This is a genomic window from Kastovskya adunca (assembly GCF_059505785.1).
In genome coordinates this window covers 1-57,671 of sequence record NZ_JCACLG010000022.1, presented here as the reverse complement: position 1 = coordinate 57,671, position 57,671 = coordinate 1, and the positions used below count along the sequence as shown (strand labels likewise).

51 protein-coding genes (1 of these 51 running past the window's edge) are annotated in these 57,671 nt (G+C 47.9%); 23 read left to right on the top strand and 28 right to left on the bottom strand.

The window, feature by feature from the left end; genetic code table 11:
- Positions 1-152, bottom strand: partial view of a DUF4870 domain-containing protein gene (locus AC5JR3_RS08375; RefSeq protein ID WP_495844869.1) — the 5' portion only. The gene continues 193 nt to the left of window position 1, outside the view; 152 of the gene's 345 nt are visible here — the first part of the coding sequence; it begins with the start codon at positions 150-152; the stop codon falls past the left edge of the window.
- Between the two features lie 335 nt (positions 153-487).
- Here AC5JR3_RS08375 and prfC point away from each other — a divergent pair, with 335 nt between their 5' ends.
- The 4 genes from prfC to AC5JR3_RS08355 all read left to right on the top strand — a co-directional run bounded on the left by prfC (position 488) and on the right by AC5JR3_RS08355 (position 9,080).
- On the top strand, positions 488-2,116 hold the full coding sequence (gene prfC, locus AC5JR3_RS08370) for a peptide chain release factor 3 (RefSeq protein ID WP_495844867.1): 1,629 nt from the start codon (positions 488-490) through the stop codon (positions 2,114-2,116).
- 148 nt (positions 2,117-2,264) lie between these two features.
- Positions 2,265-4,703, top strand: a complete 2,439-nt coding sequence (locus tag AC5JR3_RS08365; RefSeq protein WP_495844865.1) for a M48 family metalloprotease — start codon at positions 2,265-2,267, stop codon at positions 4,701-4,703.
- A gap of 59 nt (positions 4,704-4,762) precedes the next feature.
- Complete coding sequence (locus AC5JR3_RS08360; RefSeq protein ID WP_495844863.1) at positions 4,763-5,665, top strand: Uma2 family endonuclease; 903 nt, start codon at positions 4,763-4,765, stop codon at positions 5,663-5,665.
- A gap of 142 nt (positions 5,666-5,807) precedes the next feature.
- Positions 5,808-9,080, top strand: a complete 3,273-nt coding sequence (locus AC5JR3_RS08355; RefSeq protein ID WP_495844861.1) for a hypothetical protein — start codon at positions 5,808-5,810, stop codon at positions 9,078-9,080.
- Positions 9,081-9,160: 80 nt separating this feature from the next.
- Here AC5JR3_RS08355 and AC5JR3_RS08350 read toward each other — a convergent pair whose 3' ends face one another.
- The 6 genes from AC5JR3_RS08350 to glyS form a co-directional block, all read right to left on the bottom strand.
- Positions 9,161-9,388, bottom strand: coding sequence for a hypothetical protein (locus AC5JR3_RS08350; RefSeq protein WP_495844859.1), 228 nt, complete (start codon positions 9,386-9,388; stop codon positions 9,161-9,163).
- A 146-nt stretch (positions 9,389-9,534) separates the two neighbouring features.
- Positions 9,535-9,933, bottom strand: coding sequence for an ExbD/TolR family protein (locus AC5JR3_RS08345; RefSeq protein ID WP_495844857.1), 399 nt, complete (start codon positions 9,931-9,933; stop codon positions 9,535-9,537).
- Positions 9,917-10,567 carry a MotA/TolQ/ExbB proton channel family protein gene (locus AC5JR3_RS08340; protein WP_495844855.1) on the bottom strand — a complete coding sequence of 217 codons (651 nt, stop codon included), beginning with the start codon at positions 10,565-10,567 and terminating at the stop codon, positions 9,917-9,919. Before AC5JR3_RS08340 ends, AC5JR3_RS08345 begins: the two co-directional genes overlap by 17 nt.
- Positions 10,568-10,976: 409 nt before the next feature.
- Positions 10,977-12,347, bottom strand: a complete 1,371-nt coding sequence (murD, locus tag AC5JR3_RS08335; protein WP_495844853.1) for a UDP-N-acetylmuramoyl-L-alanine--D-glutamate ligase — start codon at positions 12,345-12,347, stop codon at positions 10,977-10,979.
- Positions 12,348-12,421: 74 nt separating this feature from the next.
- The gene (locus AC5JR3_RS08330) at positions 12,422-12,766 is read right to left on the bottom strand and encodes a hypothetical protein (protein WP_495844851.1); all 345 of its coding nucleotides are present in this window, start codon (positions 12,764-12,766) and stop codon (positions 12,422-12,424) included.
- A 187-nt stretch (positions 12,767-12,953) separates the two neighbouring features.
- On the bottom strand, positions 12,954-15,098 hold the full coding sequence (gene glyS / locus AC5JR3_RS08325; protein WP_495844849.1) for a glycine--tRNA ligase subunit beta: 2,145 nt from the start codon (positions 15,096-15,098) through the stop codon (positions 12,954-12,956).
- Between the two features lie 151 nt (positions 15,099-15,249).
- Here glyS and AC5JR3_RS08320 point away from each other — a divergent pair, with 151 nt between their 5' ends.
- The 4 genes from AC5JR3_RS08320 to AC5JR3_RS08305 all read left to right on the top strand — a co-directional run bounded on the left by AC5JR3_RS08320 (position 15,250) and on the right by AC5JR3_RS08305 (position 21,597).
- Positions 15,250-15,462 (top strand): hypothetical protein, encoded by a 213-nt coding sequence (locus AC5JR3_RS08320; protein ID WP_495844847.1) that lies wholly within the window; start codon positions 15,250-15,252, stop codon positions 15,460-15,462.
- 489 nt (positions 15,463-15,951) lie between these two features.
- On the top strand, positions 15,952-17,901 hold the full coding sequence (locus AC5JR3_RS08315) for a lipoxygenase family protein (RefSeq protein ID WP_495844845.1): 1,950 nt from the start codon (positions 15,952-15,954) through the stop codon (positions 17,899-17,901).
- Positions 17,902-18,151: 250 nt separating this feature from the next.
- Complete coding sequence (locus AC5JR3_RS08310; protein WP_495844843.1) at positions 18,152-19,918, top strand: sensor domain-containing diguanylate cyclase; 1,767 nt, start codon at positions 18,152-18,154, stop codon at positions 19,916-19,918.
- Between the two features lie 185 nt (positions 19,919-20,103).
- Positions 20,104-21,597 carry a serine/threonine protein kinase gene (locus tag AC5JR3_RS08305; RefSeq protein WP_495844841.1) on the top strand — a complete coding sequence of 498 codons (1,494 nt, stop codon included), beginning with the start codon at positions 20,104-20,106 and terminating at the stop codon, positions 21,595-21,597.
- A gap of 42 nt (positions 21,598-21,639) precedes the next feature.
- Here AC5JR3_RS08305 and AC5JR3_RS08300 read toward each other — a convergent pair whose 3' ends face one another.
- Positions 21,640-24,363, bottom strand: coding sequence for a bifunctional diguanylate cyclase/phosphodiesterase (locus AC5JR3_RS08300; protein ID WP_495844839.1), 2,724 nt, complete (start codon positions 24,361-24,363; stop codon positions 21,640-21,642).
- A 158-nt stretch (positions 24,364-24,521) separates the two neighbouring features.
- On the opposite strand from AC5JR3_RS08300, the gene AC5JR3_RS08295 reads away from it, so the two are divergent.
- Positions 24,522-25,874 (top strand): FAD-binding oxidoreductase, encoded by a 1,353-nt coding sequence (locus AC5JR3_RS08295; protein WP_495844837.1) that lies wholly within the window; start codon positions 24,522-24,524, stop codon positions 25,872-25,874.
- 37 nt (positions 25,875-25,911) lie between these two features.
- Entirely contained in the window at positions 25,912-27,288 is a 1,377-nt protein-coding gene (locus AC5JR3_RS08290; RefSeq protein ID WP_495844835.1) for a (Fe-S)-binding protein, read from the top strand.
- A gap of 118 nt (positions 27,289-27,406) precedes the next feature.
- Here the strand turns inward: AC5JR3_RS08290 and AC5JR3_RS08285 are convergent, their stop codons facing one another.
- The gene (locus tag AC5JR3_RS08285) at positions 27,407-28,618 is read right to left on the bottom strand and encodes an AAA family ATPase (RefSeq protein ID WP_495844833.1); all 1,212 of its coding nucleotides are present in this window, start codon (positions 28,616-28,618) and stop codon (positions 27,407-27,409) included.
- 151 nt (positions 28,619-28,769) lie between these two features.
- The gene (locus AC5JR3_RS08280; protein ID WP_495844879.1) at positions 28,770-29,315 is read right to left on the bottom strand and encodes an RNA 2'-phosphotransferase; all 546 of its coding nucleotides are present in this window, start codon (positions 29,313-29,315) and stop codon (positions 28,770-28,772) included.
- 486 nt (positions 29,316-29,801) lie between these two features.
- Here AC5JR3_RS08280 and AC5JR3_RS08275 point away from each other — a divergent pair, with 486 nt between their 5' ends.
- Positions 29,802-31,145, top strand: coding sequence for a DNA cytosine methyltransferase (locus tag AC5JR3_RS08275; RefSeq protein ID WP_495844831.1), 1,344 nt, complete (start codon positions 29,802-29,804; stop codon positions 31,143-31,145).
- Between the two features lie 233 nt (positions 31,146-31,378).
- Positions 31,379-31,978, top strand: coding sequence for a DUF4126 domain-containing protein (locus AC5JR3_RS08270; protein ID WP_495844829.1), 600 nt, complete (start codon positions 31,379-31,381; stop codon positions 31,976-31,978).
- A gap of 206 nt (positions 31,979-32,184) precedes the next feature.
- Here AC5JR3_RS08270 and tatA read toward each other — a convergent pair whose 3' ends face one another.
- The 9 genes from tatA to AC5JR3_RS08225 all read right to left on the bottom strand — a co-directional run bounded on the left by tatA (position 32,185) and on the right by AC5JR3_RS08225 (position 38,786).
- Positions 32,185-32,373, bottom strand: a complete 189-nt coding sequence (gene tatA / locus AC5JR3_RS08265; RefSeq protein ID WP_495844827.1) for a twin-arginine translocase TatA/TatE family subunit — start codon at positions 32,371-32,373, stop codon at positions 32,185-32,187.
- Between the two features lie 451 nt (positions 32,374-32,824).
- Positions 32,825-33,613: a phytanoyl-CoA dioxygenase family protein gene (locus AC5JR3_RS08260; RefSeq protein ID WP_495844825.1), complete on the bottom strand. Its 789-nt coding sequence runs from the start codon at positions 33,611-33,613 to the stop codon at positions 32,825-32,827.
- A gap of 36 nt (positions 33,614-33,649) precedes the next feature.
- Positions 33,650-34,009 (bottom strand): PqqD family protein, encoded by a 360-nt coding sequence (locus AC5JR3_RS08255; protein WP_495844823.1) that lies wholly within the window; start codon positions 34,007-34,009, stop codon positions 33,650-33,652.
- Positions 33,993-34,964 carry a radical SAM protein gene (locus tag AC5JR3_RS08250; RefSeq protein WP_495844821.1) on the bottom strand — a complete coding sequence of 324 codons (972 nt, stop codon included), beginning with the start codon at positions 34,962-34,964 and terminating at the stop codon, positions 33,993-33,995. The genes AC5JR3_RS08255 and AC5JR3_RS08250 overlap by 17 nt, the downstream gene beginning before the upstream one ends.
- Positions 34,965-35,001: 37 nt before the next feature.
- On the bottom strand, positions 35,002-35,292 hold the full coding sequence (locus tag AC5JR3_RS08245; RefSeq protein ID WP_495844820.1) for a hypothetical protein: 291 nt from the start codon (positions 35,290-35,292) through the stop codon (positions 35,002-35,004).
- A 1,352-nt stretch (positions 35,293-36,644) separates the two neighbouring features.
- Positions 36,645-37,025 (bottom strand): DUF760 domain-containing protein, encoded by a 381-nt coding sequence (locus AC5JR3_RS08240; protein WP_495844818.1) that lies wholly within the window; start codon positions 37,023-37,025, stop codon positions 36,645-36,647.
- A gap of 145 nt (positions 37,026-37,170) precedes the next feature.
- A complete protein-coding gene (scpB, locus tag AC5JR3_RS08235; protein ID WP_495844816.1) occupies positions 37,171-37,653 on the bottom strand; it encodes an SMC-Scp complex subunit ScpB in 483 nt (160 codons plus the stop codon).
- Between the two features lie 186 nt (positions 37,654-37,839).
- Positions 37,840-38,109 carry a TIGR02450 family Trp-rich protein gene (locus tag AC5JR3_RS08230; protein ID WP_495844814.1) on the bottom strand — a complete coding sequence of 90 codons (270 nt, stop codon included), beginning with the start codon at positions 38,107-38,109 and terminating at the stop codon, positions 37,840-37,842.
- Positions 38,110-38,177: 68 nt separating this feature from the next.
- Positions 38,178-38,786: a rhomboid family intramembrane serine protease gene (locus AC5JR3_RS08225; protein WP_495844811.1), complete on the bottom strand. Its 609-nt coding sequence runs from the start codon at positions 38,784-38,786 to the stop codon at positions 38,178-38,180.
- Between the two features lie 295 nt (positions 38,787-39,081).
- Here AC5JR3_RS08225 and AC5JR3_RS08220 point away from each other — a divergent pair, with 295 nt between their 5' ends.
- Together AC5JR3_RS08220 and AC5JR3_RS08215 are read left to right on the top strand one after the other, a co-directional pair.
- On the top strand, positions 39,082-39,405 hold the full coding sequence (locus AC5JR3_RS08220; RefSeq protein WP_495844810.1) for a hypothetical protein: 324 nt from the start codon (positions 39,082-39,084) through the stop codon (positions 39,403-39,405).
- A gap of 297 nt (positions 39,406-39,702) precedes the next feature.
- On the top strand, positions 39,703-40,071 hold the full coding sequence (locus AC5JR3_RS08215; RefSeq protein WP_495844808.1) for a DUF6464 family protein: 369 nt from the start codon (positions 39,703-39,705) through the stop codon (positions 40,069-40,071).
- Positions 40,072-40,122: 51 nt separating this feature from the next.
- On the opposite strand, the gene fmt is transcribed toward AC5JR3_RS08215, so the two are convergent.
- Complete coding sequence (fmt, locus tag AC5JR3_RS08210; RefSeq protein ID WP_495844807.1) at positions 40,123-41,133, bottom strand: methionyl-tRNA formyltransferase; 1,011 nt, start codon at positions 41,131-41,133, stop codon at positions 40,123-40,125.
- A gap of 95 nt (positions 41,134-41,228) precedes the next feature.
- On the bottom strand, positions 41,229-42,080 hold the full coding sequence (locus AC5JR3_RS08205; RefSeq protein WP_495844804.1) for an OmpA family protein: 852 nt from the start codon (positions 42,078-42,080) through the stop codon (positions 41,229-41,231).
- Between the two features lie 392 nt (positions 42,081-42,472).
- On the opposite strand from AC5JR3_RS08205, the gene AC5JR3_RS08200 reads away from it, so the two are divergent.
- Positions 42,473-43,231, top strand: a complete 759-nt coding sequence (locus AC5JR3_RS08200) for a hypothetical protein (RefSeq protein ID WP_495844802.1) — start codon at positions 42,473-42,475, stop codon at positions 43,229-43,231.
- Positions 43,232-43,295: 64 nt separating this feature from the next.
- Here the strand turns inward: AC5JR3_RS08200 and AC5JR3_RS08195 are convergent, their stop codons facing one another.
- A complete protein-coding gene (locus AC5JR3_RS08195) occupies positions 43,296-43,817 on the bottom strand; it encodes a DUF937 domain-containing protein (protein WP_495844800.1) in 522 nt (173 codons plus the stop codon).
- Positions 43,818-43,998: 181 nt separating this feature from the next.
- Here AC5JR3_RS08195 and AC5JR3_RS08190 point away from each other — a divergent pair, with 181 nt between their 5' ends.
- The 3 genes from AC5JR3_RS08190 to AC5JR3_RS08180 all read left to right on the top strand — a co-directional run bounded on the left by AC5JR3_RS08190 (position 43,999) and on the right by AC5JR3_RS08180 (position 47,338).
- Entirely contained in the window at positions 43,999-45,552 is a 1,554-nt protein-coding gene (locus AC5JR3_RS08190; protein ID WP_495844798.1) for a YcjF family protein, read from the top strand.
- Between the two features lie 34 nt (positions 45,553-45,586).
- Entirely contained in the window at positions 45,587-46,810 is a 1,224-nt protein-coding gene (locus tag AC5JR3_RS08185) for a sensor histidine kinase (RefSeq protein ID WP_495844797.1), read from the top strand.
- Between the two features lie 108 nt (positions 46,811-46,918).
- Complete coding sequence (locus tag AC5JR3_RS08180) at positions 46,919-47,338, top strand: RidA family protein (protein ID WP_495844795.1); 420 nt, start codon at positions 46,919-46,921, stop codon at positions 47,336-47,338.
- Between the two features lies 1 nt (position 47,339).
- On the opposite strand, the gene AC5JR3_RS08175 is transcribed toward AC5JR3_RS08180, so the two are convergent.
- The 4 genes from AC5JR3_RS08175 to AC5JR3_RS08160 are packed head-to-tail and all read right to left on the bottom strand — an operon-like array spanning position 47,340 to position 49,655.
- Positions 47,340-47,978: a MotA/TolQ/ExbB proton channel family protein gene (locus AC5JR3_RS08175; protein WP_495844793.1), complete on the bottom strand. Its 639-nt coding sequence runs from the start codon at positions 47,976-47,978 to the stop codon at positions 47,340-47,342.
- Between the two features lie 13 nt (positions 47,979-47,991).
- A complete protein-coding gene (locus AC5JR3_RS08170) occupies positions 47,992-48,252 on the bottom strand; it encodes a hypothetical protein (protein ID WP_495844791.1) in 261 nt (86 codons plus the stop codon).
- Positions 48,221-49,354, bottom strand: a complete 1,134-nt coding sequence (locus AC5JR3_RS08165) for an ABC transporter ATP-binding protein (RefSeq protein WP_495844790.1) — start codon at positions 49,352-49,354, stop codon at positions 48,221-48,223. Before AC5JR3_RS08165 ends, AC5JR3_RS08170 begins: the two co-directional genes overlap by 32 nt.
- Positions 49,355-49,412: 58 nt before the next feature.
- Positions 49,413-49,655 carry an Asr1405/Asl0597 family protein gene (locus AC5JR3_RS08160; protein WP_495844788.1) on the bottom strand — a complete coding sequence of 81 codons (243 nt, stop codon included), beginning with the start codon at positions 49,653-49,655 and terminating at the stop codon, positions 49,413-49,415.
- Between the two features lie 313 nt (positions 49,656-49,968).
- Here AC5JR3_RS08160 and dpsA point away from each other — a divergent pair, with 313 nt between their 5' ends.
- Positions 49,969-50,523 carry a DNA starvation/stress protection protein DpsA gene (gene dpsA / locus AC5JR3_RS08155; RefSeq protein WP_495844787.1) on the top strand — a complete coding sequence of 185 codons (555 nt, stop codon included), beginning with the start codon at positions 49,969-49,971 and terminating at the stop codon, positions 50,521-50,523.
- Positions 50,524-50,797: 274 nt separating this feature from the next.
- On the opposite strand, the gene gor is transcribed toward dpsA, so the two are convergent.
- Together gor and AC5JR3_RS08145 are read right to left on the bottom strand one after the other, a co-directional pair.
- Entirely contained in the window at positions 50,798-52,213 is a 1,416-nt protein-coding gene (gene gor, locus AC5JR3_RS08150) for a glutathione-disulfide reductase (protein WP_495844785.1), read from the bottom strand.
- A 252-nt stretch (positions 52,214-52,465) separates the two neighbouring features.
- Positions 52,466-53,548, bottom strand: a complete 1,083-nt coding sequence (locus AC5JR3_RS08145) for a hypothetical protein (protein ID WP_495844783.1) — start codon at positions 53,546-53,548, stop codon at positions 52,466-52,468.
- A gap of 288 nt (positions 53,549-53,836) precedes the next feature.
- Between AC5JR3_RS08145 and AC5JR3_RS08140 the strand changes: the two genes are divergently transcribed.
- From AC5JR3_RS08140 to AC5JR3_RS08125, 4 genes are read left to right on the top strand one after another with little or no spacing between them, the layout of a single operon-like run.
- Complete coding sequence (locus AC5JR3_RS08140; RefSeq protein WP_495844781.1) at positions 53,837-54,460, top strand: helix-turn-helix transcriptional regulator; 624 nt, start codon at positions 53,837-53,839, stop codon at positions 54,458-54,460.
- Complete coding sequence (locus tag AC5JR3_RS08135; RefSeq protein ID WP_495844779.1) at positions 54,453-54,635, top strand: hypothetical protein; 183 nt, start codon at positions 54,453-54,455, stop codon at positions 54,633-54,635. Before AC5JR3_RS08140 ends, AC5JR3_RS08135 begins: the two co-directional genes overlap by 8 nt.
- A 26-nt stretch (positions 54,636-54,661) precedes the next feature.
- Positions 54,662-55,666 carry a zinc-dependent alcohol dehydrogenase family protein gene (locus AC5JR3_RS08130; protein ID WP_495844777.1) on the top strand — a complete coding sequence of 335 codons (1,005 nt, stop codon included), beginning with the start codon at positions 54,662-54,664 and terminating at the stop codon, positions 55,664-55,666.
- Positions 55,667-57,604: a pentapeptide repeat-containing protein gene (locus AC5JR3_RS08125; RefSeq protein ID WP_495844776.1), complete on the top strand. Its 1,938-nt coding sequence runs from the start codon at positions 55,667-55,669 to the stop codon at positions 57,602-57,604. It begins immediately after the preceding gene.
- The last annotated feature ends 67 nt before the right edge of the window (positions 57,605-57,671 follow it).

Below are 57,671 nucleotides of genomic sequence, written 5' to 3'. Positions count from 1 at the left end.
TCTCTAGCATTTTCTTTAACGACGGGGTCATCGGATACGAACAAAACTGCAATCGGAATCCCGACAGATACGAACAACCCGCTAAGAAAAATTGACCCATGAGATACGGCTGACAAAAGCTTTCGTTTGTCCGGATCGTACTCAGTTACCATGAAATTGCCCCTATGACTAATAATCTTTTTCTAGTCACGACTCTAACACTGATAGGCTAGGGAGACTGACCTGAAAGCCTATCCCTAGTTGGCTAGATATCCGTACCGTTGAGCTAAAGCGATACAAAACAAAGCTACCTACCTATGTAGGTTTAGGTTTTAGCCGTTGAGCGTGAAGCGATCGCTGTAAGCACAAACTGCAGTACCTCTATCTCCTCAACAATAGGGGGATTACTTTGCCAAACACTAATTCAGTCAGGAGTTAGGAGAAACAGTCATTGCGAAGACTTGACTTCTATAATGTTTTTTGAAAGCCCCTTCACTATTGCTTCAGGATGTCCACTGAAATTCAAACCGAACTGCAACAAGCTGTTGAACATCGCCGTAATTTTGCGATTATTTCTCACCCCGACGCGGGGAAAACGACCCTCACCGAAAAACTGCTGCTGTACGGAGGTGCGATTCATGAGGCGGGTGCAGTAAAGTCCCGTAGGGCACAGCGGAAGGCAACCTCCGACTGGATGGCAATGGAACAACAAAGGGGAATTTCGATTACCTCGACGGTGTTGCAGTTTAGCTATAAAGACTGTCAGATCAACTTACTGGATACACCAGGACACCAGGATTTTAGTGAAGATACCTATCGAACCTTAGCCGCCGCCGATAACGCAGTGATGTTAATTGATGTGGCAAAGGGTTTGGAACCGCAGACGCGAAAGTTGTTTGAAGTCTGTCGGATGCGGGGGCTTCCCATCTTTACTTTTGTTAATAAATTAGACCGTCCCGGACGAGAAGCCATAGACCTGCTAGATGAAATTGAGCAGGAATTGGGATTACAGACCTATGCCGTGAATTGGCCAATTGGAATAGGCGATCGCTTCAAAGGCGTCTTCAATCGCCGCACCAAGCAAATTCACCTGTTTGAACGTAGCGCCCACGGTGCGCGGGAAGCGCACGAAACCATTATCGATTTAGGCGATCCTCGGATTGAGGAATTGTTAGAACAAGACCTCTACTACCAGTTAAAAGAAGACTTAGAAATCATTGAAGGCGTTGGCCCGGAACTAGACTTAGACCTAGTTCAGCAAGGCAAAATGACACCTGTCTTCTTTGGCAGTGCGATGACCAACTTCGGGGTGCAACTCTTCCTCAACGCCTTTCTCGACTACGCCCAGAAGCCCGAAGCCCGTAATTCGACAGAAGGAGAAATCCCCCCAACTTACCCAGAGTTCACCGGATTTGTCTTCAAGCTGCAAGCGAATATGGACCCGAAGCACCGGGATAGAGTAGCATTTGTTCGCGTCTGCACGGGCAAGTTTGAAAAAGATATGACCGTAAGTCACGCCCGCACAGGTAAAACAGTGCGATTGGCAAGACCTCAGAAACTTTTTGCCCAAGACCGAGAATCAATCGATGTGGCTTATCCGGGTGACGTGATTGGTTTGAATAATCCCGGTGTTTTTGCCATTGGCGACACCATCTATAACGGCAAGAAATTGGAGTACGAAGGGATTCCCTGTTTTTCGCCGGAACTATTTGCTTACCTGAAAAACCCTAATCCTTCCAAGTTCAAGCAATTTCATAAAGGCGTCACCGAGTTGCGGGAAGAAGGGGCAGTGCAGATTATGTACTCCGCCGATGAATCCAGACGCGACCCGCTTCTGGCAGCCGTCGGACAACTGCAATTTGAAGTTGTGCAGTTTCGGATGCAAAACGAGTACGGCGTGGAAACCCTCTTAGAACTCTTGCCCTACAGCGTTGCCCGTTGGGTAGCTGGCGGTTGGGAAGCATTGGAAAAGGTAGGGCGTTTGTTCAACACTGTAACTGTGAAGGATAACTGGGGACGTCCGGTGTTGCTATTTAAGAATGAATGGAATTTGCAGCAGATAGAATCTGACCATCCAGAGTTGAAGCTAAAGGCAACAGCGCCCGTAGTTGCGGGTCAAGAACCAGTGTCGTTGTAGCATCCCATTAATGCTCTTTTTCAGCCGTTGAATAGTTAAGAATTACGATCGCCAATTAACTATCAACTCAAAGCGGCTGGTAAATTGCCGATGGCAAACTACCGCAGCAAGGGTATCCTAGAGCAGTTCTAGTGGGAGAACATACATTATGACTTCTGTTCCCAATCCGACCCTTGAGGTAGGTTTAGCTGCCCTGGAACGAGGCGATTATGAAAGAGCGATCGCACATTTGCAGGGTGTTTGTGAGACGGAATTGGATGAAGCCTTAGTTACCCGTGCGTCTGTTGCATTGGTGAGGGCTTACGAAGGCAGTGGGAAGGTAGAAAATGCGATCGCGCTCTTGCAAAGCCTCCAAAACAGTTTTGATCCTCAGCTAAGGGAATGGGCAGCAAGTACTCTAGCCAATTTGTCGAGCGCTCCTACAAGGGACGTCACCGGGTTTGTTCCCTTAGATAGCCCGCCTCCCGCTCAAACAGGATTTGTTGCCTTTGATGGGACGCCGCCTCAAGCAACGACACCAACGAAAGGCTACAAGCGCCTCTCAAATCCACCGACGTCTAAGACTAAACCGACGCGCCGTGGGGCATCTGAGGTTCAAAAATCCAGTTCTCCCAAGCAACCCGCCTCCCCAAAAGCGACGGGAAAACCTGCCCCGAAAAATTCCAGCGATGCCGTAGGCGCTTCCCAAAAGGAGCCTCGCCCTTTACTCCCGGTTCCCTACTCTCCCCCACCGACGCCGCACCCTAGTGTCTTCTCCCCTCGTCCTCGCTGGCGCAATAGCGGACGTGCCGAACGGTGGAAGGCGCTAAAACCTGTTAAGCGCACGCGCCTCTGGCTGATCGAACTGGGTACTGCCATAGCGTTGTTTTGGGTGCTGCGTTTTGTCCTGCGCTTTTTGATGGGGACAATCAACAATATATTGGTCAGATTGCCCTACTTACAGCCGTTTCAACCCTTTTACCGCGACCCTACTCAGGGAATTTTGATTTTCTTTGTCATACTGCTTGTTGCTTCTCCGTGGTTGATGGATGGGCTGTTGCGGCGGTTTTATGGGTTTGAGGCTTTACCGCTGACGCAGCTTGCCTCTCGCAGCCCAGAATCAGCAAAGGGAATTCAGCGGTTATGCCGTCAGCGACGTTTACCGTTACCCAAGCTGGGTATTTTACCAACGGATGCACCCGTAGCTATGACTTATGGCAATCTCCGTCGCACGGCGCGAATTGTTGTTAGTCAGGGGTTGTTGGAACAACTGGACGATAACGAAATTGCGGCGATTTATGCTGGGCAGTTGGGGCATATCCTCCACTGGGATTTTGTGTTGATGTCTGTGGCAACGTTGGTGCTTCAGGTGCCTTACACGATTTATTGGCAGGTGGCGCATTGGACAGATCAATTGCCCGATTTGATTGCTAGACGCTTGCCGTCTTATCAGCGCTGGTTACCGCCGATTTTGTTGGCAATTGGGGGAGCGATCGCCTCTTTGAGTTACGGTATTTTTTGGGTGCTGCGCTTACCCCTGTTATGGTTTTCCAGGGCGAGGCATTATTTTAGCGATCGCCTCGCGGTAGAAACAACGGGTAACCCCAACGGTTTGACTCGCGCCTTCCTCAAAATTGCCCTCGGCATTGCTGATGATGTTCAACAACAAGGACAAACCAACGCAATTTTAGAAGGGTTCGACTTGATGATGCCCGTTGGCTACAAGCAAGCACTGATGCTGGGGAGTCTGCCGCCGCAAACTTATTTTGAGTCACTGTTGCAATGGGATTGTGCCAACCCCTATCGCAATTGGTTGATTGTAACGGCGACGCATCCTTTAATGGGCGATCGCCTGCATCTTCTCGCCCGTTATGCCCAATACTGGCAACTTGCACCAGAGCTAGATTTGCCGCCACTTGTCCCGCCGGAACGTAGTAGAGCTGCCTTATTTGCCAAACTGCAAAACAGTTACAAAGCCTTACCGCTACCCCAAATGGCACTGCTCTATGGTCTGATTCTGGGGATAGTTCTACGGCTGATTCTTTGGATAATTGGCGGCATTAGCAGTGTCTTCGGATTCTGGCGATTGATTTGGTTGTACAACGCCGATCTTTTTCTCAATCCTTGTATGCTGATTGCCTTTAGCCTCAGTATCTTTTTCTATATCAACGGCTATTTCCCCGACATCAAACCGCCTAAACTCCAAACGGAACCCCATCTCAAAGACTTACTCACTAATTCAACTGCTCTTCCTCCTGATAGTTTGCCGATTCAGATTACGGGCAAACTCTTAGGGCGTCCCGGTTTACTGAATTGGCTGGGGCAGGATTTAATTTTGCAAACCTCGACAGGCTTAGTCAAACTTCACTACTTCTCCATTTTGGGGCCAGTGGGAAACCTTTTGCCCAAAGCGATTCGTCCTAGCGATTTAGTCAATCAGCAAGTGACAGCCTCTGGTTGGTTCCGTCGTGGCGTTACCCCTTGGATGGACTTGGATGCTCTACGCACTCCCAACAATCAAGAATGTCGTGGTAACTATCCCCTCTGGCTAACGATTCTTGCTGTCTTGGCTGCGATTTGGGGTGCCTATTTGATTTGGCAGGTTTAGCTACTCGCCTTCAATCATCACAATAGATACAGAAGGGTTATCAAATAGGGATTGGTGTCATGACAACGGAAAAAAAGACAGAAGCGCTTGCCCAGACGACAGCCGTTGTGGACTGGAACCCCCCCATGCCACCCACTGACCTAATTTTTGATGATGGAGAACCGTTGGAAAGCAATCGCCACCGCCTTGCGATGAACGTCCTAATCCGGTCGATGCTAATCGCCTTTGCCGATCGCGAGGACTACTTTGCAGGAGGCAATATGTTCATCTACTACAGCAGCACTCAGGCACGGAACCGGGACTTCCGGGGGCCAGATTTTTTTGCCGTTTTGAATGTAGATGGCAGAACCGATCGCCAAGGTTGGGTTGTGTGGGAGGAGAATGGTCGTTACCCTGATGCGATCGTGGAACTAATGTCACCGTCTACAGCCGCCGTGGATACGGGTGCTAAAAAAGACATCTACGGGCAGATTTTCCGCACCCCAGATTACTTTGTGTTCGATCCGTTTGACCCAAATTCTTTACAAGGGTGGCATCTGGAGGCGGGTAGGGGTTATCAGCCGCTAATCCCCAATGAGCAGGGGTGGTTATGGTGTCAGAGTCTGGGTTTATGGCTGGGAACTTGGCAAGGAACGATTGAGCGAGAGACGGCTATTTGGTTGCGATTTTATGATGAGGCAGGCAATCTGGTATTACTGCCAGAAGAAGCGGAACGTCAACGAGCGGACTCGGAACGTCAACGAGCGGACTCGGAACGTCAACGCGCTGATGCGGCGCAACAGCAAGGATTGCAGCAAGGTGCGCTGCGGCAGTTGTTGCGTTTGCTCGCTACTCGCTTTGGGACGATACCCGTGGATGTGGAGTTAAGCTTGCAGGCACGCGATGTCAATCAATTGGAAGATTTGGTGGAGGTAGCTCTTGCAGTGGATTCTTTGGAGCAATTCGTCAACCATTTGTCTTGAACGTTCCTTGGCGGTTGAGGGCGACTCCCCTCAACGTGGCGATCGCAAAATTTGGTACAAATCCTTAAGCAAAATTGAGATTTTCAACGGTCACAGTAGGCGGCTGTTGCTCTGTAGCACCAACTGGCATCTACAATAGTTAATGATGAAAAACACTGCTCACCGTCGCTGGCTAGAAATTGCAGAATACGTCTCTGTGGCGGGTTCTGTCGTTGGGAGTGCGATCGCGATCGCGACTCAACAACTCGCCTATGCTGCGACTCCCCTAACTCTTGGTTTGGCGTTAAATTTGGCAAATCGTCGCCTGCAATCCCAAGCTCTGACTGAGCGAGCTAGGGCAATGTATGGTGAGGTTAGCTCTCGGTTGTCGGAAGATCAACAGAAATTGGGCAGTGAAATTCAATCTCTACGCCAGGAATTCGCTGCCTTACCACCGCCTCCAGAACCTGTTAACCTGATTCCCATTCATCAAGAGCTAGAGCAGCTTAAAAGCGATTACGTCGCGATACATCAGACATTAGGAAGTTTTTCCCCCAATGCCAGAGTCGATAGCTTAGATCGCTCTTTGACAGCGCTAACACAGCAGGTTACTCAACTTCCTCCACCGTTTGACCCGAGCTGGCTATTGCAGAACCTGGAAGACTTACGGGTAACAATCACTCAGACTGAACAGTTAGCCCAAGAGAAAGCGAGTAAACAGGAGCTACAGCAGCAAATAGAAGACGTACGGGTAACAATCAGTCAGGCTGAAGAGTTAGCCCAAGAGAAAGCGAGTAAACAGGAGCTACAGCAGCGAGATGAGGAAATTCAACGACTCAACGCTGCACAACAGTCGTTATCTGAGCAATTTAATCATCGCTCAGAACCGACGGAGATTGAGCGGTTAACCGATCTAACTCAGGCTCTATCAGAACGGCTGGATCATCTCCCCGTTCCGCCGCCAGAATTTAACCCCGCACCGTTACTGCAACAGCTTGAAGATTTGAGATCGGCGATCGCCCAAATCGAACAAGCCACAACAGCAGGTGCAACGAAACAAGAGCTAGAACAGCTAACCCAAGAGCTTCAAGAACTGTACGAGCGAGAACAGTCTTTAGACGAGCAGTTCCAGAATCGCCCAGAGCCACAGGAAATTCAAAGTTTGAGGGAGGAGGCTCGCTCTCTATCAAAGCGACTAGATACCTTCCCGGCTCCTCCACCTGCGTTTGATCCTGCACCGTTACTACAAGAATTCGAGCAACTGAGAGCCGCGATCGCCCAAGTTGAACAAGCGACAACGGAACGTGCAACCCAACGAGAGTTGGCTCAACTACATGGGGCGATCGCCCAAATCGAGCAAGCCCTGATGGAAGGGGCGTCCAAACAAGAACTGGAAGGAATTAAAGCAGAAGTCAGACAGTTACAGGCTCAAGAGCAGTCTTTCGTTGAGCAGTTTAGCGATTACTTTGAACCCCAAGAACTTGAGCGATTAACCCACCTGACTAACTCCCTGTCTGAGCGATTAGACGCCGTAACAACGACTTCGGGATTTAACCCCACACCGTTACGGAATGAACTGCAGGCGGGATTAGGAGATTTACAGCAGGAGTTCTCCGAGGAAATTCAGCGGCTACGGGAGCAACTGGAAACAGTACCTGCGGCTTCGGGAGACTTTAACCCCACCCCGTTACGAAATGAACTGCAGGCGGGATTAGGAGATTTACAACAGCAGTTCTCCGAGGAAATTCAACGACTACGGGAGCAACTGGAAACAGTACCTGCGGCTTCGGGAGACTTTAACCCTACCCCGTTACGGAATGAACTACGGGCGGGATTAAGAGATTTACAACAGGAGTTCTCCGAAGAAATTCAGCGACTACGGGAGCGGCTGGAAACCTTACCTTTACCCAGCGAACTAGCAGACTTGAGAGAAATCAGGGAAGCGATCGCTCAACAGCAAGACGACTTCACCTTACCAAGGGAGAGTGGCTCCCTAGAACTGGTACAGCAGCAGCTTGCAGAACTTTCGGGGTTGGCGGCGAAGTTAGATCAAAGAACATTACAACTTCGAGACCGCTTCAAACATATTGGGGGAATGCAGCAGGAGTTTGAGAGCTGGCGATCGCGAATCAAAAACATCTTAACTCCTGAAGATTTAGAAGCCGCACTGCAAGAGCAACGGCGTGAACTACTAGCTCAAATCAGCGAACTTCAAGACCGCTTCATCGCACCTGGAGAAACGACAGATAACTCAGATCAGCTACAGGAGCTAGAAGCCAGAATTGAGGAGCTTGATGCTACCTTACGGCATCGCACGTCCCAACTCCAAGCCCGGATTAGGGAGCTAACGGCGATGCAGGAGGAGTTTGAGCAAGTGCGTGCAGCCGCCAGTGATTCCGCTCCCGAAACCTTAGAAGCCGCACTACAAGAGCAGCGCCGTGAGGTGATGGCTCAGCTAGAGCAAGAATTTGCGGCGATGCAGGAGCAACTTGATGAGTTACACGCCTCCGCCAATAACTCTTCCATGTCCGAAACCTTAGAAGCCGCACTGCAAGAGCAGCGCCGCGAGGTGATGGCTCAGCTAGAGCAAGAATTTGCAGCGATGCAGGAGCAACTTGATGAGTTACACGCCTCCGCCAGCAACTCTTCCACGTCCGAAACTTTAGACGCCGCACTGCAAGAGCAGCGCCGTGAGGTGATGAGTCAGTTAGAGCAAGAACTTGCGGCTACGCAAGCGCAGCTTGATGAACTCAATAAATTGGCAACTATCTCCTCAAATCGCGAAGTGTTAGAAATGGCTTTGCAACAGCAGCGTCTTGAGCTGATGGGTGAGGTAGAAAGCTCTGTTGAGCAGCGGGTAAACGAACTCAACCAACTCCTGACTGAAACTCGACCGGATTATAAGTATGATTTACTATTTGACCGCGCCTCTGGTCGTCGCTGGTTGCTCACGGCGGCGTCGAATGCTAAAACGCGGCTGATTCTGATTTCCCCCTGGTTGACGTGGGGAATTGACTGGAATGATTATGAGCTGCTGGACTATTTAGAAGCGCTGTTAGAAGACCCCAACGTTTTAATTGATATTGGCTGGGGTTCTCGTCAAGACGTTGAGATTGCGCTGAGGCGTTTCAAAACAGGTTCTCTTCGCGATCGCTTGCGAGCCAATAAGCGCTATAGAAATTTAGAGTATTTAGAAGAGTTGGAAGAAGACTACCCCGACCAATTCCGGCTGAAGATTTTGGGGACGCAGGAAAATTACATAGTGTGCGATCGCACGTTTGCTGTCATTGGGACTCACCACTTCCTTTCCACAGGCGACCAAGCTTCCGTGCGAGAGTTAGGACTGCGAACCACAGACCCCCGTCTGATTGATGAATTAATTCAACGCTTTGATAATTCCCAAGACTTGGAAGACCTAATCGAGCAAGAGTACTAAGTCGGCTAAAATTCCCTCTTTCGGAAAGTCCTACTCTGCAACAGTAAGCCTGATATAGAAACCTACATCAGGCGTCTTGTCTAAACAGATTCAAAGCTACCCGTGAAGCCATCTAGAGTCATGCACTCTTCTATAAAATCTTCGGTGTCGCTAACGCTTTCGAGCTGGAATTCCATAAGCCGCTGATTGTCACCCATGGTTTTTTTAGAAGCCATTGGGATAGCTGAGTATTTATCAGCGATCGCTTTAAACTCTGTGGCATAGTTGCGCCAACCTTCAGCAGAACATTGGATAGTCACTCGCCACATAAAATTGAAGCTCCCGTTACGTTCAGTTGATCAGCAGTCCGGAAACCATTGTGTCACGATTGGGGGAATGCATCTCTTATGGATAGGGCTTACGCAAAGGTAAGTGAGTGCTGAATCTTCAACTCACCGACTCAGCACTTTGTATACTACCTTCTAGCCGCGATCGCCAATTTTGCCCCCTCAACCTGACGCAAGCGATCCATCACACTCACGACTCGACCGTGATCGACTTTTTCATCAGCATTGACAATCACAAGGGCTTCTGAGTTCGGAACCACAAGAGAACGTACCGCATCTTCAAGAGCTTCTAGCTCAATAGGATTACGGTTGAGCGCCAGGTCTCCATCTGGTTCAATCGTCACTGTAATTTGCGTACTGGGCTGAGCTTTTGCTGTCGCAGCACTGGGCAAATTTACAGGTAGCCCTTCTGAGCGAGTTAAATACAGCGTCGAAATGATGAAAAACGCCAAAATTGAGAAAATCACATCGATCATCGGCACGATGTTGATTTCCATTGGTTTGTCTGACTCATCGGGAAGCCGCATAAACATCTCTCCCTTGTTCATATTGACGACGATAAAGTAGTTCCAACTGACCGCCGTACTCCTGAATTAATGCTATCTGTCGCAGATAAAGTCCACGGAACATATTGGCAAAAAAGAGAGTGAAGATTGCTACAACTAATCCCATCACTGTCGAAACTAGCGCTTCACTAATCCCTCCAGTCACTCCTACTGTGCCACTACCCCCCACATCGCCAATTTTTAAGGAAGAAAAAGCCGTCATCAAGCCCAAAATTGTCCCTAAAAGACCCAAGAGTGGGGAAATGCTGACAATCGTATCAAACACAGTACTAAATCGCTTTAGCGTCGGCAGTTCTGCCTGTGCCGCACTCTCTAAAGCCAAGCGAAATTCTTCCGGGTTGGGGCGATCTAGTTCTAAAGCTTCTAGAAAAATTTTGGCTATGGGCAGATCACCGTTTTGCCGTAGATGATTGACAGCCAGGAGCGGGTTTTGTTGGTACAGCCTCATCACCTCCCTGACAACTCGACGCTGCCGACGATTGATCCGAAACCAAAACAGCAATCGCTCGGCAATCAGGGCGACAGCCGCGAGGGAAAAGATGAGTAAAGGCCAAGCGACAATTCCACCCGCCTGAAAAAAGTTAAAAATTGGCATGTACTTTCAGAAATGGTAATTCAATTAGCTAGCGTCAGCTAGGGGGCATATTGTAGAAAACAATATTGACAAACCTTTTCAATAGAAATATGACTAATGCTGATCCTTGTCAAGGGGTTAAGTGAAAAAAAGTCTAGGTTGTATAGCCGTCAACCTATAGGTTAGGGCACTCCTGATTCCCAAAAAGCGCGTGCTGGTTGAATCTTAAACTCATCAACTCAGTCCTCACAGACTCAGCACTTTGCGATAGCTAGATACATCCACCGCGATCGCCTCAAATTTTTTTCTTGACAATTGCACCCCATTCATTTTATTTTTTAACACTTAAATGCAACTTATATGCAATAAACTGGGACGCTCTAGGGGATGCGTGGTAGATCTTCACGAACTGCAACTTTAAAAATGCCTTCTACCCTGGCAAAGACGTTTGGCAAAGTTGGCGAAAGTCGTCGCCTCGTTGTTCAAAGTTGTCGTATTGGTCGAAACTCGCACAAGCAGGGGAGAGTAAAACAACATTTGCCTTGTGCTGTTTGGCAAGTTCTGCCCCTCTAGGGACAGCGTTTGCCATTGTTTCGACAATTTCGTAGTTGGTATAACCGACTTGCTCTAAGCGTTGAGCAAAAGCAGGAGCAGCACTACCGATCAGTAAGACAGCGGCGGCTTTTGTCTGGATGGTTTCAATCCAGCTTGTGTCGTCGCCATCTTTGGCTTCTCCACCTGCAATTAAGATAGCGGGACTTGCAACCGCAGCCAGTCCAACTTGTGCGGCGTCGTAGTTGGTAGCTTTGCTGTCGTTGATGAAGTCAATTCCCTGCCAAGTGATGATCTGTTCTAGGCGATGGGGAACGCCGGGAAAGTTGGCAATGGCTTGAGCGATCGCTTCTTTCTTAATTCCCGCTAACCGCGCCGCCGCCACAGCCATGAGTAAGTTTTGTTGATTGTGCGTCCCCACCATGGGTAAAGAGGCTACCTCGACAATTGGCTCATCCTGAGCAACAACCCAGCCATCTTCGATATAAAACCCCTTTTCTGGATCGCCGATCAGATGAGCTTTGCCTTTAACACTTGTCCAGTGAGCATTTTGCCACTGCTGGAGTCCGATACTGTGCAAGTACGGATCGTCGCCGTTGATCACTTGCAACTGAGACTGACTCAGGAGTTTGGCTTTAATGTTGTAGTAGTTCTCTAAGGTTTTGTGGCGGCTGAGGTGATCCGGGGTAAAGGTTGTCCATACCCCAATCCGTGGAGACAAAGAAGAGGACGATTCGCTTTGGTAGCTGCTAACCTCGGCAATTACCCAATCTAGGGAATCTGAAGTCTTCGCTGATGATAAGGCAAGTTCGCAGGCAGCATTGCCGATATTACCGCAGGCGGGGGCTTGGAACCCGGCACTTTGGAAGATCGCGGCAACTAAGGCAGTCGTAGTGGTTTTGCCGTTGGTTCCGGTAATTGCCACCCACGGCAAAGATTGGAGATGTCGCCACGCCAGTTCCATCTCGCCAATTGTCTCAATGCCTTTTACTCTGGCTTCTACTAGTACCGGGATATCCCAAGGAACGCCGGGACTGGCGACAATCAGTTGGGGTAACTCAGTGGCGTTGAGTTCTAGAGAATGCCCAATGTGAACCGTAATGCCTTCACCCTGAAGAGTCTGTTGTTGTTGTTGGAGGGTTGCAGAGGAGTTGCGATCGCTTACAATCACATCCCAACCCTCCTGTTTCAGCAAACGTGCCGCTGCATTGCCTGATTTTCCCAGTCCGATAACGTAAGCCTTCGGCATAAGTTGAATGGCAGAATTCCCTGAATAGAGCAAACCTCATCCTACCGCTGATATTGCTGAGGCTCAAGCCGATTTTAAGGTTGTGGATTAGTAGCTGTGGTGTTTGGTGTAGCCGTCGTATTCGCCGCCGCACAGTTAAACGTTTCCACAGGGACTTTTGAGCGCGATTGTACTAAAGCTTGTAGTCGTCCTCGATACAAGAGCAATTGGGAAGAATATTGTGGTGCTGCTACCCGCCGCATCTGATCGACCACTTGGATAGCTCGACCCCAGTTTTGGCTGCACAATGATTGCTGAAGCTGGGCATTGAGATCGGGTCTAGCTGGAGCAGGAGCTGGCGTTTGCGATAAGCCGGGGCGAGCTACTGCCAGTTGAATTACGCCGAGCAATACTGCGGTGGTTAAGGTTTTTAGCTTCATCGTCTTCGCTTTCCCTGTTAACGTTAGTGTTTCTTTAAAGATTCCCTTTTAGGGGATAGGAAACGACAACTATTGTGTAAATTTTTACTACCAAGGGCTAGCGCAACACTAGTATTTGTGTTTTTTTTGCCAAGGGTAAACCCTAACAATCGGTAAGGACGAACAGCGATCGCCCCTACCTGGGTGGCTAACTCTTGACGATCGCCCCAAAATCTGCCAGTACTCGCGCATGATTTCGCAGTAAACTGAGCAAATTTAAGCGATTTTGCCGAATTTCTAGGTCGGCGTCCATCACTAAAACGCTTTCTTCTCCATCAAAGAAGCTGCTGACGGTGGGGGCAATCTTTGCTAAGGCATCAACTAGTTGCTGGTAGTTGCGCTGTTCCTGGGCGGCTTGGGTTTGGGGGACTAACTCTACCAGGGCATTGTAGAAGGCTTGTTCTGAGGATTTCTGGAAGAGGTTAGGACGTACAACGGTGCTAGGGTCTAGTTTTTGCTGCTCTAAATCGCCTTGAGCCGCCAGACGAGTAGAACGGTTGACGGTTTCGTAGATGGCATCTAGCTGCCCATTGTTGCGGATTTCTTGGAGGAATAAGGCGCGATCGCGTAAATCCAACAAATCCTGTAACGCCCGTTCGGCATACTCCGGATCGTTTTCTCCCAAAACCGCATTTACCAAGTCGTAGTCAATACCTCGTTCTTCTTGCAGCAAGGTGCGGAAGCGTTGGAGGAAGAAATCTTGTAGTGACTCAACCGGAGAAGTTTTAGCGGGATGAGCGCCGACAAAATCAGTGGCGATCGCCTCAATTAATTCCTGTAGATTAATCGATAAATCAGCATCCCAGCTAATACTAACAACCGCATTTGCCGCCCGCCGTAAGGCAAAGGGGTCAGAGGAACCCGTCGGAATCATCCCTAAACCGAAGATACTCACCAACGTATCCAAACGGTCAGCCAAGCCTACCACTTGTCCGGGAAGCGTTTGCGGCAAAACATCATTCGCGCCTCTGGGCAAGTAATGCTCAAAAATTGCCGTGGCTACGGCTGCCGTTTCCCCACTCTTGGCGGCATACTTTTGCCCCATCACTCCCTGCAACTCTGGGAACTCATAGACCATCTGCGTAACTAAGTCTGCTTTACACAGCAAAGCCGCCCGTTGAATATCAGTCTGTTCTTGCTGGCTGGGTTGCAACTGGGCGGTAATTTGCCCCGCTATCTTCTCAATGCGCCTCACCTTATCGCGCACTGAACCCAAATCCTCCTGAAAGGTGACTTTCTCCAGTTGGGGTAAGTAGCTTTCTAAAGGCTGGGATAAATCCGCTTTGTAGAAAAACTGTCCATCGGCTAATCGGGCGCGGATGACTCGCTCATTTCCTGCCGCAATCACATCAGATTTTGCCGGATCGCCATTGGAAATCGTGATGAAGTAGGGATTCAGTTCTTGAGCCGTGGTATCTGTGAAAACAGGGAAATACCGCTGGTGAGTCACCATGACCGTTGTACTGACTTCCGGGGGTAAATCGAGGAATTCTGGCTCAAACTTCCCAACAACAGCAGTTGGCCATTCTACCAAATCTGTAACTTCTGCTAGCAAATCTGGGTACATGGGGACATAACCCCCCAGGGTTTGAGCCGCCGCCTCAACTTGCTGCTGAATCTTGCTTTGACGTTCCTGGGGGTCTACCTGAATAAAAGCATTGTGGAGAGATTCCACATAATCAGTCGCTTGGGAAAGCTCGACAGGATCTGGGTGTAAAACCCGGTGTCCTGCGGAGAGGCGATCGCTCTTCACCGTTTCTGAACCACTCACCAGTTCCAACGGCAATACTTGGTCATCCAACAACGCCACCAGCCAGCGAATCGGTCGGGAAAACCGCACATCTCCATCTCCCCAAGACATAAACCGCTTACCTTCCAAACTGAAAATCCACTGCGGGATGAGTTCTGTTAAAATCTCCGTCGCTGGGCGTCCAGCCGTTTTTTTGAGGACAAAAACAAACTCGCCTTTCTCCGTCTGGCGCACTTCCAAGTCTTCAATTTCCACCTCTTGCTTGCGGGCAAAACCAACAGCCGCTTTAGTGGGTTTGCCATCCTTAAAGGCAGCAGCAGCAGGCGGCCCTTTGATTTCTTCTTCCCGGTCAGGTTGTTGGGCAGGTAGCCCTTTAAGGAGTACAGCGAGGCGTCGGGGCGTACCGTAAACCTCAATGGCTGCACCCGTTAAAAATTGCTCATCCAGGGTTTTGGGAATACGCGATCGCCACTGCGCGATCGCACCACTAACAAAGCTTGCAGGTAATTCTTCTGTACCGACTTCTAATAAAAAATTAGGCATAACCTACCGATGAGAGGCTGGATGAACTACTAATTTCAACAGTTTACCTTGCTGTTCCGCTCGCCTTTCTCAACTGTTGACCATAGGTAGATGAGCCTCCCATAGACTTGGAGCGATGCTGAAAGCAATAAGCACTGGGAGAAGTTGATTAATGACAAACAAAACACCTCGACCTGAAGAGCAAGAAGCCGCCGATGTTGCAGCTAACGATCCGACGTTGAACAAAGGAGCCGTTGATGAAGTTGTCGAAGACTACGAAGAAGCTGACAACGCTGGCAAAATAGACCCCACCACTGAAAAGGAGATGGGTAAGGTAGAGCGGGCAACTGAAGATATAACGATGGGAATAGAAGACGCTTCTTAGCTGCTTGCTTGAGGTTTGGGAACAACAGATAAAAGCTAGAGTTTTCCGTCGACGCTAATCAAAAAAGGGAAGGTTGCAACACCTTCCCCACCACTGACAAGCTTATTGATCAATAAGCTGTTAGGCATTTTGATGGTTCCACCGTAATTTTGATCAGTATGTCGTTGCAGTACCCAGGCGGGTAATTAGCGGCTACGCATTTATAGCAACTTTTCAATTAATCAATAGACCACGCGACCTCTCTTGTTGTAGGAGAGGCTTTAATTTTCTCCCCTTCCCTACAAAGAGGATGGGGGTTAGGTTCTCCTATTTGTAATCTAACCCTCTAAAAATTGTTGCTCCTTGTCATTCTTCAGGATGCAAATTTTAAGAATTAAGTAGTTTTACGGATTGAAGAAAGATCGAATTGAAGCAAATAAAACGAAGGCTTTTTTTGGGCAACATCGCTTCATCCTTCCGTCAATCCTTAATCTTAATTCAGGCTAGATTATGGTTTCCTCTCCTTCTTCCACCCAACAGCAAGGTCACTATCGCTATAACCCCGTAGGTATCCCCAACGGTGGCCCGGCACGGATTTTTCCCTATGTCGGAGAAGATGGAATCTTGCGTTATGTCGCCAGCGAATTTCGACGCAATCTTGTTAAACAAGGTCAGCTTTCAGAACCGTGGACGCTGCTGCTAGAGCAGGTTGATTCCACCCTCCTCTTTTTAGATGAGGCGTGGGTACAAATTGGGACAAAACTCGCAGATTGGAACATCTTTCAATCGGGGTTACTAAACTTTAATTTGCCTCCGGACGAGCAATTTAGTAGCGACTATATGCAACACCGCAAGGCAATGGTCGATGTGTTGTTGGCAGCGAGAAAAGCAGCTCAATCGGAGAAAGATTCCTCAGCTAATTCAGTAGAACTGAGTCGGCGTCAACGACAGCGGTTTTATGAGGCGATTGAGAAACAGCAGCGTCAGCGTCCGCAAGTTAGCCTGATCCATGAAAAGGAAGGGGGCTTAAGCGATCGCGAATTTGCTCGCCAACGCCTTGCAGGATCAAATCCGATGATTCTGCGCCGGGTACAGGAACCAGAACGCACCCTACTCCAGGATTGGGAAGCACCACAGCGCTATACCCTAGCAAATGGTGAAACGGTGGATCTGCAAGGGTTGGCTACCCAGAATCGGCTGTTTATCGCCGATTATCCCCTACTAAAAAATCTCACGACGGCTAACTTACAACCAGGGCGTTATGTCGGTAGCCCGAAAGCTCTGTTTTACCGCTCCCAGCAGGGGCTAGAGCCGCTGTTGATTCAGTTGGAAGCCGGGGGCAAAATTTTTACGCCGACAAGGGATGCAGATGAGTGGATGCGAGCCAAGCTGTATGTTCAGGTTGCCGATGCGACTCACCACGAGCTGATCGATCACCTCTGCCATACCCACTTTGCCATGGAAGTTTTTGCGATCGCGACTCCCCGCCAACTTCCCGCTACTCATCCGGTTTATCAGCTCTTAGCGCCTCACTTCCGCTTTCTCTTAGCCATTAATATGCGGGGTAACACGGTTTTGTTGGGAGAAGGTAGCGCCACCGCTCGGCTTTTGGCTCCCACGTCAGCCACCTCTCTAGATTTAATCAACCAAGGATATCGCCAACGCTCCTTTGAAGACTATTCCCTACCCAAAGACATCAAACGGCGGGGACTCAGCCAGGAATTTTTACCAGAATTTCCCTACCGGGATGATGCCACACTCCTATGGGAAGCGATCGCCCGTTATGTAAGCGCTTATCTGACTCGTTACTATCGGGACGATCAAGCCGTGCAGCAAGACCCTTACCTGCAAGCTTGGGCAGCGGAATTAGGCGCACCTTTGGATTCTCGCTCCCCAGCAGAATTTCCCCAGGCACCTGCTTGGCTACCTAGGGAACTCACCGCACCAGCCGGACTGAAAATTGACTCCCTACCTCACCATCCCCGCGTTCCTGACTTTCCGCCTTCTGAGATGAAAAGTCAGCAACTGGGCGAACTAACGACGCTGCAACAGTTAATCGACATTGCCACGCAGATTATCTTCACCTGCGGCCCTCAGCACGCAGCGGTGAACTTCAGTCAATTTGACTACCTCGGTCATGTACCCAACAATCCTCTGGCTGCCTATGCTAAACCCAATGATGCTAGCTCCCTAGAGCAAATTCTGCCTCCCCTAGAGCAGGATTTAGGGCAGATGGAGTTGACTTTTGCGTTATCAGGCGTCAATTGGGGACAACTCGGTAGTTCGGATTTAATTCAGTTTGCCGATCCTGGCGATCGCAAAATTTTAAAACAGTTCCAGACCGAGTTACAAAGCATTGAAGGCACTATCAAAAGCCGCAACCAGCAACGCCTCGCTAAATCGGGTGTGGCGTATCCCTACCTACTACCCTCCCAGATTCCGAACAGTATCAATATTTAAGCTAAAAAAAGGAGCAATGGAGGAACTGGATCGCGCATCCCTCTTAAAGGGGGGACTGCTCACTGCTGTGGCAACTTCTACCTATTGGCTAGTACGTTTGGGCAATACTTTCAATAAAGTAAAATATCCCTTCGTACTCCGTTGCAGACAGGATTGTTAGAAGGGAGAATTCTAGTTGTAAAGCCCCTTTGAAGGAATGTATCCGTTCTTTTCTTGCTCAGTTCATTTCCTCAAACAAAGGCTCAGTTCGGTGTGGAATGTTCTAGCCACCTCATTTAACCCCATTATCCCTCGCTACATCCTGACAATGACGCCAGAGTCGTCTGTTGCCGAGGCGATCGCGTTTGTTGCTCAATCACAGCCGGATTTCGTCAATGGGAAAACCAATTTAGCACCGTTGGATCAGCTTGAGAGCCAACAGCCTACTAACTTGCTGAAATTGCCGATGAACCTTAAACAGGAGTCAGTAGAACTGAATGAGGTTTCCCCAACGTCCTTATCGATGCAAGTAGACTGGGAAGGAAGACTGGTTGAGGGTGGAAGAATGCCAGGTATTCCTCAACATCAATCAATGCCAGAAGAATTGCTCCAGGAAGAACCGTTTTACCGCTCGATTGTTGAGCTGCAAACGGAACTGATTTGCCGCTTTTTGCCGAATGGGACGCTAACGTTTGTCAATGAAGCGTACTGTCGTTATGTCGGATTACCTGATAAGGAACTGCTCGGTCGCAATTTTTTCCAGCTTGTTTCTCAGCAGGAAAATATCAAAAAGCCGCGCTCGGTTTTTAGTCTAGAAAGAGCAGTGGCAACGGTTGAATACTGTGTCGAAACCCCGGAGGGAAATAGTCGTTGGCAGCAGTGGACTCATCGCGCCATTTTAAATAAACAGGGCAAACTGATGGGATTTCAGGCAGTAGGGCGAGACATCACCCAGAGCAAACGCATTGAGCAGGAATTGCGCCATCAAGCCAATCGGGAGCGGCTCTTAGCAGGTATCACCCAACGCATTTACCAGTTGTTGAACTTGGATGAAATTCTAAATACGGCGGTAGCAGAGGTACGCCGCTTTTTAGAAGTGGAACGAGTGGCAATCTATCGAATCCAGTTCGCTCAAGATGCCCGGTTTGTGGTGGAGTCTCTTGCGCCGGGATGCAGCCCGGTTGTTGGTACTCCCCTACGAGACGCGTGTTTTGAGTCCACTTATATCTCTAAGTATCAGCGTGGGTATGTCTCAGCAGTTGATGACATCTATCAAGCGGGTTTGAGTCCCTGTTATCTACAGCTTTTAGAGCAGATTCAGGTTCGTGCGGTGCTGTTGGTGCCAATCGTCTACAAGAGCGATCTTTGGGGTTTGCTGTGTGTCCATCAATGCTCTGAAACTCGCCATTGGGAGACATTGGAGATCGGGTTGTTGCAACAGCTTTCCACCCAATTGGCGATCGCTATTCAGCAAGCCGAACTCTTTCAACAATTAGAAGTAGCAAATCAGGAGTTGCATCGGCTGGCGTCCCTCGATGGCTTAACGCAAGTTGCCAATCGGCGACATTTTGATGCGTTTCTAGAACGGGAATGGCGGCGTCTTATCCGCGAACAAAAACCGCTTTCGCTGATTTTATGCGATGTCGATTTTTTCAAAAATTATAACGATACCTACGGACATCAAGCTGGCGATCGCTGTTTGCAGGAAGTCGCAAAAGCCTTAGTGCAAGCCTCTCGACGTCCGGCGGATCTCGTTGCTCGTTATGGAGGCGAGGAATTTGCGGTAGTTTTACCCAATACTGAAGCTGAGGGGGCTTTGCACGTCGCTGAGTCGATGCGGCTGTTAGTAAAAGGCTTAATGATTGACCATAGCCAATCCTCTGTGAGTCAGTATGTCACCATCAGTTTAGGCGTTGTCAGCATCATCCCCACCCTGGAGACTTCTCCCTCTAAGCTAATCGCCGCCACCGACATCGCCCTCTACAAAGCCAAAAACCAAGGACGCGATCGCACAGCTTTAGGATTTCTTAGGGATTGATAGCCGCCAGATCAATAGGCGATCGCTTAAGATTTTGCATAACGTCCTAGTCGTCAGAGAGATATAAGATCAAGCGCTGCTGACAAAGATGAAACAAGATCTCAATCCTAGACAATGGGCTGCTTTTACCCTCATCGGTAAAGCTGAATAAGTTTTTGCATACATTGCAGGAGCAATAATTCCTTATGCTTGCAGAAAAACAGGTATTACGCGATCGCTACCGTATTCAACGCCAGTTAGGACAAAATGCGGGACGGCGTACCCTACTCGCTCTAGACTTACATACTCAAAAACTCGTTGTTCTCAAGATTCTCAGTTTTAATAGTGGCTTCCGTTGGGAGGATTTGAAACTGTTTGAACGAGAAGCAGAAACTCTCAAATCCCTATCCCATCCAGCAATTCCCCGTTATCTCGATTTCTTTGAATTAGATTTGCCTGCTCAGCGGGGATTTGTCCTCGTGCAAACTTACATTGATGCCATATCGTTGCAGGAATGGATTAAGCGGGGGCGAACATTGAGCGGGGATGAAGTCAAACACATCGCTAAAGCCTTACTGAATGTGTTGAGCTACTTGCACAACCGCAACCCGGCTGTAATTCATCGCGATATTAAGCCCAGCAATATTTTATTAAAAGGCGATCGCTCTGCCCATAAAGTTGGAAAGCTGTACCTAATTGACTTTGGTTCTGTGCAAACGGCTGTCCGAGAAATCGGCACGATGACGACTGTCGGCACCTATGGTTATATGCCACCCGAACAATTCAGCGGACGTGCCTTCCCCGCTTCCGATCTCTATAGTTTAGGAGCAACATTAATCTACTTGGTGACAGGGACGCATCCGGCTGATTTGTTACAAGAAGATTTGCAGCTTCAGTTTGAACCTGTGACAAATCTAGCTCCAAGCTTTGTGCAATGGCTCAAGCAAATGACGCATCCCAACCGCAAGCAGCGATTTAGTTCTGCTCAAGTTGCTCTCGCTACGTTGGAGCAGCCTGTTCTGCAAAACCAACTCCTGGAGTCATCGACAAAAACCGCTCCTCTAACTTTGCAGCAGCCGGATCACAGCAAAGTTTCTCTGTACAAAAATGCAGAAATTCTAGAGATATCCATACCTCCACTAGATGATAGTGAACTATCAGGTTATGCTGGTGAACTATTAGTTGATTTCGCTTCATATTGTCTTTTCTATATCGGTACCTGCTATGTGATTTACCAGATATTTTTTGGCTTTTTGCCTAGTACTAACTGGTTTAGAATCTTAATATACTTGTTGTTTTTGTTGGGCGGAGCTTACGGGGTATGGAAATGGTTTTTCATGTTGAATGCAGACACGTGCATCCGTATCGATCGCAAGTGGATGAATGTAACTAAAACAGCGTTTGGAATACAGCGACGGTTTTTTCGGGCAAGTCGCAATAGCCTCTGTAAATTGACCTACGTTAAGCGTCTCTATCGTCCAGATGGTGAAGCGGGCATCACAGAGGTACCACCAGAGTTAAATATTTGGGCGCAACAGCGTGACCGTGTCACAGGTAACAACATCATCAGCTATCGCATCGGGCAATCGTTGGTTCCAGGTCGCGAAAAGCAATTTTACGGCTATCTCACAACGGGAGAACTAGAGTGGTTAGCGCAAGAATTAAGTAACTGGTTAGGGATACCGATCGCCAAAGAATAGTCAGATCATTGCTATTTTTAAGACAGCTAGATCAATCATCCTCTAGGAAGCTTGCCGCAGCAAAAAAAGCTGCGTAGCGTCAGCCTCACTGAGGGGACGGCTGAATAGGTAGCCTTGCATCTGATCGCATCCCACTGACTTTAAAAACGCTAACTGTTCTTTTGTTTCCACACCTTCGGCGACAACGGCTAAATTTAACCCCCGCCCTAGGGCGACAACAGCGGTAATGATGGCTGCATCGTGGGAATCTGTTGGTAAGTCCTGAACGAAGGAGCGATCGATTTTGAGTTTGTCGAGGGGGAAGTGTTTGAGGGACGACAAAGAAGAGTAGCCCGTACCAAAATCATCCATGGCAATTTGAATGCCCATTTCCCGGAGCGATCGCAAAACAGAAATGGTTAAAGGAACATCTTGCATGGCAATGCTTTCGGTGATTTCCAGCTCTAGGTAATGAGGATCAAGCCCGGTAGAATTGAGAACCTGAGCGATGCTTTGGACTAAGTTTTTTTGCTGGAACTGACAAGCAGAAAGATTAACACCGACTCTCAAAGCAGGTAAGCCAAGCGATCGCCAGATGCGATTTTGGGTACAAGCGGTTTGGAGAACCCACTCACCAATCGCACCGATCAACCCCATTTCTTCTGCCATGGGAATAAATAAGTTAGGTGCAATCAACCCCCGCTCGCCGCACTGCCAGCGAATCAAGGCTTCCATCCCCACAATTTCACCCGTTTTAATATCGATTTGGGGCTGATAGTACAGCCGAAATTCTTCGCGTTCTAAGGCTTTATAGAGATTGTTTTCTAAAACTAAGCGCTCCTGTACCTTTGTCCCAATAGCTGGGGTATACAACTGGTAGTTATTGCGCCCTTTTTGCTTGGCGCGGTACATCGCCGCATCGGCGTTCTTCAACAGCGTGTCAGCGTCTTTCCCATCCAGGGGAGCAAGAGCAATCCCCAGACTCGCTTTGATATACAATTCTTGGTTATCAAGCACCAATGGTGTATTGAGAGTATCGAGAATTGTTCTTGCCGTCGTTTCCACTTCATCTGTACTGTTAATCGGTGAGAGTAAAATTGTAAATTCATCTCCACCCCAACGAGCGATGGTGTCGGTCTGTCGCAAACCTTCCTGCAAGCGCTGCGCCACACTTTGCAACAGTTGGTCGCCCACCGCATGACCCAGGGTATCGTTGATCGTCTTAAAGCCATCCAAATCCAGAAATAGCACCGCCAGCATTTCTCTTTGCTGGTGCATTTGAGCTAGGGCGAGAGAGAGATGATCGTCAAAGAGTAACCGATTGGATAAACCTGTCAATCGGTCATGGGAAGCTTGATGGCGAATTGTGTCTTCAACCCGCCGTTGCATAATCGCCATATAAAGGTGAATGCCTAGCACTTGGGCGAGTTTGATGTCTTCAACTGTCCAGGGTAGGGATTGACCTTTGATGATTTCTCTCCACGCGTTGAAAGAGGCGCGGGGACGGTAGTTGCGTTGATCTCGATCGACACGCCCCGCCCACAAAGTTTCTGTTTCTATCTCATCGCGAAAGATCGTTAGGCACCCTACGCACTGCTGATGGTAGTGCAGAGGGACGACAAGCATTGAGCGGATCGCTGTTGTCTCAAAACCTGAAATTAAGCTTTGTAATTTTGGCTCTTTGTAAAGATCGTCAATGCTATAGAGTTGCGGCACTAAGTAGTTGTTATGGGGTTCCTGCTCGCTGCTTGCTACCAAAGAGCTATAGTGTGACAAGCCGAGAGGTAGTGTCGCCGATTTTTGGGGAAGATTATATTCCTGGAAGATAGGCATCGGGTGCTCCCGCGCTAACTCCCAGGTATGCCAATGTGCTGTACTGGAATGCCCGGCAACGCCATTATCCGCTATAGCTGCAGCGTCTAAGTTAATAATTATTTGTTTCCATAACGGATCTTCTTCAATCCAGGGGATTGTTGGCTGTTCGCCGCAGGTATAAAGGCGAGAGGCTTGATGGGTGGGTTCTGGTGTAATGTATAGGCGTCCGCCAGAGCCTTTGAGAGCTTTGACTGTGTCTTCTAGAACGCTCTGACGAATGGCTCCGACGTTGAGCGGAGAGTGGAGTAAGCTGCTGATTTGGTTAAGGGTGGCTTCATGGTGAGCTTGTTGTCTGGCACGTTGGAGCAGATTGGATTGGGCGATCGCAATCGATAATTGATCCACGAGCAATTGCACAATTTGCAAGTCTCGCTCGCTAAATCGTTGTCGCGCCCCATGATGACAGACTAACAATCCCCACAGATTGTTTTGATGCAGAATTGGCACGCTCAGTGAAGAACGCACCCCCATTGTCGTCAAGTATTCAATATGGCAAGGATCGACAGGAGCATAGCGAATGTCTTGATGAACTAGCCTTTTCCCCGTGACTGGGCAATCTAAGTGCTCTTGAATTTGTTGTTGTGAAAGCACATCAACAATCACTCGTTGACGGGCTTTGATAAAGAGTTCGCGAGCATGGGTTGGAATATCTTCAGCGGGAAACCGCAGCCCTAGCAAAGAGGGAAGGCGATTGTCCCGAATAGATTCAGCAATCACTTCGCCACTGTCATCAGCAGCAAATTGGTAGATTTTGACGCGATCTACCCCTAAAAAGGCACGGATTTCTTGTACAGTGGTCGTCAAAATCTCTTGCAGCTCCAAAGAGCAGCGGATTTTAGTAGAAATGCGGTTAAGCAAATCTTCTCGCTCCAGGACTTGCTCCCGGAGAAGAACCTTTTTTCGACGAGCCATCACGTTACTCCCAGCCCAAATGACCGTATAAAATTTGCCGCACTATCTGCCCTCAGCGCCACAGCGCAGAAGTGATAGTCTACGATCCTAGATTAGACGGGTTAATTACGCTTAACCTCGGCATTCTTGCGAGTTTATTAGTTTTTTTACAAAAATTTATGCTGAATAACATAGGTATTAGTTCAGATTCAGGAGCAAAATCAACGGATGCGATCGCGCCCATTCTCGCACCTCTACTCGGTGAGGGGGGATTCTGCTTGTGGGATCTTAGTGCCGAAACGCGATCGCCAATTACTCAAGCGTTGGGAACTAATCCCTCTCTTAGCGGCATCGCCTACCCCTGTACTGTTGCTGAACTTGCCGATATTATCACCCACAGCGATCGCCATGGGTGGGGTATCCTCCCCTATGGCAGTGGTAGTAAGCTAAATTGGGGCGGAATCGGAAAAAATATTCAGCTGGCGATCAGCACCCAACGCCTCAACCAAATTGTTGACCATGCGGTTGGAGATCTAACCGTTACCGTGGAAGCCGGAGTGAAATTCAGCGATTTGCAAGCCACTCTCGCCCCGACCGGTCAGTTTCTCCCCCTCGATCCAGCCTATCCCCAAGAGGCGACGATTGGCGGCATCATTGCCACAGCAGATACGGGTTCATTGCGTCACCGCTATGGTGGGGTGCGGGACTTATTATTAGGAATTACTTTTGTCCGTGCTGATGGGCAAATTGCCAAAGCCGGGGGTAGGGTTGTCAAAAATGTAGCGGGTTACGACTTAATGAAGTTGTTTACCGGTTCCTATGGCAGCCTGGGGATACTAACAGAAGTCACCCTGCGGGTTTACCCCATCCCAGAAGCCTCAGGAACCGTTGTACTAACAGGAAGAGTAGAAGCGATCGCCAGTATCACCAAAACCCTCCTTGCTTCTTCCCTGACCCCCCACGCCGCCGATTTACTCTCTCCCGCCGTTGTCGCCCAGCTCGGTATTGGGGAAGGGATGGGTTTATGCGTGCGTTTTCAAAGCATTACAGACAGCGTCAAACAACAAGCCGCCCAAACCCTGGAAATGGGAACGCAACTAGGCTTGCAAGGCAATCTCTACTTAGAAGATGACGCTCATCTATGGCAACGATTACCCGAACCAATCTTCGCCGCCTCCCATAAACCCGCAATTATTTGCAAAATAGGAGTATCCCTGACTGCCGCGACTACTACTCTCACCCAGCTAGAAGCTCTCACATCTGGGCCGACAATCGGTTTAATTCACGCCGGGAGTGGATTAGGGCTATTGCGGCTTGAGCCAACAGTTAGTGCCGACACGATTTTACAAATGCGACAAATTTGTCAAGAACATAACGGTTTTCTCACGGTTTTGGAAGCTCCCATCTCCTTAAAGGAACAATTAGATGTCTGGGGATACAGCGGCAACGCCTTAGAACTGATGCGGGGTATTAAACAAAAATTTGATCCGAAATCCCTTTTAAGTTCTCACCGCTTTGTAGGCGGTATCTAAAAAACACTAAAGACCCATTAAAAAACTTTCGATTAATATGCAGACTTCTCCTCCCACGCCTAATTCTGTTCCTCCTCAAAATCATGCCCTTGAGGGAAAAGACTCATTCCCCTTCCCCACCTTTGACGCAGATTCTCCCCCCAATCCCAATCTCATCGACACTTGCGTCCATTGTGGCTTTTGTCTTGCCACCTGTCCGAGTTACCGTGTCATTGGCAAAGAAACCGATTCTCCCAGAGGTCGTATCTACTTAATGGACGCGGTAAATGAAGGAAAAATTCCCCTATCTGATGCCACTGTGGAACACTTTGACACCTGCTTGGGGTGTCTTGCCTGCGTCACCGCCTGCCCTTCCGGGGTACAGTACGACAAGCTAATTGCCGCCACTCGTCCGCAAGTTGAGCGCAACCATCGCCGCAGCTTACCCGATCGGCTTTACCGACAACTGATATTTTCTCTATTTCCCTACCCTAACCGCCTGCGAGTGCTGCTAGTCCCCTTGCTGTTCTACCAAAAACTTGGGATGCAGAAACTCGTCCGCGCTACGGGTTTACTAAAACGCCTCTCTCCCCGCTTGGCAGGTATGGAGGGGAATCTACCGACACTCACTCTCGATACCTTCCAGGAAAAACTCCCCGAAATCATTCCCGCCGAAGGTAAACAGCGCTATCGGGTGGGTGTGATTTTAGGCTGTGTGCAGCGATTATTTTTCTCTGGAATCAATGAAGCCACTGTGCGGGTACTGACTGCCAACGGTTGCCAAGTCGTCATTCCCCGAACGCAAGGCTGCTGTGCGGCACTGCCAGAACACCAAGGGCAACACGAACAAGCCCAAGCCTTAGCCAGACAGATGATTGATAGCTTTGAGGGCACAGGAGTTGATGCGGTGATTATCAATGCCGCAGGTTGCGGTCACACTCTAAAAGAATACGGTCATATTTTGGCAGATGACCCAGAGTATCGGGAAAAAGCCCAAGACTTTGCCGCCAAAGTTAAAGATGCCCAAGAGTTTTTGGCGGAGGTAGGACTGACGGCGAAGCTTTCACCCCTGACTGATGAACCCCTAACACTGGTTTATCAAGATGCCTGTCACCTCTTGCACGGACAAAAAATCAGCGTGCAACCGCGCCAACTCTTGCGGCAGATTCCCAACGTTAAGCTACGAGAACCCATTGATGCCGCATTATGTTGTGGTAGTGCAGGGGTTTACAACATGCTGCAACCAGAAGTAGCCGATGAGTTAGGGCAGCAAAAAGTTGATAATCTCCTTGGTACTGGGGCGCAGTTAATCGCCTCTGCAAATCCAGGTTGTACTCTGCAAATTACTAAGCATTTGCGGCTACAAGGCAAGGAGGTGGCAATTAAGCACCCGATGGAGTTGTTGGATTGCTCTACTCGCGGAGTGAAGCTTTAAAAATTGTCAGGATTGAGTATCTAGCTTCACTCCGAATATATTGCTACAGATCAGATCTCTAACTTCTTAAAGAAGTCGCGGATCTCGCCTTCACGAATCATTGAGGATTGCGATATCTTCAAACAAATTGGTGAGTAAATTCACACATCAAATCAACTCTTCCTTTGCGGAGGATGGCTGGATCTAATCGTTCAGTAGTATTGCAAGTCATCAACACCACCAACTTCTGCCGCGCTTGAGTCTCTGCATCAACTATGCTTTGATGCAACGTTCCATCTAGCAAGCTGAGGATATGCTCAGTCTTACTATTGTGCTGGGCAGGGAGACTCGCGCGGTTTTGTGCCAAATTATCTGCTTCATTAATGATCAGGCAAACTCGCTCTAGATAACTGGGAGGAACAAAATTTTCAACGGCATCATGATCCAAGATAAAAATTACGTAACCTAAGGGTACAAGAATTTCTTTGGCTACCGCTTGCGTCCATGCTGTTTTTCCAGTTCCGGGTTCTCCGCTGACTAATACCGCCAACTGCTCTTGTTCAAAAATTGCCTGTTGTACAGCATCTGTAAAGCTTTGAATATTAGCTGGAAACGAATGAATCGGAAATTGGCTCTTGACTTGCCCCACCCGGCTTTGATACCCACTGAGCATTAAGGCTAAGTTGTAGGTCGCTTTGCTAACTAGTGGTGCAATATCCTTAACCATCAAACTATAACGTCGCCGTCCTTGCTGCAAATTATCAATTTGCAGCCAAACTTGATGTTCTGACCAATGGGCATAAACTGTGCCAACAACTTCCAAACGTTCCCACGTTGAAAAACGTTCTCGTGGGTAATAGAAACTACGCTCCATATAGTACTGATTAATTAAATCGGGTTTGCCTAATAAATCTAGTACTTTGAAAATTGTAATTTCCTGAAATCGAGTCAGAACATAGTCAATAGGGATATTCTGGCGACTGACTAATTGCGTAACAGGTGTTTGTACCTCCAAAATATCTCCGTAGCGATGATCGGGGAACGGAGAATCAGGAGTAATATACGCCCAAAACTCATCTAGTTCGTAGCGGGTGTTTCCAGAGAAAACGCTCAATAAGTTTGCCCACCACGCATAGTGATTTCGACCGAGAGTATCAGCAAGATCGCTAGTGATGTCGAGAGTTTTCTGCATCAATTCTTGGGTGTCGTTGATAGCAAGATGGCAGAAAAATTCCCAATCAAGCTGCCGAGATAAAGGTCGCCATCCAGCTCCAAGTAGCCCTTTGTTCTGGGTATTGTTGCGTGCAGAATTATTACTTCCATAGCCGTTTTCGTAATAGTTTGAAGTCATGTTTTTTTTCTGGTATACTCCTGATATGCTGGCGCTATTTATGTGCTATCTGTGATTAAGCTTGTTTTGAAGGGATGAGGAAACCACGCCAGGACAGGCATTTGAGCCGTTTAGGGCAAGAAGCGATCGCCTTCCCCAGCCTTCTTCCCCTTCACACTACGGACAAGTATTTTGGTGGCACCTCATCCACTAGCCAGACACCGTTTTCTGAACAGTAGAAGGTGTAATCCTCTTCGTGCATGAGGGCGGCATCTACCGCTAGCACCACCGGATGCCCATGTCTTGCTCCCACTTTCCGGGCGGTTGCCATATCGCTACTGAGGTGAACGTGGTGCCGCGACATCTTACACAGCCCTTGTTTGAGAATTGCCTCAACTGCCCCGTGACCTGTGCCGTGATACAGCACGGGGAAAGGAACTACAGGCTCTAGTTGTAAATCCACCTCGACGCTATGCCCTTGATTGGCACGGATCAGGGTACCTGTGGTGTCGAAGGAAAAGCGCTGTTTGTCATTCTTCGCAACGACTTCCATCAGCTGGTCATGAGTCAGGGGAAAGTTGTATTTGGTACAGGCGGCGAGGAGGTCATCGACGGCAACCCAACCCCCAGGAGCCAGTTTTAAACCAATGCGCTCCGGCGAGTGCCGCAAATGCTTGCTGAGATATTTGCTGATTTTGACTAAGCCAGAGCGATTTATCATAGGGTTGAATGTTCCGAGTGCCTTCGCCGACCAGCGGGACTTGATCTTTGTTGAGGGCAGGGAAGCAAGGAATCAGGTTTTGCAAAGCACTACACCAAGAGTGGCGCTCCGTGACATTATAATAACGACCTTGAAACTGAAGGAAAATCAGGTTCGTACCTGATACAGCCATGACAAAACAAAGAGCTAACTTGAGCCGCTCTCTCTCTGTTTAAGTTCACTCTGAATTCACAGTAGAGATTTGCAACTTTGATTAACCCTGACGCTTTTATACTACATAAATACTACAATTGCGTCAAGAATCTGAGGGGAAGTTTTTGATTTTTAGGAAACTCTTGTAAGTCTTGCTCAACAGACATCTGAAGCGTTCTATCTATCTAATAACCAACAACCTTTGCCGCCGTACCTATCATTACACCCCTGAGGAGACAGAAGATTAATACTGATTCCTACTACAACGAACCACTACCTGGGGTTGGCTTGTTGGATGGCGACACCCTGACAACGGTTGCTCCCTGTTCTACTCATGGCGGGAGGCTGGGAAAAAGACAAGACAACCAACGTCGTCCAGTGGCGATTGATTTATTTGCCGGGGTAGGGGGCTTTTCCTTGGGAATCGAACAGGCGGGGTTTGATGTAGCGGTAGCGGTGGAAGAAGACCCAGTTCATGCGGCTGCCTATGCCTTCAATTTTGCCGATACTGAAGTGTGCTGTGCAGACATCACTACCTTGTCGGTGGAGGCAATCCGGAAGGCAGCGAGGGAATGGATAAGGGTAGGGTGGGGTGGGAGTGGCGATGACAGGATTGATTTAGTAATTGGTGGACCTCCCTGTCAAGGTTTTTCAATCATGGGCAAGCGTCAGCCTGATGATGCCCGAAACGAGTTGGTGTTTGAGTTCTGCCGTTTGGTAAAGGAACTGCAACCCCGTTATTTTGTGATGGAGAATGTTCCCGGCTTAGGTCAGAAAACGCACCTCCCAATTCTGAAGCAGCTAATTTGTGAGTTTCAATCAGCCGGGTATAACATTACTGAACCTGTAAAGGTTTTAAATGCAGCGGATTTTGGTGTGCCGCAGAATCGACGACGGCTGTTTTTGCTGGGCAGTAGGATGGGGGAAACGCCGTTGGTTTATCCACAGGCGGTGGAGTCTGGACGGGTAACAGTGAAGGAGGCGATCGCGGATTTACCCAATTTAGATGATTTTCCGGAACTATTAAAGACCGATTCCCTGCCACTCACCGACTCCCAACTCCGGCACATGCAGGCAACAGCTAGCCGTTACGTAAAAAAACTGCGATCGCTAGAAGCAGATGATGACAACCTTGCCTATCGCCGCCAGTGGAATCAGCAAATTATCACAGGCGCAATGCGAACCACCCACAGGATCACCTCAATTGAGCGCTTTGCAATCATGCACCCCGGACAGTTAGACCCCATCAGTCGCCTGCGACGGCTAGATTGGGATAAATGCTGCCACACCCTACGCGCCGGAACAGGTATAAATCGCGGTAGCCACACCTCACCCCGTCCGATTCATCCCCAATACCCCAGAGTAATTTCTGTCCGCGAGGCAGCACGCTTACATTCTTTCCCGGATTGGTTCCGCTTTCACGTCACCAAGTGGCACGGATTCCGGCAAGTTGGTAATTCTGTACCGCCGTTACTTGGACGAGCCTTGGGGAAACAAGTGATGGCAGCGTTAAATGTTGAGCCACCTACGCCCAGCGGGTTTTTAGAATTGGGAGATCCTCAGTTTTTGCGCTGGACGCGATCGCCCTCGGCTAAATATTGGCAAACAAAATATCCAAATACCGACAATTATTAACTTCTTAACTAGCAAATTGTACTAAAATCTAAAATTTTTTCTGCGTTAAAAGCAGCAGAACCTAACAGCTTTTTAAGAAGGTGAAAGAACTAAATTAAACGAGCCATAAAGACGCAAAAAGATTTTACAGAGCGGTTTCCAGGTTGTTCCGTCTGACAGAGGTCGATAGATAGTCTTTGGCTCGATCATGTTTTTATAGGCAGAGAATATAGGATTTAGGCTGAAATATTAAGATGGATATATTATTAAGCATTTGTATTGGTATTGGGCTGAGTGCCGCTTGTGGTTTTCGGATATTTGTGCCGCCACTGGTGATGAGTATTGCGGCAATGTATGGACATCTACCACTGTCGTCGGACTTTGACTGGATCGGGACTTATCCAGCACTGATAGCATTTGCTATAGCAACGGCTGTGGAAATCGGCGCTTATTACATTCCCTGGATTGATAACATACTGGATGCAGTTTCGACACCAACAGCGATCGCTGTTGGTACATTGATCGCCAAGGCGTTGCTTCCCGATAGCGATCCTCTAGTGCATTGGACAGTGGCGGTATTCGCTGGCGGTGGTTCGGCGGGAATCGTACAAGCCTTTACGGGAATTACCCGTCTCTCTTCAACGGCTCTCACGGGTGGCATTGGCAATGCCCTTGTTTCTACGATTGAAGCAGGCTCCTCCATTACGTTATCGATTCTCGCGATCGTTGTGCCTGTTTTTGCAGCCGTTTTGGTGGCGGTTTTACTGGTGTTTATTTTGCGTATTGTTGTGCGGAAGGGCTGGAAGTCGTTATTACCACTAAACGAGTCACAGCCTAGTTCTCTTGAACAATAAAAAGCCTGTTTGGGTGATGCAGTAGCTCTCACAATGCGATCGCCTCACCCAAAGCAACGGTAGCACCATAACAGAAGTCGCTAAAGCGATCGCCAAGATTTCTTCAAAGCTTGAGCGTTAAGTAGACTGAGGCAGCATTAAGGCGCAATTAGCCGCAAGTCTTGAGTTGGTGAATAACAAGAGACTTTCATCCCAGAGATGAAGCTTTAATCGTTAGTTGTGGGCTGCTCTGGTTCCAAGTCATCGGCATCCGAGGTGGGGTTGTTCATTTCCTCCTTAAAGCCACGTAAGGTCTTACCCAACGCCCTGCCCATTTCGGGAATTTTCTTAGGCCCAAAAACCAAAAGAGCAATAACCGTAACAACACCGAGTTCCGGTAATCCTAAACCAAACATACTAGTCTCCTGTTTTAAATTCGCTTTCTACAACTATAGACAGCCAGAGGTATTTGCGGAGAGCAGTCTTCTCATACCCAGTTGCCGTTAAAGGTAGTACAGGTTCCTCCCCCTGCTTTTGTGGGCTGACTCTGCTCAGAAAGGGGCTGTAAGCCTCTTGAGCATTAGCCTGACCAAGCAGAGATTGTGCAATCCCTAGATAGTTCTTCGAGTTCTACATCTTTGTTAGATTCAACAAATGTCACAGAGCATATTCCAACAAAGGAACTCAGAGAACTATTTCAATCACAGATTGCTGATTCTTGCTCTGAAGACACCTTAGAACAACTGATTCAGTTGAGCCATCAGATTATTCATAAAGTAGTACTCCAACCTCGACACACGTGGTCTAAGCCGATATAGATGCTGCGAGGTGAAACACAGATTTACATCGCTGACCTTACGCAAGCTCTTACCTAAAGAATTTTTGGGCGACCTCCTTCTCACTCATACTTGTGCGATTTTTCAAACTTTCCCTATACATCTTCTGTTGTTGTTGATACTGATCTCCAATACGGGCAGCAGAATATGTTAGATAAATATGTCGTCGCTGACTCAATGATTGATTTTCACCACTTCTATGAGGACAAAGGCTGTGAAATACGACAGCATCGCCGGGATGTAGAGCGATTAACTCACCTTGACTTATCCTCAGTTGTGAGAATTCCCATGAGAAAATGCTCCTTTCCTCTCCTATCGGAGTTAGAAGTTGTTTATGGCATTCAGGAAAAAACTCAACCCCACCGTTGCTTATATCAGAATAGTCTAATGAGATTAGGACAGAACATAGATCATCTGCATTGAACTCTTGCCACCAAGCGTAATCTTGATGAAGAGAATAACCATTTTGCCTAGGTGGTTTAAATATTAGTTTATCTTTGAACAATAAAACCTCATCTTTTAGAATTTCACTTACAATCGAGATTATGTTCTTGCTACAGGTAAGCTTGCGAATTAGAGGTGAAATATCTATTGCCGGATCAAGCTTCTCAAAAAGTTTTTCACCAGTAGTAGTCTTTCTAAACCAAGATCTCCAGTTATCTTCATGAATAAGCTCTGGTATATTCAGCAATCGATCGCACTCTTCAGAAAAAATATTGACTTCTTCAGGTGTAAGCAGGTTTCGTATAATAACAAACCCACGAATAGAAAACTCAGAGGAATGTTTTGCCAACGCTTTAGGGTTGAATCTTTGAATCATTTCTTAACAAAAACAACAAAAAGAATTCCATTTTCACTATTTGCTAATCTCTATCAGTCCATGAGATTCCAACAAATCTAGAAACAACTTCGTATCACGTATAGCTGTCATGCGATCAACTTTAAAGCGTGTATAGACATTGTCTGCAATTATCGGCACATCCGGTTCAGTATCTAAATCTAAGAGATCCCAAATAAAAGCTGCAACCATTGTTAATTCAAATTCTTGTCCCTTGTGGCTCAAAGCTAAAACAACATCCTTACTAGCTAAGGTATTGAAATTAGGATCAACTAGTGCTGATGGTATATCAGGATATGATTCCAACTTATAGTGGCGATGGCATAAGACAGGTTTAACTTTTCTAATACACTGTTTGAGTTCAGGCTTTGTTTGCATGGACGATTCCCTTAGCTACTTGTTTTTGCATCAGCTTTTCAGTGTAAGGCTTTAATGGCATCTTCTCCCTATCAGAATTAATGGGCCATTGATTATCTTCTTTTCCAAAGCATTTATTAGGTTCTCTACGTCTCTCAGATAGTTCAGAAGAATTTAGCCAAACTTCTGATAACGTCTGCTTTAAAATATTCCCAATAGAATCTCCACTGTAGGGGCAGATAACTAGATCTCCATTGGGGCGTAATGTTAAAGTTGTATTGCCGCAGCTACAATTTTCTCCGCTTTCCGACCCATACATTGAGATTTTGACTTTACTTTTTTTCCTCGAATCATCTACACGAGCAATTAAATCTTCTAAAACATCTTGCTTGATAGAGAATCTATCTTTAAGCACTAATCCGTTACCAGCAGCCCGAAATAGCTTGAAATTTATTTCGGAAATCAGTTCTTGTTCTGCTAAACTCACAAATTCTGAGATGTATTCATGATTCTCGACTGTGATCGTAGTAGAAAAATGAACTTTAAGACCAACACGATTTGCAGATCTAATACCTTCAAGCACTCGTGAGTAACTCCCTGATTTATTTCGCAATTCATCGTGGTACTTAAGAAAAGGGCTATCGATACTGAATGAGAGGGTACCTAATCCAGCCTCTTTAAGTTTTTCAGCCATAGCAGTATCCACTAGCCAACCGTTAGTAGTTATATGCGTAAAAATGCCTGCCTCACTGAGTCGCTTTACAGTGTGTACAAGATCGGCACGAGTTAATGGCTCTCCACCTCCAAAGGCAACTTTAAATATTTGTGCATCAATCAGCTTCTCAACAATCAACTGATAGTCAACAACAGATAGGTCTTCTGGATAGCTAGGTGAACGACTATAGCAGTGATCACAATTGAAGTTGCAATTGTATGTGTAGTGCCAATTCACAAACCGAGGATGTTTGCTGAGCATAATTTTCCATTCTCATACAAGACTTAAAGAACGATTCTTACGGATTCGCTACGGAATTTACCACCACAACCATTTGTGGCTCAGCATATTCCCGACGGATATCTGGATCTAAACTTCTCTCAAAAGCACCTTCTACTCTGTATTGGGGAAATGCATCAGCAATAGTTTGAACTTGTTGACATTCTTCTGATGACACTAATTCCCTTACCAAGTTTTTGTGTTCATCACTATTGACTTTACCCAAAGCCAGTAGTTCTGGAGTAAGGGTGTAGATGTTGCCCTCACTATCTGAGATGACAAGTACCAACTCATTTCTTTCCGTACTCATTTTTAACCTCTTGATTTAATTTGAATGTGTACTCTCTATTGTTCTCTATCCACGTTATAGAGTGAAAAATCCGCGAAATATTAAAATATTACTTTACAGGCATCAATGAAAATATTGCACCCAGCCCGATAAGCGGTCTCAGCGGCTGGGGGGTGCCATGCTACACTAGAGGGTTACCAAGCACTAACAGTAGCTACCAGGCAGCTCAACTATAAATAAATGGAAAATAAATGGACAGAAAGTTTCAGCCTAAGATCCCATAGTGGATGAATAGGCAGAACGATTCGACATAAAGCCCCCAATTTAGTACTTAGGTAGATTATTTCTGCATAATATGCTACCCAAGCTGAATAGCCCAAATCTTTCCATATATTTTTAGATTCTCTACAGGGATAATAGTTATACGAGCTCAGTATATGCCAACTGTGTTGTCTAAGCAGGAAGCGATAACTGGTCATGAAACTTCTCTACGGTTATAGTTTTCGTCTGTTCAAACGGTTGCACTTGCAAATCAAGAATGTTGGCTCAATAATTTTCCATTCTGCGTCGCTCAGGTTGCTGGAGTATGCTATTTTTGCTTGAGTTTAATCCAGCATCCTCATAGATATCAAATGGATTCTATAAACCTGCACTGGGAGTGGCAGGGGCGTCCTGGAGAGTCGTTCCCTCGCTATCTTCAACCCTACATGCAACTGAATGACGTCATAGAGATCTGACAACCTCTCTTATAGCCGGAACAAGAATATAAAAGAAATTATTCATTTTGTGTGCGTCTGTTGATGTAGCGAGGTAGCGTAAGAATATAGCTAATAAAGATGAGAGGTTTATGACTGCCCACGATTTGTTGATGTTGGTAGTATTACTTGTTCCAGGGCTGTTGCTTTCGGTGCTGATTATGCTTTCGTTTGCGGCTGGCGGCTAAAGAACACAGATTAACCAAGACAGCCTAAAATCCCGCTCTCCGGTCGTCTTAAACCTTAACTTCATGGTGTTATTCTGTGAGGGCGGCGTTGACGCTGCTAGCACCTATCGGGCGTCTTAAGGCACCCACCTCACATTAAAAGCAGGGAAACGCTACATTCCCTGCTTTTTTATCTACGGTTTACGTACTTAGACGAGATGACTTGGCATCATGGAGATTCCCCCTAGCCTCCCTTGAAAAATAGGGGAACTGGCTCAAAGTCCCCATGTTGATGCTTCCTGACTCAGAGGAACTGGACATATCCCAGCATGGCTTTTTTATAGGGAGTTCCCGGTCTCCAGAATATTTAGGCAGAAGCTCTTGATTGCAGCTACAAGCTTCCCCCGCAATCGGTTAAATCGGCTGGGTAGGGGGTGAGCAAGTTAGAGGTTTACTGGTCTTTTGGTTTAGGAGAACTAGTAGAGTTTTCACCAGAACGGGGCTGGCGATGCATGGATACTGAGTCTACTAACGTGCCTTCTAATTGCATCCGTTGTTCCATTTGACGCAAGAAATAGCCAGTCATCATAGCGCTTGCTAGCAACCCGGCTAGATTTTCCCGGTCAGTGGTAATTTGCACATTGAAATGCTCCGAGGGCAGCATCCCTACCAGTCCTTGAACATTTTGAGAAATGATTTGTTGAATCTCAGGACTCGCTGATTTAGCAACCCGCGCCAAAACTTCTGGCGGCTGGTGCTGAAGATATTTCAGAAGCTGATTAGATTGATCTTCTTCTGGGTCGGAGCTGAGAAAGTCAGAATTAAACACCATTAAAATTGTTGAGGTTTGACTTCTTAGTTTCTACTCTAAACGATTGCGCTCAAAGCCCGCGTCTACCTGAACAAATAAGTTCTATTTCTTTAGAGAGAAATTTGCGATAAAAATTAGTTGCTGGGAAGCCTTGGCTGGTGTGGGGTCAAGACTCAGACTTTTGTGGCACAAGTTGGTCGATTTCAAAATGTTGATGGAATTTTTCTGTCACTTGTAACAGGTAGGAACGCCCTTCAGTCGGGCGGCGTCGGCGGATAAACCCCTGAGTGACAAGTTCCTGTACATGCTGATAGGCACCGCTTCCCCGCAGATTGACTAAGTCAGATTGGGTGATGGTGTTATGAAGCGCGATCGCCGCTAATGTCCGTAAGGCACCTATACCCAATTCAGATGGCAGTAAATTCTGCATCAAGTCCTGAAATGTTGCCCGCAGTTGTAAGCTATAGCCAGCAGGTGTCTCTACAACTTCCAGGGCACTATCTCGACGCGAATAATCTGTCATTAGTTCAATTAAGGCATCTTCAGCCTCTTCACGACTGCACCCCCCATATTCAGCGATCGCCGGAATTGAGAGGGGCTGACCTTTGAGATAAAGAATTGCTTCAATTTGCGTAGCTAAACGAGGCATTTGTTAGTCCTGAGTCGGTGAGTCTGTGAGTCCTAAGTAGGGGAGATGGGGAGCGGGGGAGTGGGGGAGCAGGCTTCGACGTGAGACTTCGGCGTGAGCGCTCAGTCGAACGCTCAGCCGAACGGGAGATGAGGAGAACCAATAATCTCATTCATCCTTCATACTTCACCCTTCATCTTTCATACTTCACTCCTCATACTGAATCTGGGCAACACCTTCGTTTTGTGCCATTTCTTCTAAAGTTTGCCAGCCTGCTTGCCACAACGCCCCATCTTTGAGCTGATTGGCATTAAGCCAGAACCGAACCTTGGGATCGCAGGAAGCAACCATTTCGGCAAAGACCCATTTCCCCTCATTCTTGCGATTAACCGCTTGAAAGTGTCGCCATCCCCATGTTTTTTGCTGGGCTGTCCATTTTGAACCAACCAAATGGGGAAACTTCTGCTTTTTTGGCATTTTTAATTTGATGAACTATTGACTGACTCTCCACATCTCAAAGGCTGACAATGGAGCGTTATGAAAGCTTACAACTGACGCTTAGGTCGCGACAAAAGGCGTGCGGCTAGGACACCGCCGAGGAAGCCACACAAATGCCCTTCCCAGGAAATCCCTCGCTGTAACGGTAAGACTCCCCAGATTAGCCCTCCGTAGAATACGCCTACCACAAGAGAAAGCAAAATGGAGGAGAAATTACGCTCAAAATAGCCGCGTAGGAGGAGAAAACCCAAGTAACCAAAAACCACCCCACTTACGCCAATATGGACGCCACTTGCGCCAAATAGCCAAACACCCAGCCCTCCAACAATGGCTGAGATGATCGTCACGATAAAAAAGTCCTTGGTTTCTCGCAGCATGACAAGCCAGCCGAGAGTGACAAAGGGAACAGTATTAGCGATTAGGTGAGCAAAACTGGCATGGAGAAACGGAGCAAACAGGATACCCCGTAACCCAATAACGTTGCGAGGGATGATACCAAATATGTCCAGCGATCGCTGAAGCACTACAATATCAATAATTTCCAAAATCCAAAAGACTGCAACAAATCCGCCTAAAATCTTGAGTTGCGTTTTAAATTCACGAGCGATCGCTTTGGTTTCCTGGCTACTCATTGCTGTGCCCTTGGAGTATCCCATTGTGTGTGTTGATTCCAGATTAACAACTTCTCCCTAAAGAATTAGTCAACCTGCATGTGGCAAACCTTGCTCAGGCTTGCCATCAACAACGATTCTCCATTCAAGTCAGTTACATTCAGCTATGCTTTACCCCCAAGTCAAAAGATGCTGTAGGGACGCAAAACCTTCGGGCGGTCAATTTGGCAGTTAAATTCAACATTTTTATATCCGGATACTTCGCCCTTTCATCCTGAATCAGCCTTCTAGGAGCATGTCACAATTGGATAGAAAGGCTTAAGAGTGAAGATGGGATGGGATGAGAGCCAGAATCGAGAACGACGTTATTTTCCTCAATAACCAAGACGTACCAGAGTTTAAAAAAGGCGGCTCTGTAGTCCGAAATAGTTACTTTTGGGCATTGCGCTCTATTGCAGGTCAAGCTCCCCGTTATCGGGATTGGGAATACGAAAAAGAAGTATGGCTAGCCATGACGCGAATGCTACTGGCTTTTGCTGAATCTGGCTATCTGGGACTCAGCGAGACAATACTAGAGTTTCCCCTTTCCCAACCAGAAATACCCGCCGTCTTGCGCTCTGTCTCGACTTGGGAGAGCGAGGAAGAACGGAGTTCTGAGTCCTGAGTCCTGAGTAGGGAAGAAAGTATGAAGTATGAAATATGAAGTATGAAGGGTAAGAGGTAAAACATTCTCCTCTGCACCCCTGCACCCCTGCACCCCTGCACCCCTGCACCCCGTTCGGCTGAGCTTACGTCGAAGCCTGCTCCCCGGCACCCCGGCACCCCGGCACCCCGGCACCCCTAGCCAGGACTCAACTACTCGCTGACTAAAGAAAAATCTCTCTTGAAGATGAAGTAAAAGAGTGTCAGGCTATGAGTGCGATACCATCCAAAGGTAGTCAGCATTACATTGAAGTCAGTTATGGAGCCAGACTCTTTACCGACAGAGGTGATTTTGACGCATCCGCGTCAGACCCTCGGCAAAGTCCAACTTGATTGGACTCCTCAACCCGGTCACTATCTAGAACTGAAGGGTCAAACTTATGCCGTTTTAGAGCGTCGCCACCGTTATCAATTAAAGTCAGGACGTTACCGATTACAAAAAATTGCTCTATACGTGCAGTCTGCTCAACAACCAACGGAAAAAAGCATAATCGAAGGGCGCTGGGTTATTGGAGATGCTAGTTGTCGATTTAATGCTCGTTCAGAAATCCTTCGCTGTGCCGTGAATCCAGAAGGGCCCTGTGCTGAATGTCGGCTATATGAACAAATCTCAGTTGATGAGTCTTGAGTTTTCAGGGAAATCTCGATCAGGGGTTGGTGATTCGCTAATTGCTGAGGTTCAATACTCAATACTCTCCAATGTCTCTCCTACAGCTACGCGCATCCCATTCACAAAATCCCAACCATTTTGAACTCGTTTACCTGCTAGCTGTACCTCGCGTAAGAGCAACAGCCCTTCTCCCGTTTGCACAATCGGGCCTATCCCTTTAGCCAGGCTGACCACTGTTGCTGGGCTTGCCGAACTATCAGACACAGAGGCAACCTCAGGCTCCAGGCTTTGCAAGTCTTGGGGTAACTGCGACCAATAAGGGGAGCCTACGAGAGGGGCTGTTGCAATGACTTTGAGCGTTTGACCTCGAAAGGAGGTGACACAGTTGGGGAAAAATCCTCTCACCTGATTGTGTAACTCCAGAGCGGAGCGCGACCAATCGAGACAATAATCTGGCTTGTTAATCAACGGTGCGTAGGTGGCTGCGGTATCAGCTTGCGGAATTGGTTGAATATCCTGGCGCTCTAACTTCAAGAGAGTATCGATTAACAAGTCAGCTCCCAAGGTTGTCAGCCTTTGCGCTAAATCATGAGCATTATCCAACAAATTTATTGGTGTATAGGCTTTGAGCAGCATTGCTCCTGTATCCATCCCCGCATCCATCCGCATTGTCGTGATGCCTGTTTGGGTCTCGCCGTTGTAGAGACACCACTGAATTGGGGCAGCGCCTCGATACTTGGGCAAAATTGAGCCGTGGACATTGATGCATCCGAATGGTGGGATATCGAGAATCTCTTGAGAGAGGATTTGTCCATAGGCGACGACAACGAAGACATCTGCTTTGGCTTGTTGCAGTTGAGCAATGGTTTGGGGATCTTTTTTTATCCGTCGTGGCTGCCAAATAGGGAGTTGATGCGCTAGGGCAATGCCTTTTACTGGGGAGGGAGTGAGCTTGTTTCCGCGTCCTCGACGCTTATCCGGTTGGGTAACAATGCCGAGAACGTCCATATCTGGATGCTCTAACAAGCGTTCCAAGGTCGGCACGGCAAATTGCGGGGTGCCAAAGAAGATTACTTTCATCGTGATTGGCGAACTGGCGATTAGGGATTAGCGATCGGGAAGATGTTCATCGCAAACAAGGGTTTAATTTATGAACCATGTTCCATTAGCAATGATTAATTGGCAACTGCAATTTCGATGCGGCGGTTACGTTGTTGGTTGGCGCTGGTGTCGTTGGGAACGATAGGACGAGTTTGACCGTAGCCAATGACGACCCAGCGGTATCCTTGACCTAAGGCGCGGGCTAAGTACTGTTCAACCGCTTTGGCACGGCGAAAGGACAATTCTCGGCTATTTTGAGGGTCTTCGCTATCAGTATGGGCAGCAATCCGGATGGTGCTGTTTTCAACGTTGCGGATGTCGGCGACGATTTTGTCTAAAATCAAGCCAGCTTCGGGGCGTAAAACGCTGTTTTCTTTAAATAAAACGTCGTTAGGAAGCGTTACTTTGAGGACGGTGTCGGACTCAGAGGTTGTGTTAGTAGCGCTGGGATTGTTGTTGCTAGTTGTGGTAAGGCCTTGCAACTGTAGGGAAACGCTTTGCAGCCGTTCCTCGATGGAGCGATTGGTGGCTTCTTGGCGATTGGTGTCAAGTTGGTTTTCTAAGGTGGTGGTGCGATCGCTTAATGCCTTTAATCGCGACTGTAACTGGTTGAGTTCGGTTTGCAACTGCTGTCGTTGTACGGGCGTCAGGGGCGGGAGCGAGCTACTTGTCTCACCAGGGGGGGCATTGACTAGGGTTGAGTCAACAGGAGCTTCATTGCTAAAACGTTCTGGCAGCCTGAGTATTAAAGGCTTACTGGGATTTGGGTGGGGGTAGAAGTTCGCAATCAAAATGCCCAAAATAATCGCGAGTCCACTCCCTACACCCAGGAGTAGCAGCCGGAAAATTAAAACGAGTATCCAAGGAGGTCTACTTTTTGGCTTGCCAGAGGAGGGATTGGGGGTTGTGCGTGCAGATTGGGTCACCGCTTTTCCTGAATTTCATCCAGACAATAGAAAGATAATAAAGATAACTGAGTACAGCCGATCCAAGATTTTGAGATGGGATCGTCAGAAACTGAACCCTTGATTGACTGAAGACTAGCATCAGTGAGCTTCAACTGACTTGATAATTTTCGTAAAAGAGTAAGTTGAAGGATTCTTAACTTGTTATACATAACATAAGGAATCTACTTTCTTGAGCGTTGCTCCTCACACAAGGAATGCCGTCTAGCAACCTCACCGCCAGCCAATCAATGTTCAAACGAAGATTCTTCTCAGGATGGTATGCTACCCAAGCCTACTTACTCCTTCTTGTCGCTGCAACGCTCATAGCTTCTAGCTCGTCAGTTCACGGTGAATCAACGAGCTTGTCATCTATGGACGCAACTTCGTCAACGGTGCCATCTTCCCCATCGTCCCTTGAAGTGCCTGAAGCTGTCCCCGATATGAATCAACCCTCAGTGCAGATCGATCCGCTTGATAGTCCTCATCCCATTCCCTGGAATTGGGTGATGGCGACCCATGCTGAACTTAGTGCTAGTGCAAGTTCTGGTTCGCGCTACTACCGTTCTGAGTCTTTAATTTCTCCTGATGGTCAGTACGCAGCTTACAGCCGAATTAAGATGCAGTCGCAACCGGAACTGTATCGCAGCCGTGTAAGTAGCGTCATGTTTCTGGAAAACTTGCACACGGGAGACTTACATACCATTACTGCGGCTTCACCCCTGGCAGATAATCCCCTAGACACGACTGAAGAGGGAGATATGCCAGGGACGATCGCAATTTTGATTCCTGTCTCCTGGTCACAAAGTAGCGATCGCATTTTAGCCCGACAGTTTGAAGGGATGTTCAGCACGTCCGATGCCTCAGATTACGCAGTCATCTGGGATCGTCACCAAAATCGTACCAACACGATTTCCCCCAATCGGGTGCAGTACACCAATGCTGTGTTACTCGGTTGGAGTCCCACCAATCCCGATCAGGTTCTCTTTCGAGCTGGTAATTTAGGAGATGAACGCTGGCCTGTGTGGGCGGTCAATCTTGAGGGTCATACTGCCATTGCCACAGATGAAGAACCGATCGTTTTTGGTAAGTTCGTCAATCATATCTGGGCAGGCCCCCAGGCGCGTTGGTAAATGGTCTCTATCCCAATAGGGGCATAAAGTTTTATGCCCCTATTGGATATTCAACTGTTAAAAATCAGCGTTTGAGATAGCGTCCTGCTAACTGCATCGCGTCAGCAATATCTACCTCACCATCACCATTGGCATCCAAGAAGGAATCCAAAACAGAATTTGACCCTTGGGGATTTTGGGTACTGGCTCCAGTCTGCAAGAAATTCAGCACCAACGGTACCAAAACGGGCAACATCGATTGTATCGTTCCAGCGTTTAGCCCAGTTCTGGATGTTCCTTCTTGAACGAGTTGCTGGAGTTGAGGGGTGCTAAACAGTGACTGGACAGCTTGGGTGCTGGGCTGAGTGCCGCTGTACTGGTTAACAAAAGATTGCGCCTGCTGACCGCCCTCATGCGATCGCTTTTGCTGTAACGAATTGCGAGCATATTTACCGACAATTGACATTAGCGACTGCACTGTCGAGGGGTCGGTGTGGGAATTATTACTTAACATTTGAACCGTACTGAGGATGCTACCCAGTTGGCTAGAACTAGCTTGCTGAGAGGGGTTATCAATTGCGCCTAAAATCTGATCGAAGAGTCCCATAGTTTTTTATTGCTTACTTACTGCTGTTGAATATCTCACACCCCTCCACGAGCTTACCTCTAGCCAGCAGCAGAAAGTTGGGCAACAAAGCTAATCCTTAGGAAGATGAGGCAAAAGGGGGTGTTGAAAACAGACAATGGGCAACTGACCTAAAATGTGAACAAAAAGCCCCCATCTTTACATGCCTCTGTCACGTTTGTTGACGCTCGTTTTAGGAATTAGCCTGATTCTAGGGCTAATGCTGTGGCTGATTAACTCTATCTATCAGCTCTATTGGCAGATTTCCTTTACAGCACCACTGCTTGCCTATGTGTTGGTGTTATTGCTGATTGTCCTGCTAGGAATTTTGATCTGGGCATTTATTTACTACCTAGGGCTATTTAGGCGTTCCCCAAGATCATCACGGCGGCGGCAAACACCGAAGGTACCTGTCGAGAAAACCGAGGCAGCAGAAGAAACCCTAAAAGCAATACGGCGACAGGTGACGCAGATTCAAGATCAAGTAGCACGACAGGCGTTACTCAGCCGTTCGCGGGAAATTGAGTCGATTTTGTCCCGTGGGGAACTACGGGTGGTAGTATTTGGCACAGGTTCCGCCGGGAAAACTTCCCTGGTGAATGCCTTGATTGGGCGGATGGTGGGACAGGTAGGTGCGCCGATGGGAACAACGGCGGTGGGGGAAACCTATAGCTTGCAACTCAAGGGGCTAAATCGCGAGATTTTGGTGACTGATACTCCAGGGATTTTAGAAGCCGGGGTAGCCGGAACGGAGCGCGAACAAATGGCACGGCAGCTGGCAACGAAAGCGGATTTGCTGCTTTTTGTGGTAGATAATGACCTGCGGCAGTCGGAATATGAACCGTTGCGTCGGTTAGCAGAGATTGGCAAGCGCAGTCTTTTGGTTTTGAACAAAACTGACCTCTACACTGACACTGATAAAGAAACGATCTTGGCACGGTTGCGGCAGCGGGTAGGGAGTTTTATTGCTGCCTCAGATGTGGTGGCGATCGCCGCTAACCCCCGACCTGCCAAACTGGAAACAGGGGAAACTCTTCAACCTGACCCTGAGGTAATGCCCCTAATCCGTAGACTGGCAGCAGTTCTGCGCTCAGAAGGGGAAGATTTGGTTGCCGATAACATTTTGCTGCAATCTCAGCGCTTAGGGGAAGAAGCACGGTACTTATTGGACGGGCAGCGTCGGCGACAGGCGGAGAAAGTCGTTGAGCGCTTTCAGTGGATTGGGGCGGGGGTAATTTCTGTTACGCCCTTACCTGTAGTGGACTTACTGGCAACGGTGGCGGTGAATGCTCAGATGGTCGTGGAAATTGGTAAAATCTACGGCTGCGACCTAAATATGGAGCGCGGGAGAGAATTAGCGCTTTCTTTGGGTAAGACCCTTGCTAGTTTGGGAATTGTTAAAGGGGCAATTCAGCTTTTAACTACAGCGTTGCAGCTCAACATCGCTACCTATTTAATTGGCAAAGCCATCCAAGGCGTGACGGCTGCCTATCTAACACGAATTGCTGGGAGAAGTTTTATTGAATACTTCCGCCACGATCAAGATTGGGGAGATGGCGGAATGGCGGAAGTGGTACAGCAACAGTTTCAACTAAATCGTAAAGATGAGTTTATCAAGGTATTTGTTCAAGAAGCGATCGCACGGGTTGTAAACCCCCTTAAAAATACTTCAGAATCAGAGATAGAATCTGAGTCGGAGCAACATCGTTCTGAGTAGTAACCACTTCGGAGAAACACTTATTTTTAAATCTATGGTAACTCCTAGCAAAGTTCTTGCTGAAAAAGCTGATTTTATCTTTAAAGAATGGAAGGAAAAGGTTCGTAAAGACCGGAAAATTCAAAGCTCAAAAGATTTGCCCGACACTGCTTTAGGAAACTCGATGCCTGAGCTTCTTAAAAGCATGGTAACGGCACTTGATTCCTCAGATGATGATGATTTTGAGGTGATTGCCAAGGCAAGTCTAGAGCATGGTCGGCTGCGAGCAGCACAAGGATACAACGCCGCCGAGATTGCCCGCGAATATAGTTTACTTCGGCAGGTTATTTTTTCTGCTTTAGAACCAGACTTTATCAAAGATGAAAATCAAGTCCAAACTCGTACTTTTTTCCTAATTAATGCTGTGATTGATGAAGCGATCGCTATGTGCTTCAATCAATTTGTGGAAGAGCAAACTCAAGAACTTAATCATGTTCAAAACCAACTAAAACTGACTAATCAAGAACTCACGCGCTTACTCCGGGGCAACCAAGAGAGCTTCTCCTACCTCGCTCATGAGCTAAAAACACCGCTAAACTCAATCATGGGTTATTCTGAGTTGCTGTTGCGTCAGCAGCAAAAAAATACCTCAGAAGCTCCTAAAAGTAGCACCCATATCGAACGCTTGCTGCGCTCAAGCCGCCAGTTACTGCGTCTGGTGAATGATTGTCTAGAATTATCCCGTTACGATGCTGGAAAAATTGAGCTGCGCCTTGCTTCTATAGCGGTTGTTCCTATTATTAAAAGCGCCGTCGAGATGATCGAACCGCTAGCTCAGGAAAAAAATTTACACATAGAAGTAGATTTCCAAGAAGCTCCAGGCGAAGTTATGACCGACGCTTTTCGATTGCAACAAATTGTCACCAATCTTCTTAGTAATGCGGTTCGTTATACCGATACAGGCTCTATTAAAGTTCACTGCGCCACCCTACCCGACCAAAATTGGCTCATCACAGTTCGCGATACGGGAATTGGAATTGCCCCAGAAGCTCAAAAATATATTTTTGAGCCTTTTTCGCAGCCTTTCGCCGGATCTAAGCAAGCCAGAGCCGGGAGTACCGGACTAGGGCTAGCTATTGTTTCTCGGTTAACTAACCTTTTAAAGGGTGAAATAACTTTAACTTCTACCCTGGGAGAAGGCTCAGTTTTCACAGTCACTTTTCCCGTTAACCTGACAATTAATGACCAGAAAGCAGGAATAATAAAAGACGAAAAGTGAAAGCCCCTCTTTTTAAATTAAGATAAGTTCTCAAGTGCCCTGAAAGCACAGATTCCTTTAGTTTGATTGATTCTCCCGTATTTACTTATTATTTTTGAGTTGAAGTTAATGACGCGAAAAGTTATCCGGACTGGGAATGCACCAGCACCTGTAGGCCCCTATAACCAGGCGATCGCCGCTAGCGGTCAGATGATTTTTGCGGCAGGTCAAATTGCCCTCGATCCGGCAACGGGTGAGCTTGTTGGTACAGGCGATATTGCTCGACAAACCGAGCAGGTAATGGCAAATCTAGAGGCTGTGCTCGCCGCAGCGGGTGCTAAGTTTGGGGATGTGGTGAAAACTAGCGTTTTTCTCACGGATTTGAATGATTTTGCGGCGATGAACCAGGTTTATTCTCGGTACTTTGATAGTGCGACAGCTCCGGCGCGGGCTTGCGTACAGGTGGCTCGTTTACCCAAAGATGCCCTAGTTGAAATTGATTGCATTGCCCTAGCGGGTGACTCTACACCCGGCTCGGAGTCTGAATAATTTACTGATCCTGTTTGGGTTCGTACCAGACTTGGCGATAGATCAGTTCTAACTCACTGCCAACTTCAGAAAAATAGTCAACTTGCTGCGCTTGCAGGGTGATGAAGAGTCTGAAAAAGATCAGCGCCAGAATTGCTACTACCATACCCGTGGCAGTTGTAATCAGAGCTTCCCCGATCCCGGCGGCGGCTTTGGTGGCATCCGTTCCGGTGGTACTGCCGATTTGCAGACTGGAAAAGGTGGCAATCAATCCTGTAACTGTCCCTAGAAGTCCTAATAGGGGTGAAATAGCGACGATAGTTTCCAGGAGCTTCTCACCTCGGCGCATTTTGACAAATTCTTTGTCGCCTGCGGCTTCCATTGCCAGACGAAAGGTTTCTGGTGTGGGTTGCCGCAGTTTGAGGGGGGCAAGTAAAAAGCGACCAATAGGAAGGTCTTGAGCCTGGGAGGCGATCGCGGCGGATGAGCTGAGATCGACCTGTGCTGCTGCCAAAACCTCGTGAGCAATTTGGTCTTCCCGACTTAATAACTGATACCAAAACCAGCCCCGCTCCAGCGCACAGGCAAGGGTAATGATGGAAAGTCCTAAAAGTGGCCACATCACAGGGCCACCCTGAACAATCAAATCATAAAAACTCATAATTTTGTCGCTCCTACTCGTGCCCTCTTCTACCCAACATCCTATGGCTTGACTGCACTTGATGCCGTTGGCGCTTTGCCACTGGTTCAGCACCTGTTGAAGGCGATCGCTGGCAAGATGTTCCAGTCAGTTTGGCTAACGCGGTAAATAGGCAGATATAGGAGTGCTGTTTAACAAAGACGACGAGGGAACTACCATCACCTCTGCCCCCCAAACCCAGGTGTTGGGACACCATCCGTATTTTAAGAAACTGAGAGAGCGGAGGATTGGGCATCGCTTAATGTTGAGGAATCCATCGGGAACACTCGCAGGGCGTTATTGGCAATCGATAGTTGCACCCGCGCTCCAATTGGCAGCCTCGTCTCCGTTGTCGTTCGAGCCTGTAATTGGCGTCCAGAAGGCGTCCGTAGCTGATACTGGTACTCGCGACCGAGAAACTGTCGGTCTTGGATCACCACCTGAGAAGTATCATCTGGGTAGAGACTGATGCTTTCTGCGCGTAGCATCAATTCCGCTTTTTCAGCGTTCTCGGCTGTGGCAATTTGGTTTTTAGCCGTCCAGGAATCGAGGGCATCAAAGCAACCGATTTCTGTTTCCCAAAACCGCCCTTGACGACGGGCGGGGAGGAAATTCGCTTGCGTAACGAACTTTGCCACAAAGCGGGACGCGGGTTCGGTGTAAAGTTCTTCCGGGGTGCCCAACTGTTCCAGATAGCCTTTGTGCATAACGCCAACTTTGTCGGAGATGGCGAGAGCTTCTTCCTGATCGTGGGTAACAAAGATCGCGGAGGTGCCAATTTCCTTGAGGATGCTTCGCACTTCTTGGCGCAGCCGCAGACGCACTTGCACATCCAGATTACTCAAGGGTTCATCCAAGAGAATCAAGCTGGGTTGAGGTGCCAAGGCGCGGGCGAGGGCAACTCGCTGTTGTTGCCCACCAGAGAGTTCGTGGGGATAGCGTTTTTCTAATCCTGTTAATCCCACTAAGGCGATCGCTTCTGTGGTTCGTTCTTTGATCGAGGCGCTATTCTCCCGACTTTGCCGCTTTTTGAGACCAAAGGCAACATTTTCTGCAACGTCTAAATGGGGAAACAAGGCGTAGTCTTGAAAAACCATGCCCGTATCGCGCTGTTCTGGCGCTACCCAGCGATCGGGGCTAGCAACGATTCGTTCTCCTAACTTCACTGTTCCTGATTCCGGTCGTTCAAACCCCGCAACGATTCGTAAGAGGGTGGTTTTACCACAGCCAGAGGGGCCTAGTAATGCCAACAATTCTCCTTGATTTAGCGTCAGCGTTACATCAGCCACGGCGGGGGATGCCATTTGAGAGAAGTGTTTGGTGATGCCCTCTAAATGTAGAGTTGCTGGTTTGGTCATGAGCGGTAACAGGTTTTAAGGATGAGTGAATAAATAACGGTCAATTTGGTAGGGATTATTAGTCACACCAGCAGCGTTCCAACCAGCCCACTAGCCCCCAACGGGGTACGGTTATCTGTCTGACAACGCTCCAAACTTGCACCGCCGTTTTGACATCGTCAATTTGGACAGTTAACGGCTGATTTGAACCACATTGACAGGAAATAGAGAGTTCTTGCAGGCGTCGGTAGACTTGCCAGCGGTCTACCCAGTCCACTTCGATCGTTTGTTTGGTTTCAGATTGGAAGCTGGATGGATTCATTTGCCTCAAAAGATGCAATTATCTATCATTAGTGATGGCGGTGATGTTACAGAAGAGTTTGGAACCACAATCCTATCCTCTGCCTTCAAGAAGCCTGACTCACTACAATAGATATAAACTAAATGCCAACAATTCTCAACTAAACCGGAACAAAATCTGAAGAAAATCTCAAAAGCTGAGTGTTCCTAATGAGAACGGCAGCCGTCTAATTGACGACCTCGACAAGGGTTGAGGTTTATTTTGTGCTGAATAGTGATGGGAGTGCTAGACTTACGGGTAGCAATAATTGCTGCTTAATGAGAGGAACACAACCATGGCTGAAACTCAGGGTTTATTACGGAATTTCGGCGAAGTTTATGATAATCCCATCCTGCTGGAGCACACGGTTACCGCCCCAGTTTGTGAAGGTTTAAACGCCGTACTCGCCAGTTTCCAAGCACTCTACCTGCAATACCAAAAACATCATTTTGTTGTTGAAGGCTCAGAATTTTATTCCCTACACGAATTCTTTAGCGAAAGCTACGAACAAGTGCAAGAGCATGTTCATGAAATTGGCGAACGCTTAGATGGGCTGGGTGGCGTTCCGGCGGCGAGTTTTACCAAGTTGGCTGAATTATGCTGCTGGGAGCAAGAAGCGGATGGTGTTTTCCCAGCTCGTCAGATGCTAGAGCACGATTTAGGGGCGGAACAAGCAATTATTCAGCTAATTCGTCGTCAAGCTGGACAAGCGGAAAGTTTAGGCGATCGCGCTACTCGCTACCTTTACGAAACAATCCTGATCAAAACTGAAGAAAGAGCCTACCACATTGGTCACTTCCTGGCTCATGACAGCTTGACTCTAGGATTTGTCTCAACATCCAAAAACTAGTGGTATAGCAAAGTCGGTGAGTCGGTGAGTTTAAGATTCAACCAGCACTTGCTTTTAGAGAATCAGGAATGTCCTAACCTATGTGGCGATTGCTATAGTTGAAATCTAAGTAGAATCTATCCTCCGGGAACTGAGCGCTGTTCCAAAAACAGTTAAGGGAACGAACAAATTTAATCTGTTCGTTCCCTTGTTTTGTGGGAGGATTTTGCCTCAGGTATTCAACCAAACTGAATCCAACACCGAGAGCGTTCTTTGCATCGCGCCCATGGTGGGTTTAGCGCAACGTCACAAACTCTTCAGCGATGGTGGGATGAATCCCTACAGTAGAGTCAAAGTCTTTCTTGGTGGCTCCCATCTTAATCGCGATCGCAATTCCTTGAATCACTTCGGCGGCGTTTTCGCCAGCCATATGAGCACCAACCACTTTCCCGCTACCCTCTTCAACGACTAACTTCACCATCGTCCGCTCATCGCGATTGGCGAGACTGTAGTAGGTTGGCTTAAATTTGGCACGATAGCACTTCACCGCTTCACCCCATTGCTTCCGGGCTTCCGCTTCAGTCAAACCAACGCTTGCGCCTTCTGGAGTTGAAAAAACGGCACTTGGCACATTTTCATAACTCATTTTTCGGGAATTACCGCCAAACACCGTATCCGAAAACGCTCGACCTTCCTGAATTGCTACAGGCGTGAGATTGATGCGGTTAGTGCAATCGCCAACTGCATAAATATGCTCTTGGCTGGTACGACTATATTCATCAACAGCGATCGCATGTTGATCAATAGACTCGCAAGCTTCGCCATAACCCTTCTCTGGGGTGGATGGAGGAATAACTACAGATAAGTTTGAAAACGGTTGAATTTCTACTCCCGCATTCTCTAGCCCCAAGTTAGTGAGATTGGGTTGACGACCTGTAGCCGCAAGCACTACATCGGCGAGGACAGAGCGATTTTCACCGATCATCAGCTTCAGCCCTTCTGGGGTCTTTTCAATTCCTGTCGCTTCAGAGCCACTGAGAATATTGATCCCATGCTGTTGCATCCCATCTTGAATGGAAGACCGCAAATCGTCATCAAATCCTGCCAAAATCAAGTCTCGCCGGATAACCAACGTCACCTCGGAGCCTAAGCCGTTCATAATGCAGGCAAATTCTACACCAATGTAGCCGCCGCCAATGATGGCGATCCGCTGCGGTTGCTCCTGCAACTGAAACATCGCATCAGAGATGATGGCGTGTTCAATTCCTGGGATATCTGGCATCACCGGATGACCACCAACAGCAATCATAATTTTGTCAGCGGTAATTTTGCGATCGCCCACTTCTAGAGTATGAGGATCGACAAACTTGGCATAGCTGCGAAACAAATCGACGTTAGCTTTATCCAGCATCCGGTCGTATACATCGTTCAGGCGTTCCAATTCCTTGTTAATGACGGAAGTCATCGCTTTCCAGTCCAAGGTGCTATTGACGGCACTCCAGCCGTAACCCTGAGCATCTTTAAATAAATCAGGGAAATGGGAAGCATAAACCATCAGTTTTTTAGGAATACAGCCGCGATTGACGCAAGTTCCCCCTAAACGGCTATATTCAGCAACTCCGACTTTGGCACCATATTCTGCTGCTCGTCTGGCGGAGGCAATACCACCCGAACCGCCACCAATTACAAATAAATCGTAGTCATAACTCATAACTTAGTAACTCCCTTTGCTGTAACTAGTATAAGACTTACCCCCAGTTCTCCTTTGTAAGGCGAGGCTTTCAAAGGCAGGAACTGGAACCGCCGCCGCAAGTCCCTAGCTTCTCAAGAGATTACTAATAATGGGTACTGCCAAAGTTTGAGGGGACTGTGACTATACAAATAGGTAGTTAATGTACTCAATGACAGCAGTTTGAACAACCTATGGGATAGCGATCGCGGTTTTGCCATCCTCAAAAGCTAATCAACTTTTACTACACCAAGAACTAGCAGCCGTAGGGTGAAATTCTAACTGCGATACCGCCTGCTGAACATCCAACTGCAAATATCGCTCCACTGGTATATACATCCAGTACACCGCTAGTGATGGATCTTGACCGATTTTTTGAAAACCCAAAGTACTCGCCAATTCTTCGTAACTGGGATGGATCACCAACACATAGAAGTCACACAAGTTAGGAAAATCTTCCAGCATTTGCATCAGGGTTTGCTGGGTATCTTCCAACAATTGGCAAACTTGCGGTGGTTGCATGTAGGGAGCATCAATCATCCAGCTCCGGACAAACACAGCATGACAGTTCAAGTCACCCGGTGGAGCTACTTGAATCGGGTCAATTTCAGTTGCTGCACTCAGATGCAAGCTCTTTTTGGGAGGCAAAAAGAAGTTTTCTTCCGACTCCTGGGCTGTGGGGTAGAGAATGTAAAACCCGACAGCGTTCTGGGTGTCACAGCGACGCAAAACGCGCATTCCCTGGGGATAGAGTTTTGCCCACTGACGCAGCCAGCAAGTAATGCGATATTGCACGGCGGCGCTGTTGTTACTCATCCAGTTGTAGTTACTCGCCAGGAAACTTGCCACGGGAATCGTATCTGTTTTCGGGTTAAAGCTGTTGGTGTAAAACTGCGGTGAGGGTTTTTTGGTGGGAGGTTCGATCAGATTGGCGGGGGCTTTGATTTGCAAGCAAATGGTATTACCGTCAAATTGCTTTGCTAATAACCCTAAGGCGACTAACTTATCGAGCATCATTCCCGCCGCGCGATCGCTTCCTCTATCTTGTTGAGCATAGAAAAGTTCTGCAGCTTCGCGATGGGTGCAGGGAATAAAACCCTCTGGTAAGCTGAGCCGAGCCAGCGGTTGCTTTAGCTTCTCTCCTGATGCTTGCTGCTGTTTTAGCGCTAGATATGCCCATAAGCGGACAAAATACTCCGCCCGACGACGAGTAAACCCAATTCGACCGACTAGCATTGAGACATAATCGCGTTGTTGTTCAAGGGGGAACCACTCATCGAGCCTTTCTGGATTGAGCGCACATTGGTTCCAAGACATAATTAACTAGACCTATTATTTGCATTCAATAGTCATTTCGTCGCGGTTCTTAACTAGCTCTACAAAAATAAATGGCGACGTTACGTAAATGTACTGAGATGCTTTAAAAAACTAAAAACTTCACCTTACTTCAGACCAGTTCACCCTACTTGTGCCGATTAGGTAAAACTGCGCCAGCCTGCCTTATCCTCATTGCTGCTTCCTCATAAGAGCAAACAGAATGACTCTAGAAGCTAAATCGCACACTAACGATTCGGCTTTTGAAGAGGAATTTTTAAGGAGTTAGTGATGTCTGTTCTTACCTCTGCTGTTATTAACCAATCAGCGCTATCTTTTCCCCAACAGTACTATCAGCATCAACCACCCGCAGCCTCAAAGCTTGACTTCTTCCAGGCGGTGCTAGAAGGATTAGCTGACGGTGTTTTGATTGTCAGCACAGAGGGAGAGTTAGTTCATACCAATCACCGAGGGCGGTATTTTTGCCAGCAATTTCAGGAGAACTCTTCACGTCGTCAGATCCCCGAAGCCATTTGGCAGGTGTGTCAGTCCTTGATCGAAAGCCGTGATTTGTTCCCAGAAGAACAACTGGTACTAGAGTCAGAAATCGTTAGCGATCGCGACACAACCCTACGCTTACGAGTGCGTTGGTTTGATTTAGTAGATGGCGATCGTCCCTACCTACTGATCACCCTAGAAGATTACGGTCAATCCCTCCAGGATCAAGCCGCTTCTGACATCAAAAAGTACGGCTTCACTAGCCGTGAAGCAGAAGTGTGGGCGCTTCGCCACGCTAAATACTCCTACAAAGAGATTGCTACCAAGCTGTACATCTCCCTCAACACCGTCAAAAAGCACATCAAAAACATCAACGCCAAGCGGCAAGCCGTAATGTGGGCAGAAGCAGATGCATAATCTACGTCTTTGCTCATCCCAGGTACAAATTGCCCACAGCAACAGACGGGGTATTCAAGCCCATCCTGCTCAACGCCTTGTCTTTAGTCCGCACGCCAACACAACAAGCGATAGACGCAGCACTACATTTGATCTTTTGTTTGCCACTGATCACTATCTAGACGAGACTATTTAAAGATTGTCAGTTTAGCGAAATCCTCAATGAAAGCAGTTTTGATGACAGAGGCGGGAAAGCCAGAAGTCTTGCAGGTGCAAGATGTTTCCGACCTAAAAATTGAAAATGACACTGAAATTTTGGTGCGTCTTCATGCCGCTGGGGTCAACCCAATTGACACAAAGCTACGGCAACGCGGCACCTTTTACCCAAATGACATGCCAGCAATTTTAGGCTGTGACGGTGCGGGGGTTGTAGAAGGCGTTGGTTCAGGAGTTCAACGCTTCAAAGTTGGGGATGAGGTGTATTTTTGTGCTGGCGGGTTGGGCAAATCTCGCACAGGCAATTATGCTCAGTTGACGGTTGTTGAGGAACAATTTGTCGCTCGTAAACCGACTTCTCTGTCGTTTGCCGAAGCCGCAGCAGCACCTTTAGTACTGATTACAGCTTGGGAAGCCCTCTACGACCGAGGACGCCTAGAAGCGGGACAACGGGTGTTGATTCATGGGGGTGCAGGTGGCGTTGGTCATGTGGCGATTCAGTTAGCAAAACTGAAGGGGGCTGAGGTTTGTACAACTGTGAGTTCCTCGGAAAAAGCCAGATTTGTCCGTCAACTGGGGGCTGATCATCCTATCTTTTACAAGGATACAGATTTCGCTACAGCAGCGCTGGATTGGACTCAGGGAGAAGGTGTAGACCTGGCCTTTGACACCGTAGGGGGAGCAACGTTTTACGACACCTTCCCAGCGATTCGGGTTTATGGGGATATGGTGACAATTTTGGAACCCGATCCGGCTGACATCAATTGGAAAATCGCTAGGTTGCGTAATATCCGCACCAGTCTAGAGCTGATGCTAACTCCGATGTTGGAGGGGTTAACTGATGCTCAAAGACATCAAGCGGAGATTTTAGAACAGTGTGCCGATTGGATTGAGCGGGGAAAGTTGCAAATTCATCTCAGTCAAACTTTCGCTTTGGAAGATGCCGCCTTGGCTCATCAGGCATTGGCAAGTGGCTCAACAACAGGCAAAATTGTCCTGACCATTGACTAGATGTGGAAACAGATTTGCTGTTTATGCCTGATGCTGTTTCTGATGTTGCTTCCTGCACCTGTTTGGGCAGCAACTACTTCGCCAGAACGCACTCCTTTGACTTGGGAGTTGCTACAAGAACGTTTTGAGTCACCGATTCAAAGTGACGGTGTTTTGACGCTCGACTTGCGGCAGTTCGTTATCGACTTGACGAGTGAGAATGTGGAGTTTCGCGATCGCTTCTATAGCCAAGTGCAAACTCAAATTAACCGCTCTAAGACTCCCTTAGGTTTGGATTTGAGTCAGTCTTTGATTCAAGGGGAATTTGTAGCGAGTAAATTGGGTTTGCGATCGCCACTTTCCGCCCCCACCTTACCCCCTCTGTTAACACAGCCTGAACGAGAACAGTTGCAGCGGGATCAGCGCTTTATCTTTGAACTCTCTGAGCAAGACACCCCCGTCACGATCTTTCGCGGTCCCCTCAAACTGGTAGAGACACGCTTTGGGGGAGCGGTAAATTTTGCCAATACATTCTTTTTGCAGCGCGTCGAAGCCTCTGATGTCACTTTTGTTCAAGAGGGAGATTGGTCAGATACGCGCTTTAGCCGTTCAGCCGAATTTACTGGGGCGACCTTTGGGCGAGATGTCAATTTTGGTAGCAGTACCTTTTTTGGGAAAGTGGGCTTTAAGAAAGCACATTTTCTCGGTAGTGCCAATTTTTCCGGCAGCACCTTTAAGTCAAATAGCAATTTTAGTGGCGCAGAGTTTGACCAACTGGCCAATTTGACCCGCACTAAATGGCTGCAAAAGGCTGATTTTTCGCAAGTTATCTGGCATGACCGTTCCCTGCTGAGCAATAATCTCTTCTCACAGGCACTTTTGCTGACGGACGCAACTTTTGAAAAGTCTACAACGTTTCGGGAAAGCCGCTTCAAGCAGCCTGTGCTATTACGCGATGTCAGCCTACTCGACCAAATCGACTTTAGCAACGCGCGCTTTACCGAAGCTGCCTTTTTGAATGTGGCGGGGATGACTTTTGACTCCGACCAAGCAAAAATTTTTGGCAACACGGGGCAAATTGGTCGAGTACTTTCTGTCCCCGTTTTGCAAGGCAATGAAGATGTCTTGCGGAACCTGGTGCGGAATTTCCGGGAAATGGAGCAGATTCCCGATGCCAATCAGGTGGAATACACAATGGAACGCTTACGGCAAGAGCAACTGGGGCAAAGCTTGCTGGTTACTCGACCCAGAGAAATACCGCCCCTGAACTGGGCGAAGAATGCTGTGCATTGGTTGGGATTGAGTTTGCTGTTGCTGTTGAGCGCCTATGGTACCAGTTTTGAGCTGGTGTTTGGGGTAGGGTGTTGCGCGATCGCTCTTTTTGGCTTGTTGTTCTGGTTTATCGACCGCTGGCGACCCCAATCACCCCTTGTCCCTCCGTATCTAGAAAGCGTTTACATGCTCAGTAGTTACCTGGCAGTAACCAGTGTGGGCATTACCAGCATCTTACGCAATAGCCAGCAGCCGTGGTTCACCCTGGCTTGTCTAGCGGTCATTCTTATCCCTATCCCCCTGATGCTAACGATGCGGCTTTATCAGCTTGGTGGCGACCGCAAAGCAGTAGAGCAAAGTTACTTTGTCGAAGACGGGAGCTTGCGCCAGTTGCGCTTGCTGATTGGACGCCTACCCATAAGACCCCGGTTTGATCTTTTTCGTGATCGCTACATGCCCATCCTTTGGGAACGCCGCTGGAGTTGGCTCAACTACTACGACTTCAGCCTCAACAACCTGCTCAAATTCGGCTTCAACGACATCCGCCTACGCGACGAACACCTACCAGGACTGATCACCACCCTAGTTTGGTATCAGTGGAGTCTCGGCATCCTCTACATTGCCCTTCTCCTCTGGACTCTCTCCCGCACCATCCCCGGACTTAATTTGCTGATTTACCTGAAGTAGGTGCAGGGGTGCGGGGGATCTCCGAGGCTCACAGGTGTAGGTTTTTTACAATCAAGCGGAGTTGAAG

Coding starts and splice junctions, on each gene's coding strand:
- AC5JR3_RS08240 (WP_495844818.1), bottom strand. CDS start 37,025: ATGGTGTTTAATTCTGACTTTCTCAGCTCCGACCCAGAAGAAGATCAA.
- AC5JR3_RS08300 (WP_495844839.1), bottom strand. CDS start 24,363: ATGGCTCGTCGAAAAAAGGTTCTTCTCCGGGAGCAAGTCCTGGAGCGA.
- AC5JR3_RS08180 (WP_495844795.1), top strand. CDS start 46,919: ATGACGCGAAAAGTTATCCGGACTGGGAATGCACCAGCACCTGTAGGC.
- AC5JR3_RS08170 (WP_495844791.1), bottom strand. CDS start 48,252: ATGCCCAATCCTCCGCTCTCTCAGTTTCTTAAAATACGGATGGTGTCC.
- AC5JR3_RS08175 (WP_495844793.1), bottom strand. CDS start 47,978: ATGAGTTTTTATGATTTGATTGTTCAGGGTGGCCCTGTGATGTGGCCA.
- AC5JR3_RS08165 (WP_495844790.1), bottom strand. CDS start 49,354: ATGACCAAACCAGCAACTCTACATTTAGAGGGCATCACCAAACACTTC.
- AC5JR3_RS08365 (WP_495844865.1), top strand. CDS start 2,265: ATGACTTCTGTTCCCAATCCGACCCTTGAGGTAGGTTTAGCTGCCCTG.
- AC5JR3_RS08270 (WP_495844829.1), top strand. CDS start 31,379: ATGGATATATTATTAAGCATTTGTATTGGTATTGGGCTGAGTGCCGCT.
- fmt (WP_495844807.1), bottom strand. CDS start 41,133: ATGAAAGTAATCTTCTTTGGCACCCCGCAATTTGCCGTGCCGACCTTG.
- AC5JR3_RS08225 (WP_495844811.1), bottom strand. CDS start 38,786: ATGGGATACTCCAAGGGCACAGCAATGAGTAGCCAGGAAACCAAAGCG.
- AC5JR3_RS08130 (WP_495844777.1), top strand. CDS start 54,662: ATGAAAGCAGTTTTGATGACAGAGGCGGGAAAGCCAGAAGTCTTGCAG.
- scpB (WP_495844816.1), bottom strand. CDS start 37,653: ATGCCTCGTTTAGCTACGCAAATTGAAGCAATTCTTTATCTCAAAGGT.
- dpsA (WP_495844787.1), top strand. CDS start 49,969: ATGGCTGAAACTCAGGGTTTATTACGGAATTTCGGCGAAGTTTATGAT.
- AC5JR3_RS08260 (WP_495844825.1), bottom strand. CDS start 33,613: ATGATTCAAAGATTCAACCCTAAAGCGTTGGCAAAACATTCCTCTGAG.
- AC5JR3_RS08295 (WP_495844837.1), top strand. CDS start 24,522: ATGCTGAATAACATAGGTATTAGTTCAGATTCAGGAGCAAAATCAACG.
- AC5JR3_RS08125 (WP_495844776.1), top strand. CDS start 55,667: ATGTGGAAACAGATTTGCTGTTTATGCCTGATGCTGTTTCTGATGTTG.
- AC5JR3_RS08215 (WP_495844808.1), top strand. CDS start 39,703: ATGGAGCCAGACTCTTTACCGACAGAGGTGATTTTGACGCATCCGCGT.
- AC5JR3_RS08195 (WP_495844800.1), bottom strand. CDS start 43,817: ATGGGACTCTTCGATCAGATTTTAGGCGCAATTGATAACCCCTCTCAG.
- AC5JR3_RS08305 (WP_495844841.1), top strand. CDS start 20,104: ATGCTTGCAGAAAAACAGGTATTACGCGATCGCTACCGTATTCAACGC.
- AC5JR3_RS08220 (WP_495844810.1), top strand. CDS start 39,082: ATGAGAGCCAGAATCGAGAACGACGTTATTTTCCTCAATAACCAAGAC.
- AC5JR3_RS08350 (WP_495844859.1), bottom strand. CDS start 9,388: ATGTGGCGAGTGACTATCCAATGTTCTGCTGAAGGTTGGCGCAACTAT.
- AC5JR3_RS08135 (WP_495844779.1), top strand. CDS start 54,453: ATGCATAATCTACGTCTTTGCTCATCCCAGGTACAAATTGCCCACAGC.
- AC5JR3_RS08355 (WP_495844861.1), top strand. CDS start 5,808: ATGATGAAAAACACTGCTCACCGTCGCTGGCTAGAAATTGCAGAATAC.
- AC5JR3_RS08360 (WP_495844863.1), top strand. CDS start 4,763: ATGACAACGGAAAAAAAGACAGAAGCGCTTGCCCAGACGACAGCCGTT.
- AC5JR3_RS08250 (WP_495844821.1), bottom strand. CDS start 34,964: ATGCTCAGCAAACATCCTCGGTTTGTGAATTGGCACTACACATACAAT.
- AC5JR3_RS08340 (WP_495844855.1), bottom strand. CDS start 10,567: ATGCCAATTTTTAACTTTTTTCAGGCGGGTGGAATTGTCGCTTGGCCT.
- tatA (WP_495844827.1), bottom strand. CDS start 32,373: ATGTTTGGTTTAGGATTACCGGAACTCGGTGTTGTTACGGTTATTGCT.
- murD (WP_495844853.1), bottom strand. CDS start 12,347: ATGCCGAAGGCTTACGTTATCGGACTGGGAAAATCAGGCAATGCAGCG.
- AC5JR3_RS08255 (WP_495844823.1), bottom strand. CDS start 34,009: ATGCAAACAAAGCCTGAACTCAAACAGTGTATTAGAAAAGTTAAACCT.
- AC5JR3_RS08320 (WP_495844847.1), top strand. CDS start 15,250: ATGACAAACAAAACACCTCGACCTGAAGAGCAAGAAGCCGCCGATGTT.
- AC5JR3_RS08200 (WP_495844802.1), top strand. CDS start 42,473: ATGGACGCAACTTCGTCAACGGTGCCATCTTCCCCATCGTCCCTTGAA.
- AC5JR3_RS08230 (WP_495844814.1), bottom strand. CDS start 38,109: ATGCCAAAAAAGCAGAAGTTTCCCCATTTGGTTGGTTCAAAATGGACA.
- AC5JR3_RS08245 (WP_495844820.1), bottom strand. CDS start 35,292: ATGAGTACGGAAAGAAATGAGTTGGTACTTGTCATCTCAGATAGTGAG.
- AC5JR3_RS08160 (WP_495844788.1), bottom strand. CDS start 49,655: ATGAATCCATCCAGCTTCCAATCTGAAACCAAACAAACGATCGAAGTG.
- prfC (WP_495844867.1), top strand. CDS start 488: ATGTCCACTGAAATTCAAACCGAACTGCAACAAGCTGTTGAACATCGC.
- AC5JR3_RS08330 (WP_495844851.1), bottom strand. CDS start 12,766: ATGAAGCTAAAAACCTTAACCACCGCAGTATTGCTCGGCGTAATTCAA.
- AC5JR3_RS08190 (WP_495844798.1), top strand. CDS start 43,999: ATGCCTCTGTCACGTTTGTTGACGCTCGTTTTAGGAATTAGCCTGATT.
- AC5JR3_RS08290 (WP_495844835.1), top strand. CDS start 25,912: ATGCAGACTTCTCCTCCCACGCCTAATTCTGTTCCTCCTCAAAATCAT.
- AC5JR3_RS08145 (WP_495844783.1), bottom strand. CDS start 53,548: ATGTCTTGGAACCAATGTGCGCTCAATCCAGAAAGGCTCGATGAGTGG.
- AC5JR3_RS08140 (WP_495844781.1), top strand. CDS start 53,837: ATGTCTGTTCTTACCTCTGCTGTTATTAACCAATCAGCGCTATCTTTT.
- AC5JR3_RS08345 (WP_495844857.1), bottom strand. CDS start 9,933: ATGCGGCTTCCCGATGAGTCAGACAAACCAATGGAAATCAACATCGTG.
- glyS (WP_495844849.1), bottom strand. CDS start 15,098: ATGCCTAATTTTTTATTAGAAGTCGGTACAGAAGAATTACCTGCAAGC.
- AC5JR3_RS08285 (WP_495844833.1), bottom strand. CDS start 28,618: ATGACTTCAAACTATTACGAAAACGGCTATGGAAGTAATAATTCTGCA.
- AC5JR3_RS08185 (WP_495844797.1), top strand. CDS start 45,587: ATGGTAACTCCTAGCAAAGTTCTTGCTGAAAAAGCTGATTTTATCTTT.
- gor (WP_495844785.1), bottom strand. CDS start 52,213: ATGAGTTATGACTACGATTTATTTGTAATTGGTGGCGGTTCGGGTGGT.
- AC5JR3_RS08315 (WP_495844845.1), top strand. CDS start 15,952: ATGGTTTCCTCTCCTTCTTCCACCCAACAGCAAGGTCACTATCGCTAT.